The sequence below is a fragment of the Traorella sp. mt218 genome, from assembly GCF_055420025.1.
Genome location: NZ_JBVAYM010000017.1, coordinates 1 through 53,960, shown reverse-complemented (window position 1 = coordinate 53,960; position 53,960 = coordinate 1). Strand labels below are relative to the sequence as shown.

Below are 53,960 nucleotides of genomic sequence, written 5' to 3'. Positions count from 1 at the left end.
ATTCCTTTCTTTAATGCAAGAAAGGAATTTTTTTATTTATGATCCTTTAATTTCTTAACAATGCAATCCTGTATTGAATGATCACTGTCATATAATTGAAATTGGTCCAACTTTAAGGGTTCACTTCATAAGGCTCTTAATTATTTATTCATCATTTCTTTAGAAGAATCATTCTTCTTATAGTAAACCAGATAAAATAAGAAAATAGACATGCATCCGATCAAAAGACCTATCAATATATCACTCAAATATGAATATCCTAAGATGATCTGACTGATCGCAATGACAAATATCCATGAAAAGCTGATTATTGAAAGAATCGTTTTTCTATCTCTGAATCTTCTGGAAAATTGCGGTATGAGATTGATCAGCAGGATATCACTCGATAAGGCCAGCGTGATTGATGGAAAGCTGCGATTCAGAAAGCCCATCGGATCAAAGGAAAGACCTGCAAGATACCAGGGTTTAAATACGTTTACAGTTCCGTCCAGCCTGCGGAAAGGAATCCTGTCAACAAAAGCAGTACATGTCAATGTAATGATCAAAATCAAAGCAAAACTGCTGAGTCCCAGCTTTGAAGCCTTTCTGAGCGCATAAGCATCATGATCACATATAAGCTTTGTCACCATATAACAGCATACAAATATTCCGATATCAATGGCCATGATCAAGGTAATCGAATAAAGTCCTAAATTATAAAGAAAGACATATCCGCAAAGAAAACCAAATACCGCTGTCAATAGAAAGCCTCCCACTGCACTAAGCATCGAGAAAGATGAATAATCACGAGAACGGCTATTGAAAATACCTGCACTGAAAAAAGCCATTAAAAGATAAGCAGGAATCTGTGCAAAAACATGGATGCTTCGACATATCAGTGAAGAACGATTATACAAGTCATCACTGATTTTATAATCAAAATAATAAGAAACAACCAAAAGCATTACCAATATGATAAAGAAAATCTGAAATTCTTTTCTAATTTTCATTGCAATCACCTGTTTTAATAATAGGGATAAAAGAAATAAATGTCAACCATAACCGATTCATTTTATAACACCATACCATAAGAAAAAAAGCGCCGGGCGCTTACTTTTGATCCGTACTGCCAAACCCGCCGCTTCTTTCACCCTCTGAACGATCATCATCTGCCTTTTGATATTTCATGAAAATGGCCTGACCGATCCGCTCATGTTTAGAAATGGATACAGGTTCGCTTGTAAAATTATAAAAAGCAAATTTCATGGCACCGTCATTATCACGATTTCCATAATAATCAGCATCTATGATACCTATGCTGTTAGCCATGACCAATCCTTTTTTAAATGGGTTCGAGCTGCGATTACACAGCATCAAAAACTCATCCTCCGGCATATAAGCCTTAAGTCCGGTTTCCACAAGAAAAGGCTTATCTCCCCATTTAAACGGCATGATCACACAATCCTCAGCAGCCTCGATATCATAACCCGCTGATCTCTGCGTGCTTCTTTGCGGAAGATGAATATCTTTATCCTCAAAGCCTTTCGCAACCTCAAAACCTCTATTTCTCATGTCTGCCTCTCTTCCTGTTCTTAAAGCTCTTCAGTTTTTCTTCAAATAACGGTCTTATTTTCTTTGAAACATATATCTCATCCTCACTGGTAAGCTTTACACGATAACCCTTTAAAAATTTCTTCTTTTCTTCAATTTTCAATACGCTGCGATATTTAAACATTTTCCCCGCATAAAGAAAACCGTTATCATATAAAACTAAGGTCCGTGTCAAAACAGCTTCGATAATGAAAACGATACAGAAGAAAGCCAATACAAAAAACATAAAACCATACGGATAATTTTGATTCATGAGAAAATAAACACCAAAAACAACCATGAGCACTGCGAACGCTGCATAAGCAAGTACCAAAGTCATATAATCCTTATAAATCTGGACATCTTCTTTATTCTTTTTGATCTGTTCGATATTTTTACGCATTGCGATAAGTCCGCTCAATGCTTCCTTTCCTTCAAACACTAAAAAGACTGCCACCAATACGATAACGACCCAGCTTACTATATCCATAATATCCCTCTTTTCCAATGTTAATAATATACCATAATCTCTCTTAAAAATGTAGTTTAAATTTTATATCTGCCTTACTGAAGAAAAAACAGTCAGTCTTTTGACCAACTGTTTCATACATTCCATGAATCATTCTTCAGTTTCGTAAATGATATCTCCTGCATAATACATGGCAATCGTTGCCTCAACGACATTATTATTTTCCGGAAATATGAGATATCCGCTATATACGACTGAATTATATCCATAATTTTCATCAGTAACTTCAAATGAAAAATCTTCATAACGTTTAAGAAAATCCGGTAATGTAAATTTTTCTCCATTGAACTTACCTAATTCACCATTCTTGCTTAACAAATATACAAAACAGAAATCAAGATCTGCCTCTTCAAAAACTATCGTTCCGTCTACTTGTTTATATGGTTCACAAGATTGAGAATATCCTTGTTCAAAAAATAGCTTTAATGATTGATCCATCATTTCGATTCTTTCGATCCTCATATCATGAAGACTATAAGGAACATCGCTTTTATATTTATACCGTGTGATCATATGTAACCTCCTGTCTTTTTTAAAATAAAAACATATCCGAAGATATGTTTTCATTAATCTTTTAATTATGCGATGATCTTCTGGGCACGAAGGATATCTTCGATAGCTGTCATCGCAGCTTCTTCATCTTCACCGTTGAAAGTAATCGTGATTTCAGACTGTGTAGGAATACCCAGTGACATAACACCCATAATAGATTTCATGTTAACTTCGCGTCCCTTGAAAGCAACGCTTACTTCACATTTAAATTTACTTGCAGCGCTTACAGCTACCGTTGCAGGACGTGCATGTAATCCAACTGGATCAATAACTTGAACAGTAATTTGTTTCATTTTTATATTTCCTCCTAAATAATCATCATTTGTATTTTAACCCAAATTGCAAACAGTTACAAGCATAATTTCTTATTTTCTCATTCAAATTCTTCACTTGAAATACAACTGATTCCATTTTCTTCCAATAGCTGTGTACAAATCCCTTTTCCTGCTATCTTTTTACCGCTGAAGCTGCCATCATACACCTGATGAACGCCACAGCTCGGTGAGCTCTCTTTTAAGATTGCCACCCGGCATCCGTGCTTTTTGATGATTTGTAAAGCTTTTTCGGCACCTGAGTGAAATGCGTCATCAACACTTTGCAAGGAACTGGAATAAACTTTTCCGTCAATGATCTCGCTTGGCTGCCGAGGTATTGGCAAGCCACCCAGGCATTCAGGACAAATTCCAATATATTCTTTATCTTTTAAATAATCAATGACCTTTTTATTCATGCAATGTTTGCCATCATAGCGACAGCATTCACCTAAAAGACATTTACTGACTGCAATCATACTACCACCTCGATTCAATTGATATATTCAGCTATTCAATGATCTTTATTTCACACTCTAAATGCTTTGAGGTCTGTTCATAAACTATTGCTTGTACTTGATAGATCAGCGTTAAGAAATCACGAAAGCTTGCCTCTCCCTGATTGATCAAAAAACCTGCATGTTTCGTTGATACTGCAGCCTCATTGACATGATATCCTTTTAATGAACAATCATTGATCAGCTGACTGGCATAGAAATCAGGCCCTCTTTTAAAGGTAGAACCTGCACTGTATTGATCAAGAGGCTGCTTTTCGATTCTTTTTTCTATCAGCTCCTTCATTTTCATACGGATCATTTCTTTATCCCCTTTTTTCAGACGAAAAACCGCATTGATGATACATTCGCTGCGATCTGAAAAAACAGAATGACGATAGCTGAAAGCACATGCTTCTTTAGAATATTGCTTTTCTGTTGTCGTTACACATTCAACGACATCACTGATCTCACCGCCATAGGCACCGGCATTCATAATAACTGCACCTCCGACACTGCCCGGTATCCCATAAGCAAATTCTAAGCCGCTCAAGCCTCTTTGATAAGCATATAGGCAGACATCCATAAGTCTGGCACCTGCCTCGGCTATGATCACCTCTGATTTACATTCAATATGATTCATCTGTGTCAGGATCATGGCACTTTCAAATTCTCTTTCATCACTGATCAGGACGTTGCTGCCATTTCCCAAGATGATCGGCTGATCATTTGCCAGGATTTTTTTTACTTCTTCTTCATTTTTTGGAAAATATAACTTTTTACATTTACCACCGATATGAAGAGTCGTATATTCCTTCAAATATTCATTCCTTCTTATTTCAATCTTGTCCATATATTTATTATATGAAAGAATATGATAAATGCCTAATAGAATGCCTGACATGAAATGTGGACAGGTGCATCTCACAGATGTCATGATGCTCTTTGAGATACTTTTTTTTAACTGTTTTCCGTACTTTTTGAATGATGCATGTGTTTTATTTCAAAAATAAATGCCAATTTTTTCTATTTTTTTATTATGAAAATACGTATCATGAACATATGTTATCTCTTTCATCATATTTATCTATAAAAGATTACAATCCTTCATAAAAGCCATAAAATCCTTCAAGGGTGCATTGCCCTGTACTGACTTGTAATAAAAGCCAAAAGAAATATCATTGACATCGCGGATAGGAATCCATGCAAGCTGCATATCTGCCGGCAAAAAAAGCTTTGGCAAGATTGAGATCCCTAAGCCTGCCTGCACCAGGATCATCACCGTTTCTTCACTCTCACAAAAATAACAATCAGCAAGGGCACGACCGCTCATCAGCTCTCCTTGAATACGGACAATATCTTCCTGTGCCTTGGCAGGATCTAACAGCACCAGCCTTTCTTTTGTTAATTCTTCTATCGTTACTTCTTTTTTGGCGGCAAGCGGATGATCCAAAGGAAGGGCACAGATGATCGGCACTTTAGCAATCTCACGATAGCTGGCCTTGATTTTCTTTGTGGATGGTTCCTTGAAGCCGATGATCATATCGACATCATCTTCTTCAAGAAGACGATACAGATGTGCAAAAGGAACGACGTGAAGGCGTGGATGCAGCATCGGATAACGCTTTGTTAATTTTCTTAAGACCGGTGGCAAAAAACGCAGATGGATGTAGCTGTGACAGCCGATTGATAAAAACTGAAGCTGTTCGTCATCGGGATTTTCAAATCGCTTCATTGCTCTTTGGCTGAGGGCTACGATCTGCTTGGCATCGTGAATAAAGATCCGTCCTTCCTCTGTCAATTTGACGCTGCGGGTCGTACGTTTAAAAAGCTTGACGTTTAAGCTTCTTTCCAGTGAATGGATCTGCTGGGTCACTGCCGGCTGGGTCACATGTAGCTGTTCGGCTGCTCTGGCAAAGTTTAAGGTTTCGGCGACCGTTAAAAAACATAAGAGTTGGAAAGTATTCATCTTACACCTCAATTAATAATTTTTACTTATTAATAATAGCATTTTCTAAATTCTCTTTCAAGGCGAATTTACTATAATAGTACATGTGCTGAATGTTAAGAAGTTAACTAATAGTCACAGAAAGGAGTCTTATAGATGGAACATATCGTTTTGATTCTCAAAGAATTGAATCAGGCATTGGAGCTTTATGCGAAAAAGAACATGCAGATGTTAGATATTACCCCTTCACAGGCGTTTACCTTGGATTATCTGCTCTCTCAAAAAACAAATGTCTATGCAACAAAGCTTCATGATGCATTTAAGATATCGAAATCAGCTATATCATCGATCTTGAAGGGATTGAAGAATAAAGGCTATTTGAGGCTGGAAAGCTCACGTGAGGATGAACGAAAGAAGATCATCATACTGAGTGATAAAGCTTATCGGGAAAAGGATATGATTCATGATTGCTTAATGAAGCAGCAAAAGAATCTATGCTTGAACATAACTGAAAATGAAATGGAGCTTTGTAAGCATACATTGCTTAAGATGCTTCAAAACATGGATGACAGGAGGAATGAACATGATAAAAACGCTCTTATCACAAGTAAAGCAATATAAGAAAGCATCGTTTTTAGCGCCTTTGTTTACTGCTTTAGAGGTGCTGATGGAGGTATTGATTCCCTTTGTCACTGCTTCTATCATTGATAAAGGAATCGAAGCCGGCAATATGACACAGATTTTTATCTATGGCGGCATTATGCTGGTCATGGCTTTTTTTAGTTTGGTATTTGGTGTCCTTGCGGGAAAATATGCCGCAGAAGCTTCCAGCGGCTTCGCATGCAATCTGCGTGATGCCATGTATGAGAATGTACAGACCTTTTCTTTTTCAAATATTGATAAATATTCAACGGCCGGACTTGTTACTCGAATGACGACAGATGTGACAAATATTCAGAATGCTTATCAGATGGTCTTACGTATTGCGACAAGAGCACCCTTGATGCTTATCTGCAGCATGTTCATGTGCTTTTTCATCAATGCTTCATTGAGCTCGATCTTTTTGATCGCAATTGTCTTTCTGGCAGCAGCCTTGTTGTTTATCATGCTGAGAACGACGAAGATCTTTAATTATGTATTTCAAAAGTATGATGATTTAAATGCCAGCGTACAGGAAAATATCAGTGCGATCCGTGTCGTGAAGGCATATGTACGAGAAGATTATGAAGACCAGAAATTTAAAAAGGCGGCAGAGCATCTGTATCGTTATTTTGTAAAGGCAGAGAGTCTTTTAGCGTTGAATAATCCTGTCATGATGCTGGTTGTCTACGGATGTATCATTGCTCTTTCATGGTTTGGTGCCCATTATATCGTCATAGGTGATCTGACAACCGGGGAATTGACCAGCATGTTTAGCTATGTCATGAGCGTTTTGATGTCACTGATGATGCTTTCCATGATCTTTGTCATGATTTCCATGAGCATTGCCAATGGCAGACGAATCGTCGAAATATTAGATGAAAAATGTGATCTGACAAATCCTGAGCAGCCTGAAATGGAAGTTGCTGATGGTCGTATTGATTTTAATCACGTTAGCTTTTCCTATAAGCATGGCAGTGGTGAAGAAACTCTCCATGACATTGATTTACATATTGCTTCCGGGGAAACGATCGGTGTCATCGGATCTACCGGTTCAGGTAAATCGACACTGGCTTCTCTGATCAGCCGTCTTTATGATGTTGACGAGGGAAGCGTCTGTGTAGGCGGCAGGGATGTGCGCAGCTATGATCTTGATGCCTTGCGTAACCAAGTCGCAGTCGTTCTTCAGAAAAATGTCCTTTTCTCCGGTACGATCTTGGATAATCTTCGCTGGGGCAAAGAGGATGCGACGGAAGATGAATGTCGTGAAGTTTGCAGGCAGGCCTGTGCAGATGAGTTTATTGAACGGTTTCCAAATAAATACGATACTTGGATCGAACAGGGCGGCAGCAATGTTTCCGGTGGTCAGAAGCAGCGTTTATGCATAGCCAGGGCTTTACTGAAAAAACCGAAGGTGCTGATCCTGGATGATTCGACCAGCGCGGTCGATACCGCCACAGATACCAAGATACGTCAAGCCTTTGCCACTAAGATTCCCGGTACGACAAAATTGATCATTGCCCAGAGAATTTCCAGCGTCCAAGATGCAGATCGTATTTTAGTCCTGGATGACGGTACTGTAAAAGGCTTTGATACTCATGAAAACCTATTGAAGGAAAATGAGATGTATCGTGAAATTTATGAAGCCCAGACACAGGGTGGCGGTGATTTTGATGAAGCCGGAAAGGAGGAAGCATAAAATGAACAAACCTAAGACAAATATGAAAGACCTCATGAAAACGATGAAGCGGATATTAGGTTATATGTTGAAAAACTACAAGCTTTCTTTTCTGCTGGTGGTGATCTGTATCATCGGCTCCTCCCTGGCAACGCTCTATGGTACGCTGTTCATGCAGACATTGATCGATGATTATATCGTACCTTTGACACGTTCGGCTGATCCTGATTTTGCTTCCTTAGCGAAAGCCTTGCTTAGCTTGGCTGAGATCTATGCCGCCGGTATCCTGTGTGCTTATACCTATAACCGCATCATGGTCAATATCACACAGGGTACGATGCGTAATCTTCGTGTTGAGCTGTTTGAACATATGGAGTCTTTACCTATCAGATACTTCGACACCCATATTCATGGTGATATCATGTCTATCTATACAAATGATGTCGATACCCTTCGTCAATTGATCAGTCAAAGTATTCCCCAGCTGATCCACTCATCCGTAACGATCATTTCTTCCTTTATCAGCATGATCGTGTTAGACATTCCATTGACCTTGGTTACCTTGTTCATGATCGGTATCATGCTGATCGCTACATCTAAAATTGCTGGCAAGTCTGGTACTTATTTCACAAAGCAGCAAAAAGATTTGGGTATCGTAAATGGTTACATCGAAGAAATGATGGAAGGACAAAAGGTCGTAAAGGTCTTCTGTCACGAAGAAAAAAGCCTGGAGGATTTCCGAGCTTTAAACGAAGAGCTGCGTGCAAGCGCAAATGCAGCCAATACTTTCTCCAACATTTCAATGCCGATCAATGCCAATATCGGTAATATCAGCTATGTATTATGTGCCATCATCGGGGCAATCATGGCGCTTGGCGGTTATTCGGGGCTCACGCTTGGAACCCTTGTATCATTTTTAACACTGAATAAAAATTCAACCCAGCCGGTAAGTCAGATATCCCAGCAGATCAACAGTATCGTCATGGCCATGGCCGGTGCCAACCGTATCTTTGATCTGATGGATGAAGAAAGTGAAGTCGATAATGGTTATGTGACACTTGTGAATGCCATTGAAAATCCTGACGGCAGCTTAAGTGAAACTGAAAAGCGTACCGGTATTTGGGCATGGAAACATCCGCATAAAGCAGATCATACGATCACTTATACGAAGCTTGAAGGTGATGTTACCTTTGATGATGTTGATTTTGGCTATGATGAAAATAAGATCGTCCTTCATAATATCAAACTGTATGCGACACCGGGACAGAAAATTGCCTTTGTCGGCAGTACAGGTGCCGGTAAGACGACGATTACAAATCTGATCAATCGCTTCTATGATATCGCAGACGGAAAGATACGTTACGATGGCATCAACATCAATAAAATCAAAAAAGCAGATCTTAGAAGATCATTAGGCATGGTCTTGCAGGATACCCATCTGTTTACAGGAACCGTGCTGGATAATATCCGTTATGGACGATTGGATGCAACGGATGAAGAATGTATCGACGCCGCTAAGCTGGCAAATGCCGATAACTTTATCCGTCGTCTTCCTAATGGTTATCAGACCGTTCTAAGCGGAGATGGCGCTAACTTATCACAAGGCCAGCGTCAATTGCTTTCGATTGCCAGAGCTGCCGTTGCGGATCCACCGGTGCTGATCCTTGATGAAGCCACTTCCTCCATTGATACCCGAACAGAAGCCTTGGTTCAAAAAGGTATGGATGAACTGATGAAAGGAAGAACGACCTTTGTCATCGCCCATCGTCTGTCAACCGTTAAAAACTCAGATTGTATCATGGTATTGGAACAAGGACGCATCATCGAGCGTGGTACCCACGATCAGCTGATCGAACAAAAAGGACGCTATTATCAGCTTTATACAGGTAATGCGATTGCTGCTTCTTAATATAGGTAAAATAAAAAGGACATCACAGTCCTTTTTATTATACATTAACATGATTTTTCCAGCAGTTTTAAATAATTATTTCTCTCTTCAGCTGGTATCTGTAAAGCATCCATCGCTTCATCCACACTTAATCGTAATGTCTTTGTTAAGCTTTTGATCGCTTCTAAAGTACCATAAATGCTTCCTTCTTTCAGTCCTTCCTGTTTTCCTTGTTTTAAGCCCTTTTCAATCCCTATGCTCTCTACATATGCACCATAATCACACATCCGGCTGACCTCCTCTTCCTCTTTCCCCGTTAGCTTTACATCATACTTCTTCAGTCTTTCTATCTTTTCTTCTGATGGCATATTGTCTGCCATCACCCGTAAGATATTCATTGATACTTTTTCGCTTTCCTTATATCCTAAGTATAACACAAGGATCTGCTGCTTATCAAAATATTTTTCTTCCTCACATGCTTCCCCGATGATATGCTCCTCCACCATCCGGTACCGGTTGATACTTCCCTGCTTGTACTTCGGTGCATTGAACACGATCCAGATCGATACTACCTTCACGATATCATCATACTGCGCATGATTAAATAATTCTTCTACCTGCATCGATGTATTACGGGAATTGTAGTAATGTGCCCTGCTTAGGACATGGCTTTTTCCTTTCAATTCTCCCTGGGCTTCCAGATTGAGGATCATGGCAATCTTACCCTTGTCTTGCGGTAAAGAAGCATAGACAAGCGAGTCAAAGAAGATGCTGGTATCATCCTCATTATTTTCATTTCGATGGCCGCTGACAGTATGTTTATGTAAAGGCACATCTCCTTTTGGTTCAATGCATTCCATGATCTCATTGATCGGAACATTCATATATTCTTCCAGATAATCTTTCATGATATAAGCCAATACGATCTTATATCTTAGGATATGTTTAAAGGATTGATCAAGCGAAGCTTTTTTCTGCATAAAGTTTTACCTCCTACTCTTTTATATGCAGTTAAGCTTCATTTTTCCCAAAAATAATTCAAAAAATTTTTTATAATTTGCTTATATACGGATCATAAAAAAAGACAATACCCTAAGGCTTGTCTTTTTCTATAAGATCAGTTCATCACTTATTCGGCAAATATGTTTTAAAGGTAAAGCCATGTATCGTTTCTTCACCTATCATTTCTTTTTTCTTTACGGACCGGTTCAGCGTCAATGTATTCAGATTGGTGAAGCCTGATTTATGATATAGACGAATGGCTTCGATATTCGCCGGGACAACCTCTAAATAAAGAGTTTCCAATCCTTGCCTACGAATATATTCCCATATCCATTCAATCGCTTGAGAACCAATGCCCTTGCCGCGATACTCTGCTCGTACAAAAATATCCTCCAGCCAGTCGATTTTCGCGCCCCGGCTTCCTAAATGAACAAAGCCGCACATATGGTCATCCGCAAAAATAAGAAACAGCAAATGTCCTTTACTTGTCCAATGCTTCAGATCCTCTGAAGCTTCCTCTTTGGAAGGTTCACAATTATGAGTCTTCCAAAAAGAAATAATATCCTTCAATACTTCATCTTCATATTCATCGGCATAGTGTTTTAACTTTACTTCTATGCTATTCTTCTTCATGTAAGACCTCCTGCGTTTTTTCGGCAATTGCCTGTGAGGTAAACAATTCATAATACATGCCCTTAAGTTTCATTAATTCACTATGCGTACCCTTTTCCATGATTCTTCCATGATCCAATACCAATATCACATCGGCATCAACGATCGTAGAAAGACGGTGTGCCACAACAAAGCTCGTTCTATCCTTCAATAAGGTCACGATCGCATGCTGGATCAGTTTTTCACTTTCCGTATCAATGCTGCTTGTTGCTTCATCAAGAATTACGATTCGCGGATCTGATAACAGCGCTCTGGCGAATGAAATCAATTGCTTTTCACCCGTTGAAAGCAGATCTCCGCCTTCACCTACCTGACTCTCATACCCTTTTTCCATCTTCATGATAAACTCATGTGCATGAATCAGCTTGGCTACCGCAACCACTTCCTCTTTGCTTGCCTCAGGCTTCCCAAAGCGAATATTATCTAAGATCGTTCCGGAAAAAAGCGAAGGTGACTGCAGGACATAACCGATATTGGAATGAAGCCAGCCGATGCTGCGATCCTGCACATTATGACCATCGATCCATATCTCACCTTTTTTAGGCTCATAGAAACGACACAAAAGATTAACGATCGTACTCTTTCCGCTTCCGGTTTCACCTACCAGGGCAACCATGCTTCCCTGTTTGACATGAAGATCAAAATCACGTAATACCGGTTCATTTTCATTATAGTAGAAATCAACATGGTTAAAATCAATATCCCCTTTCAATTCCTCATAATTTTCAACCTTCGGTGCTAATAATGTTCCATATTTTTCAATGACATCCGCACGATCCTGTATTTCGATCGGTTCTTCAATCAGTGATATGATACGTTCCCCATTTGCCTGTGCTACCTGAACCTCGCTCATGATCCTCGCAATCTGTTTAAGCGGTTCAAAGAAAAGATCGGCATAATTGATGAACAATGAAAGCGTACCAAACTCAATCGTCCCTAATAAGACTTCCTGTCCGCCAATCGTCATCAGCATCGCAATGACTAAAGCTGCCAATAAAAAGACGATCGGCTGAAAGATAGAATTCAGATAAACTGCTTTTAGGGAATGCATCTTAAAAGAATGCGTCTTTTCCATAAACTCTTCAAAATTTCTTTCTTCTACGCCCAAAGTCTTTGTCGTCTTTGCACCATTGATGCTTTCTGAAAAACCGGCCGTTACTAAGGAGTTCGCCTTACGGGTCGCCCTTTGTTCCCGCAGGATCCTTTTTTGAAAATACAAAGAAACGACAAATAAGATTGGTACGATCACCAAAACCGCAAGTGCCATCTTCCAATCAATGACCAGCATGACGATCGTCAGTTCAACGATCAAAAAAGCACCCCAAATCAAATCAACAAAGCTCCATGCCAAGGTTTCGGCGATCCTGCTGCAATCCGATGAAATTCTTGCCATGATCCACCCGTTGGCTGTACGGTCAAAATACGGGAAGGATAACTGCTGTACATGGTCAAAGCACTTCTTTCGAAGATTCTTTCCAAAATCACTCTCCACATGTCCTGCATACTTGAAAAATGAAAACAGGCAGAACGATTTAAAAGCGATCATACCGATATAGATGATGCAGAAAAGCGTAAGATTGGCATTTTCTCCTTTATTGATCGCAAAATCATTGATCGCACTACGATTTAAAAGAGGAAAGATAACATCATTAGCAGCAATAAAAATATTAAAGACGATAAGCCAGATCACCAGTTTCTTATGTTCCCATAATATCTTAAACAGCTTTTTCCATAAGACCAGATCAAACTTTTCTGTTGTATATTCCTTTTCCTTTAAGATACTACTCAAGAGAATCACCTCCTTCGTTTTGTATTTCATAGATACGTTTATATATGCCTTCCTGCCGGATCAATTCATCATGGGTTCCCTGTTGAACGACACGTCCTTCATCTAATACGATGATCTGATCGGCACTCTTCGCCGAATTGATACGATGTGTGATCATGAGCGTCGTTACCGGATAATCCAGTTCATTCAGAGCTTTTTGAATGGCGGCATCTGTTTTAGAATCCAAGGCACTCAAGGAATCATCAAAGACAACGATCGGACTTTTTAAGATCAATGTTCTGGCAATGGCCACACGCTGTTTCTGTCCGCCGGAAAGCGTGACACCTTTTTCACCGACCTCCGTATCATAGCCTTGTTCGAATTCCTGAATGACATGATCAATGCTTGCTGTCTTTGCCACACTGCGTATTTCTTCAAAGGAAGATGAAGTAGCCACAGAAATATTATCCTTGATCGTCTTTGCATATAAAAACGGTTCCTGTAAAACGATCTGTACATTTTTTCTTAACCACGACTTATTGATATCGCGAATATCAATACCGTCGATCTTAATACTGCCGCTGTCATAATCATAAATACGATTCAACAAATGGATCAAAGAGCTTTTACCGCTGCCCGTCGGTCCCATGATAGCCACCTTGGTATGAGCCTTGATATGGAAAGAAATATCGTGCAGGGTTGCGATTGATGCATCTGCATAGGCAAAATTCACATGTGAAAATTCAATATCACCGACAATTTCCGGTTTACAGCCACTTTCCAGGTCTTCACATTCTTCATTCAATACTTCCTGGATACGACTGATCGAAACACTGATCTTACCCATATCCGATATAATACGTCCTAATTGACGAATCGGCCATATGATCATGCTTTCATAAGAAATAAACACTGAAAAAGTACCTACGGTAATCTGACCATTCATCGCCATAAAGATACCTGCCAGCACCATGATGAATATCTGGATCGTACCGATCAGATCACTCACGAACCAATAAATCGCCAAGACATGAATCATCCGATAAAGCAAATTTCTAAATTCTTCATTTGCTGTTTCAAACTTCTCGATTTCATGAATTTCCTGATTAAATGCCTTAACGATACGTGTACCATTCAGATTTTCCTGAATTACCGCCATCATTCTGGCTTCACTTTCATCACATTCAAGAAAGGCTTTCTTCGATACCTTATAAAAAATATACGTGGCAAGAAAGGTCAGCGGCGTCATACATAAAGCAATGAGTGCCAAGGTAATATTTCTTGAAAATAAAACAGCCGCACTCAATCCAATGATAATGATCGAATATAATAATTCTGAAATCTGACCGGCCAAAAATCTTCTTATCGTATCAATATCAGAGGTACTCCGCTGAAGCAGATCCCCACTATCCTTCATCTTATGATAGCGAAACGGAAGCTTCTGCATATGATCATAAAGCTCGTTACGGACATTCTCTGAAAATGTTTCTGATAAGATACCGCAATTCCTTGCCCTCCGATGGATCCCAAAACCAACAAGTGCATAAGCTGCGATCACCAGCAAGCCGCCGATCCAAAGATTCGCACGCAAATGTTCGATTCCACCCAAAGCATTAACGATATTCAATACCAGACCTTCTTCCAAAGGAATGCCCTGAATCACATTATCAATCATATACGAAAGAATCAGCGGTGCTGCCAGAAGTCCCCCAACATAGATGACAACATCAATCAGGATCGCTGCTACTTTGAACTGATGAGGTTTAGAAAACCGTATAATAAATTTTAAGTCCTTCATATGATCCCCCCTTAACTACAAAAAAAGTGCACACAAGTGCGCCTTTATTTTTCTACGATATGATATGTCAATGAGTCCTGACCTCTATCGTACAACGAAAAAATACACTCGTAAATTCAGTATCAGCACAATTTAATTCATTCGCAAATAAATCTTTAAACATGAACATGTGTTTACCTCCTTTCTTGTGTACTTTTGTACAGCCTCTTCCATCATACTATTAAACATTTTGAAATGCAAGACTATTTTTTCCAATTATTATGAGTATTCGATATTTCATACAAAATTTACATTTCAATCATTCTTCAGCTTTTAGACCAGTCCTAACACAGACCCAGCCTGACAAAAGCCTTATAAAGACCGTCTTCATCCACGCCATCTGCTACCATATCTGCCATAGCCTTGATTTCTTCTCCGCCACTAGCCATCGCTACTCCGATTTGACAGTATTCAAGCATCGGTATATCTACCTTTGCATCACCAAAAGCGATCGTATCCTCTTTATCAGCCCCGATATGTCCCAACAGCTTCTCGATCGCATAAGCCTTTGTCACATCTTTCACACCGATATCTCCAAACAAGGCAACTTCTCCCTTGCCTCCCCATGTTGAACATTTTAAATCAGGAAATGCTTTTATCGAATCAAGATGATCCTGATAACTGTTTAAGATAAAGCTGATCTTACTAACATCATCACGATATAAAGGCGCATTGAAAATCATATCCGGAAAAGCATCGCGGACACGCATCATTTCCGCATGATCCTTTCCTTTGCGACGGCTATACTCTTGAATGACAGGTTCACCTCTTCCTTCAAATTTTTCGCTGCCAAACAAGCCGTTTTTGCTTTCCAGATAAAATTCAAGATTTCTCTTTTTCAGCCAGTCCACGATATGTTTACATTCATCATAAGTAAGCATCAGATCTAAGATGACTTGTCCTTGATCTTCTATATAGCCACCATTTGCTCCGATCATCCCATCTAAGCCAATATTCCAAATTTCATCATAGACTTCTGCTTTACTTCTTCCCGTACAAATATAAACACGATGACCGTTTTTTCTTGCTTTCACGATTGCTTCTTTTGCGCTTGCAGGAAGAACATTCTCATAATCCACAAGCGTTCCGTCTACATCAATAAAAATGACCTTACGTTCCATACAACCTCCTAAACAGATATATTATATCATCTCTTTTTCATTTGTAACGCTCAATATAAAAGTGCTGTTCAGGCCATGAAAATCATTGCCAGACAACACTCTTTCAATGTATTTTTTTAAAATCTTTAAAAACCGTTTCATCTAAACGTTCATACCATTTTCTTTTCAAAACAGAAAATAAACGATACTCCATCATAACTTCAACAACAGATGAAAAAGTATCCATCGCATTCACGATCCATGCTTCCCTGCAAGTAGGCGGAATGATCGTCAGCGGCCACATATGCTTCTTTATAATTTCTTCTTCAATTTCATTTAACTGATAATCCTGACGAGCATTTTTAAGTGCAAATGCAGGATGACGAAATCCATGGAACCGATGCCACTTTTCTGCCACATGCCAGTCATACAGAAAATAATCATGTAACAACGCTCCTCGGATCAATGAGCTTTCATCTGCCTTCAAGCCTAATCGTTGATTCAGCCGCCAGCTATAATAAGCCACCATCAAGGAATGATCCAGGGTCGTAATGCTGCCATGCTGGATATAATCCTTCATCACCTGCAGCTTTCCTTCATTCATTAATTGAAGCACTGTTTCAGAAAATAATGTGAGCTGTTTATCCGGCATCAAATCCCTCCTGCATGTTCTATTATACATATTTTGTCGATAAATGTCACAGGAATTTTGAGAATCTTCACTTTGGCTGACAAAATTTCTTTTAAACATATTCGATCGCTTTTTTTCCTGACATATGTTCGATATCAATGCGTACGATCAAGGCTGCAGGACCTGCTTTTCGTATTTCTTCATCTTTCAGATGCCGGGCAATCTCTTTAGAATACTTATCCGCCAAGGCATCAAAGGCTTTTCTGCGTTCATCCTCATCATCCACAAGAAATGCCGTTCCATAAACGATGACACTCTTATAATAGGTAGTAAATTTCTCAGGTACGATCGTATCATCATCCACCACACAAAAAGATACCTTGGGATTTTTTATGATCGCATCGATCTTATGACCGCTTTTTGCACAATGAAAATATAATGTCTGATTGACTCGTGCATAGCTCAAAGGAATAGGATACGGATATCCCTCTAACCCATACACACATAATACACCATGTGTATTACGATCTAATATCTCTATGATTTCTTTTTCATCCATTTTCTGTTTAAAACGTCTCATTTCTTTCATATGTTACCTCTTTTTCTCAATTTTAATAGTCCGGCCATCTCACAAATGACCTCTCTTACGAATAATTGATATTTGCTTTGATCATGCTCATCTTTGATCAGAAGACTTTCTTCATCAATATCATCAAGATCATAGTAAAATACGCCAGCAAAATTTTTTGAGATACTGTCTAAAGGCTGGGAAGCAATGAATTTCTCATGGCTTTCATCACACAAATAGAAGCTTTGATCTTCTGAAACATCTTTAAAATCACGACAATATTCAAAATTATCCCCGACCAGTGCATAAGCATCGATCCATGCACTGCGAAGCCTTCCGCCATGTTCATGAGCCAGCTGCTGATAATAGTCTTTCATCTCGATCGGACTCAATTCTTTTCCCTGCGGACTTTTCACATGTGAGCCTGCCTGGATGGGATCATCGTAAGGATAATCTAAAAACAGAATCGAGCTGTCCAGTGCAATGGCCGAAAGACCGCTTCTTTGTGAATAATGGCGTGCCTTGATCAGTGCATTTTCATAAGAGGTCGCCCCATATTCTACCGGCTCTTCGATTCCCAGATCTTTCCCCAGCACAAATTCACAGTCGTAATCTTTAAAATACTCTTCAAAATATCTTTTCTTCGCCATAGAAGCACTGCCTATAACGATCTTCATATCAATATCCCAATTCCTTATTCACACATATGATATGAATCCGCTGAGGTGTATAGCTGCTTGAAATTACTGTATATTCACGACAGATCTTAATCGGAGAATTACAGTGTACACAGTGTCCGACCTGTACGCATGGATTATTTTTATGTAAGCGAATATTATTTTTCACAGCCGCAATTTCTTCGACCCTTTTAACTGCATCCTCGATATTTTCAACGATCTTATTGATCCCTACGATCACGATTACCTTTTTAGGACCGAATATCATGGCTGCCACACGATTACCGGTGCCATCTACATTATATAATTCACCCTTTTGAGTGATCGCATTTGAGCTTGTCAGATAGACATCTGCGCTAAAACATTCACGATAGAGCTTTTGTACATCCTCGCAGTTCTCACGATCCAAATAGGTGATATCCTTCCTGCTTCTTAGAAGATCGATGATTCCACATTCACTTAAGGTGACGCTTCCGCCATGACTGACAACATCCCCTTCATGAATCAGCTGACCGACCAGTTCACGACATTCTTCAACGGTTTCCACATAATCAAAGCAAAAACGATTTAATTCACAATTTCTTTTTAATTCTTCTATATTCATAACTACCTCACATCACAAACATCATTAAAAATTGCGCAATCAGATAACCTAATTCCATCGAAAACGCAAATAAAAGCACCTGTACCTGTACCGGCTTCTTTACATTACAGAATTTTTCAAACTGAATACTGCTCAGTCCAATGAAAGCAAAGGCAAAACTAAATAAATAAATGACAACACTTAAGATTTTATACAGATTCATATCAAAACCTCCACATCATCATTATACACTAAAAGTTAAACCATTTCCTTATAAAAGATTTAGGCTTTACTTCAGCCATACAAAAGCTATTCCTTACAAAGCTTCCTTCAATTTTAATTCCCTTGGTATCACCCAGATAAAAAAACAAGGTTGATTTATAGAAATATACCTTCCTGCTTTCTGTTTCTAATTCATCTGTCGCACCCTCAAGCCATTCATAAAAGCTATTCTCACTGACATGATCCAACATATCATTGACAAGATCGACGATTTCCTTTTTTCTCTCGATCAACTGAGTTTCCTTTGAATCAAATACGATGATAAAACGAAGATCCTTTGATTTCGATTCCACAGGCATACTAAAAAAGAAAAAACAGAGTAAGACAGATAAAATCACTTTCCGCATAAGATCACCTAATTAGATATTCCCCAAAAAATATAAAAATATACAAAAAGCATTCAATGATGACCATCAAATGCTTTGTTTCCTTAATCGTATGGTTTATAAGTGACTTCTTTTGTATTAAAATCAATGAAAAGCTGGAAAGCCTTGCGATTTTCATCCTCATCCCAGATCTCTACAAACTGCGGAGTTACTTCAATCAGGATTTCTGTATCGACATGAGAATAAGCATTATAGCTCTGCCATAGATATTCCTTATATTTCTTTTCAAATGTACGTCCTTCTTCATCTACGACCAATCCCAGATTTTTCGCAATACCTTCTACCTGAACACCATTGAAGCACATTGCTACCCGGTTGTTTTGAAAAAGCTGTTGTGTCTTACGGAAATTCTTATCCGTTTTAAAATAGATCTTATCATTATAGAAGATACAGCTGACGTTGCGAACCATCGGATAATTATCCACACAGCTTGCCAGTGCCATGATCTTCCAATCGCCTAACTTTTGATCCATTATTTTTTTTGCTTCATTAAATTCCATAAACATACTCCTTTCCTTATATGATTCCTTGAATGGCCATGACCGCAAAGATAACGGTTGCGCAAATAAATAAGCCTAAGATCAGGAATCCTAAATACTTGTTTTCTGAACCTTCCTTTTTGTCAACAAGATTTGTATAACGCAAAGCAGAAACAACAGGCTTATATAGAAATAATGTGATACCTGCATTTAAGCCGCTCTTTAAAAGGTTAAACGGAATGATTCCCGGTACCATCATGGCAATGACCGCTTCTCTTGGCATGCCATAATAGATCGGAGTAACGATATAATTCCAGATCACCATCATGATCACCGTACAGATGACACCTGATACCAGACCGATCAAGGCTCCTTTTTTCGTATGCAGCTTCTTATAGATAAAGGCTGCCGTACAAGCAAAAGCACAAGTTGATACCATGTTCATCACAACATCCAGGATCGTTCCTCCACGGTACATCAGCTCCAACACTGAAGTGATGCCGCTCATCAAAAGTGAAACCATCGGTCCATAAATAAAACCACCGATCACGATGACGATATCCTTTGGGTCATAGCTCAAAAAGGAAACAGCCGGCACCATTGGAAAATGAACCAGTACATTGATAACAACAGCCATGGCACAAAGAATACCGATCGTAGTAATTTTCTTTGTATTCATCATATCCCTCCTATCACAAAGAAAAACGTGCCTAAAATATCCTTCTAGGTACGTGTACTTGCTATATTAGGAATACAACAAAATACTCTTCTTTCATCCAGACTATAACTGTTGCTATCGGAGTTTCACCGATTCGGCCAATTGCTTGGTTCGCGGAGTATACCGCCAGTAGAGAATTTCACTCTGCCCTGAAGTTTATTTTATGCATTTTTATAATACTCCTCTTATAAGGACTTGTAAAGCCCCTTTAAAATAAAATTAAAATAACTATTGAAAAAATTTGCTTAGCGAAGTACAATAATAAAGCAATCGGGATGTAGCACAGCTTGGTAGTGCGCTTGTTTCGGGAACAAGAGGTCGTCGGTTCAAATCCGGTCATCCCGACCATGAAATTGTAAGCGGGTTGAAACCCGTTTTTTTTATTCAAACCCTGTCTGAGTGATATATAAACAAAAGAGATCTCCAATGATAGAAACCTCTTTATCGAATTATTCTGAAACCATGAATTCATATTATATTTTATCAATCTTTTAAAATTAAGATATCAATTTTATATATCCTTATTCATCTTTTTCTATAAAATTCAGATTTCTTTCATCACCTGCCTGCCAATCAAAAATAAAATTTCCTAATATAAACTCAATTCCAGTTCCTAATTACATTTTTTTCTCAAGCACATTACTAACAATAATTAATATAACGGGTTGAACGGTAATGATTGCTCCAGTGATCATTGCCGGAATTACATAATCTAAGCAAATAAATATGACGGTTGATAAACCTAATAAGATTGTATTCACTATATTGGTCACATTTCCTGCTTTTTCCTTAATCATGATATTACGTTCGTCCATAACACTTATTTTATAATCGGCATCATTTTTCATCATCTTGTCATGCAAAATTTGAACATGGGAAACACCACAAATTGCACTAAATAAAATCGCAAGACCAATGTCTGCCATTTTTGAAAAATCTGTAAAAAGAATAATAAGGACTAACAATAATGAAAGGATATAACCCATATACCAAATTTGATTTTTATTTTTCATCTTCTTTTTCCTCCTCATAGATAAAGATTTCTTCAATGTTCATGTGGAAGTATTTTGCAATTTTAAAAGCTAATAAAATTGAAGGATTGTATCGTCCATTCTCTAAAGAACCTATTGTTTGGCGAGATACTTCTAGTGCGGCAGCTAACTCTTCTTGCTTGATACCTCTCTGCTTTCGTAATTCTTCCAATCGGTTTTTCAAAATGTCCTCCTTCCTATGGAAAGTTTACTTTCCATATTCCCATTATAACAAATAAACATTTTATGTCAAGCATACTTTCCATTTTTTATTTTATATCCGTAACAAAATTTCCTCAGCGATCTTTCTGATATTATTCATCTCCTGTATCCATATTGAAATATCAGATTAAACACCTTTCAATAGGATGAGCACTGATGAAAAGCCTGCTTTGGGTATTTCCACTGATATTGTCATGAATGATAGAAAGAAAATACAAGCCAAAAGAACTAACGAAACATATTATAAGTCTTAATCGTCAAATTGCATGATTCTTTCTACCCAAGTAAAAAAATGACCCATTCTTTGACTTTTTAAGGTCAATTTAAAGTCATTTTCTTTTTTAATATTCAAAATATGTTTTATTTGAGTTACCTTTTTATTCAAAATCAGGCGTTACGACCGGTTGTCCGTTTTCATCAAGCAAGGGTGTAAAGCCTGCGGCATTTCCGTTTCTATGAAATATATAATTGACACCTGTTACTGTATCTACCCAGATTTCAAATACTTCAAGACTTCCCTGCACATAAGTTTTCTTAAAACGATCCATCAAATTACCTCCTGAATCATGGTTCATGAACCATATTTCTTTTGATATTTTACTCATCTTCATCCTCATCATCAACAAATCTCACATTATTGTCATAATGTACAAAAAAAGGAGATTACTCTCCTATATGATTAAAGATAAATAACATGCGGTCTTTACCGCTCATATCTTTGATGACTTCAATACGGCTGTTTGGAAAATATTGCTTAGCCAATGCGCTTAGACGTTCTTTTTGGTCATAACCCATTTCAAAGGCCAGCATGCTTTTTTCTTTTAATAAAAACTGACTTCTTTCAAAGATGATCCGGTAAAATTTTAATCCATCTTCACCGCCAAATAAAGCTACATGAGGCTCATAATCCTTGACGCTATGTTCCACTTCCTCATGAATGGGAATATAGGGAGGATTTGAAACAAGAATATCGACCTTTATATTCTTTTCGATGAGTGGTTCACACATATCCCCTACTAAGAAAGTCACATCAACATTGAGATTTTGTGCGTTTTTCTTAGCTGTTTCAATAGCTTTTTCTGAAATATCACTGGCTGTCACCTGAAGGTTGTCCTCTTCTTTTTTCAGGGTGATGGCAATGGCACCGCTCCCGGTACCGATATCACATACCTGTACTTTTTGGCCACCGAAATATTCATCATAATAAGCCAAAACATTCGCAACCAATTCCTCTGTTTCAGGACGTGGAATCAAGACATCTTCATTGACAATAAATTTATAGCCATAGAAATACTCATAGCCTAAGATGTGCTGTAAAGGTTCTCCTGTCAGCAATAAGGCAAATTTCTCATTAAATTCCTGAAGGATATCTTCACTGATCTCATCCTCAAATTCCATATAGAGATCATGGTTTTCTTTACCGGTGATTTCCATCATCAAAAGCATGGCGGCATTTTCCGAAAGGTTTCTTGCCACCATCTGCTTTTTCGCATTCATCAGACATTCACGATAATTCATGTTTATTTTCCTGCCAGCTTTAATTTCTGGTCATATTCCTCTAAGGCAGCCAGAATATCACCGAGCTTGCCTTCCATCACACGATCCAGCTGATTCAATGTAAAGTTGATACGATGATCTGTCACACGGTTTTGAGGATAATTGTAGGTACGAATCTTCTCACTGCGATCTCCCGTACCGATCTTATTTCTTCTCTCTTCACCGGCCTTAGCCGCTTCTTTTTCCATATGATCTTCATAAACACGGGCACGGATCAGACGCATGGCTGTTTCTTTATTTGCGTGTTGGCTTCTGCCATCCTGACATTTTACGACGATGCCTGTCGGCTTATGAACGATACGAACGGCAGAATCAGTCTTATTGATATGCTGTCCGCCTGCTCCGCTTGAACGGCAGGTTTCGATTTCCAGGTCATTTGGATCAATATCAAAATCATCCTCTTCGACTTCCGGTGATACCAGTACCGTAGCCGTGGAAGTATGGATCCTTCCTGCCGATTCGGTCTTAGGCACACGCTGCACACGATGACTGCCACTTTCAAATTTTAAGGCACCATAAGCATGCGGTCCTTTTACCATAAAACTGATCAGTGAAAAACCACCTGCTTCCGCAGGACTTTCTTCCATCACTTCTATCTTCCAGCCGACTGTTTCCGCATAGCGGCTATACATACGGAATAAATCACCCGCAAAAATATTTCCTTCATCACCGCCGGCTGCTCCACGAATTTCCACGATGGCATTGTTTTCATCCATCGGATCTTTAGGAATCAGTAAGATTTCTAATTTCTGATGAAGCTCTTCTTTCTTAGGCTCCAATTCTTCGATTTCCATCTTCGCCATTTCTTTCATTTCTTCATCTTTTTCTGAAAGCAGTTCATGTGCTGCTTCTAATTCTTCATTTACTTTTTTATATTCCGCATATGTTTCAACGACCTGTGTCAAAGAAGCCTGTTCCTTGGCATACTTTGCCATCAAGCGATTATCCGCCAGTGTTTCAGGCTTTAATAAAAGCTCACCCAATTCATTATATCGAGAAACAATGCTTTCAAGTCTTTCTATCATTGGATTCATGAATGTTCCCTCCTTTTCCTTCTAATAAATAAAATTATAGATGGCTCATTTTAAGATTTCCCACCGATCGTCTTTTTTCCCGGAACACAGTGACAATGACGACAACGGGCTTCATATGATTCACTGGCACCTACAAGAATGATCGGATCCTTATAATTTGCCGGTTTTCCATTGATGATGCGCTGGGTACGGGTAGCAGGTGCCCCACATTTTGTACATACGGCTGTCAGCTTCGTTACAAACTCGGCCTGAGTGACCAGTCTTGGCATGATGCTGAATGGTTCACCACGAAAATCCATATCCAAGCCGGCACACATGACACGTTTTCCCTGATCGGCAAGATAGTTGCAGATATCGACGATATCCTCATCAAAAAACTGTACCTCATCGATCGCAATGACCTCCGCATCCTTACAAAGCTTCAAGATTTCGGCAGAATCTTTGATTGCATAGCTTTCAACGCTCGTACCGGCATGCGAAACCACCTTATCCACGCTATAACGATTATCAATGCTCGGTTTAAATACGACGATCTTCTTTTTCGCAAAATGTAAAACATTGATCCTTCGGATCAGCTCTTCGGTCTTGCCCGCAAACATACAGCCGGTAATAACTTCGATCCAGCCCTCTTTATATTGTTGATACATAATTTCACCTCGAATACCCATACATTATACACAAATCTTGTGAAAGAAAAAAGGACTTAATGTCCTCTTTTTCTTATTTAAGTCCGTATTTCTTATTGAATTTCTCAATTCTACCTGCAGCAGCTGCAAATCTCTGTCTTCCGGTATAGAATGGGTGACAGTTTGAACAAGTATCAACTCTCAATGACTTAGCTGTTGAACCTGTTTCAAATTCAGCGCCGCATGAACTACATTTCACAGTAATGCGATTGTAAGTAGGGTGAATTCCTTTTTTCATCTTTCATTCTCCTTCCGCCTTGAGTGTCTGATCGACCCAAAGTAAGTGCTAATACATGATACCATCAAAAGAAAGCTAAATCAAGTATTTTTTGTGATATTTTCATCAATAAGAGCCATCGTTTCCTTTATTTATTTAAAATCATTCTTACGGTGTGGGCGATTCACAAACAAAAGAGGTCTTATAAAGTACGCTGTACTTTCTTATTCATCAACAGATAGGATATAACAGCAAATATTACCGAAATCAGAAAAGCTATCGCACTGGAAACAAAAGAGAGCTTAGGACCGATTTCATAAATAAATCCTGCAAACAGTGAACCGCCCACCATGCCTAAAGAACGCATCGAATTATAGACACCTACCATCAGACCATTCTCATCCGGCTTCGCAAACAATGAGATCATGGCCTGAAGCAACGGCTGATAAACAGCATTAAAGCCAAAGAAGACTACATTCATGATAATAAACGGAACGACATTATCAAGGATGATGATGCTTATCATCATCAAAAAGCATATACCTAAAACAGGAATGATCGATTTTAGGATATTTGTTTTCTTCATCAGCAGCACACAGATCGTAGAATTGGCAAGCAAGGTAATAAAGCCAACCGCTGCCTTTAATAATCCATTATATGATGGCGGAAAGCCATACTGATCTTTTATGAAATAATTGAAGCATTGTTCATAACATGTGCTGGCAAAGGAAGTCGCTGCACAGACTACCAAAAAGACAAAGATAGCCATCGTCATGATATGGCGTGAGTCAAGAATGGCCTGAAAAGGATTGGATTGGTGAAGCAGACTTTTCCATGAAAAGCGTTCACTGGTCGGTGCATCACCTAAAAACAATAAATAGAGTACCCCGATCAATGCCAAACCTGCCACCTGGCATATAAATGTCAACGGAAGTGAGATATCTCCTAAAAAGCCTCCGATCATATATCCGAAAGCTGAGAATATCGCATTGAGCGTAACACTGGTTGCCAGATCCTGCCCTTTCTTTTCATCTAATGAATTTTCAATGACATAAAGGATGTTGCAAACAGAAATACCGCCGATGAAAAAGCCTCCGATAAGACGTGCCACGATGATCTGCCATTCGCTCGTCGACATACTGAAAAGGGCCTGCGCAAAAGAATATCCAAAGAAACAGTAGCCGGTGATACGAGCGGTTCCTACACTTTTTGAAAATTTGCCCCAAAAGGGTGAGAAAAGAAAGTTAGTAAGAGCCATACAGGCAAAGGCCACACCAAACATATAATCATTAAGATGCAGATTTTGGATAAAGGTCGGTGTTATCGGATGAGCAAAATTCGCAACTAATGAATATAGGACGATCATGATAAATAAGCGGCGAATCGAAATCTTTTTCATACTTCACCTTATTTGATCAAATGAAAGTTTTCCTGTCTTCCGGCAAGATAATAGACCTTTCCACCGGTAAATAAGACATCTGTTTCAGCTCCAAAGGTCAATGTAACATTCCAGCTTTTGACCTCACACTTACAATTCAGCTCCAATGAATATGCGGTATTGTCATACAGCAGATAATCACCGGAGCCCGGTACGCCATTCTGCATATCCCACAGACCGATCGTCGGACCGGCCGCATGACCATGAAAACCGATCGGATGAGTATAGATACAAGGCTCGATTCCTTCTTCTTTTGCCTGTTTCAATGCCTTTGCCAATACCTCATTACCACTTCTTCCGGCTTTAAAATGAGAGATCGTAATATCCTGAAGGCGATTGACCGTCTTCATGACCTGTTTCAATTCCTCAGGTGCATCCGTTTCATCCAATTTCAGCACATAGGCATTTTCCTGGGTATCGGTACATAAATTCAGATAGCGGAAACCTACATCACAGTGCAAGAGATCACCCGGCTGGATCACTGTTTCCCCAAACACTTCATTGACCTCAGCACGGCGTACGGATACTTCAAAATCAAACCATGGTTCAAGACCTAATTCTTTACATTTTTCAAGCATGAAATACTTTACATCGGCATTGGTCGTGACACCCGGCAGGATGACCTTGCTTGAAAATGCCTCTGCAATCAAAGCATGTGCTATTTGCATGATGCCGGTATAGGCCTGCATTTCCTCTTCGCTGCGCGTTTCAAGCCAGCCTACACAGACATTCTCAGCACTGACGACCTTTTTCTTTTGATCCTCATCTAAAGCTGCCATGATCGTTTCATACAGGCTATGGGAAAGTCCATCCGCAAAAGCAAAGGTATTTGAGAAATTTAAACCGATTTTATTTGGATTGCATGAAGCAATCATCCGATGAAGACATTCCATCTGTGTTTCACACGGACTCTCTTCCCCCTTGCCTTTCTTTCCAAAAGGCATCAGGGCATCCTTATCCTGCCAATCCGATCCTTTCGGATTGTTCCATACCGATTCATATACATCATCTAAACCGACATTCGGCCGTGTCAATGCATAACGCTTTACCACACCGTCTTTTTGTAAATGAAACAATAAAATCGTCAGACGTCTTGCCGTCATCATCGCACAAGGAACCAAGGTTTTCAAAACAGGATCCTCATTATATTCGTTGCAGGCAACTACCCAGCAATCGATTCCACTGCGTTTCATCACAACAGGCAGGATCGTATCTAAACGATGCACGAGCCATTTATCTAAAAGTGCTTCCTGTTCACGATAAGGCAGGATCTTTTTCTTAAATTCATCGACGCTTACCTTTTGTACTAAAAAATCTTCTTTTGATATCACCACTTATATTCCCTCCCTTCAAATAACAAAATCACCGTGTTCCATGATGACCACTTCCTGACCATCAAAAGTAATGCCAACAACCTTCGTTTCAGGTGTTCCGATCATAAAATCATTATGACTGGTTGCCACATTGACCCCATGTGCCAAAAGTTCTTGATCGCTCATCGAGGCACCGTTTTTTATATTGCTTGAAAAGCTTTGTCCAAAAGCCAGATGACAAGCAGCATTTTCATCGATCAGCCCATTATAGAAAATACGATTCATCCGCTTGATCGGAGAATTTTTCGATACTAACGCAACCTCCCCTAAACGACGGGTCGTTTCATTTTTAAAAAGAGCATCCCGAAGCAATTCTTCATTAGCGCTGGCATGACAGTCAACAGCCTTTCCATCTTTAAAGGTAATCGAAAAATCAGTCACTAATTTTTGTGACATCATAAGTGGAAAAGAAGCATATGCCACACCATTCACGCTGCGATAATCCGGATCCGTAAAGATCTCCTCTGTCGGCATATTGGCAACATAAGGCTCCTTGACCTTGCTTGACCCCATATCCGCAGCACTGGTCCAGATATGATCTTTTACAAGATCCATCGTGATATCCGTACCCAATTCACTTGTGATATGCAATGATCTAAAATTATAATCATTCAGCTTCGCTGAGATCTTTCCTAAGCTTTCACAATGTTTATGCCAGTTTTCAACAGGATCACTTTCATCATCAATACGCATCATCTTACACAAGGCCTCTTCCAATCGGATCAGGGCCTCATGGTCACTTAATTCAGGATAGACCTTTCTGGCCCAATTCACATTCGGATATACGGTGCCTGTCCATTTCAAGGTACCCGCATGGATATATTTCCGAACGACATTTCGCAATTCATTGCTGCTGAAACCTTTCGCTAATAAATGATCGCTTGGAACATCTTCATTCAAGGTCGGATAGCTTCCCATCAATGACATTTGTACACAGTCCTGACGAAGATAGTAATCCAGCGATTCCTTCTTCCATTCAGGAAGTTCTTTTAAAGTATCTGTATCACAATGCAAGGCTCTTAAATGTTCTATCTGTGCATCCTCTAAATGTACGACAACATCCTTTGCTCCCATCATAAAAGCTTCCTCTGTCAAACAACGTGCCAGATCCAAGGCATCCGTACAGGTCTGAAGCAAAAGGATCTGACCCTTTTGAAAATTCACCCCGATCTCTAACAATACACGGGCATATTTCTTCAACCGTATTGGATTCATTTGCGTTTCTCCAATTCTTTCATAAGAACCTTTTTGATCTGAGCCGCTGCTTTTTGCGCATCCTCATTTGATACCACATTATTAAACAGCGGTGCCAATTCCATATCCATCTTCGCCTTATTGATCCTTCGCTGGGCACTTGCCTGGTCATCCTTATATAATTCATTGATCTGTTTTTCAAGCTGTTCAAAATTTTGCGGCATCACAAAGAAAGCGATGCTTTCCGGCATATTCAGCTTGATCGGACCTACACCTTGTGCTTCAACCTCAATCAGGACATTCTTTCCCTTGCTTTGAAGAAATTCGACCTGCTGCTTCGGTGTTCCATAATAATAACCATTAAATTCGGTATATTCCAAAAGCTCTTTATTACGTACTGATTCCGCAAACTCTTTATGCGTAACGAAATAATAATCCTTGCCATCTACTTCATCCGGACGTTGCGGGCGGGTAGTTTCTGAAATAGAATAAAACAGCTTTAAATCTTTATCCTGAAGCAGGATATCTCGAATATCTCCTTTTCCTACTGAGCTTGCGCCGCTTAAAATTACTACAAGTCCTTTTGTCATAATATCCCCCTTTTATTTTGCCGCACTAACGACCGTACATAAAAGCTTATATGTGCGATCAAAGCTTTCCAGATCCAACTCTTCGTCAGGCGTATGCACGTGGGCTGAAACAGGTCCTAAAGAAATGATATCCATATCCGGAACCAGGCTGCAGAATACACCACACTCACAGCCGCCATGTCCGGCTACCATTTCAAGGTCTTTATCATAAAGCTTTTTGACAGCAGCTTTATAGATATCGCGCATTGGTGAAATTTCATTATAATTCCATCCCGGATAACGTGCAGACGTTTCCATATCAAAGCCCAGGCGCTTTGCCAATACCGATAAAATATTGACCAGATTATCAATACCGCTTTCAATCGCACTGCGGACAGATATGATCAATTCTACCTGATCATTTTTTGTCGTAACGACACCTAAGTTCAAAGAAGTCAGGGTTAAGCCTTCAATGGCCATCGAGCGGTGCTGGAAACCATTCGGCATCAGATAAGCATAATCCATCAGATCATCACTGTCCTTTTGAATTGCTTTATAAGGAGCCATGGCTGTTTCCTCAAATTTTAATGTAAAGCCGGCATCACTAAATTCAAGTTCTGTGGAAATATCCTTCGCTGAAGATTCAAAATATGCCTGAAGCTCTTCTTTTGGTGTAACTGATGCGAAAACGACATCTGCTTCTCGGGGAATGGCATTGTCCTTCAAACCGCCATCATATGAAACAAGCTGAATCTGAGCGCCTTTTAATACCGCTTCCTTTACGACGCGGATCGCCAGCTGATTGGCATTTCCTTTTTCTTTATGGATCTCACCACCCGAATGGCCACCACTCAGACCAGTGATATGAAGCGCATAAGTCGGAGCGCTATTCTCTTCCATGGTAAGCTTTTTGGTAAGGTTACACTGACAGCCTCCTGCCGATGAGAGCATGGTCGTCGTTTCGCCCCCGCCATCAAGAGAGATCATGCGATGTGAATGGATATCCTCAGCTTTGAGATTCATGGCTCCTAAAAGACCAATTTCTTCCTGAACCGTGAAAATACATTCAAGTGGCGGATGGGCCAGGCTGTCATCTTCCAAGATGGCCAGCATATAGGCCACTCCCGTACAGTCATCAGCGCCTAAGGTCGTTCCCTTTGCCCGCAAGATGCCATCTTCTACATATAATTTTAAAGGATCTTTTTCAAAGTCATGATCACAGTCTTTATTTTTTTCACACACCATATCGATATGTGCCTGCAGGATCAGGCTGCCGGCATCTTCATATCCCTTTGACCCATCCTTATAAACGATGACGTTATACATATCATCCTGTTTATACTTCAATCCGTGTTCTTTCGCAAAAGCCACGATATAATCGCTGAGTTCCTTTTCGTTTTTGCTGCCATGCGGTATTCTGGCACATTCTGCGAAAAAGAAACGCGGACGATTTGTAATTTCAAATTCCATTGTACTTCCCTCCTATTTCAGATATTTTTCCATCCATTGTGTAATCTCATTCAATCGGCGCAGACGATGCAATGGCTTTCCGCTTCTGGACAATTCATGATTTTCTCCCTTAAATGCCACAAGCTTTGTTTCTACTTTACGGCATTTCAAGGCAGTGTACATCTGAAGTGCTTCCCATACCGGACAGCGATAATCTTCGATTGAATGAATAAACAATGTAGGTGTCTTGACATGATTCACATACTTTAAAGGTGACATATCCCATAATTCCTGCTGACAGTCATAAAGGTCATCAAACTCCTGTTCGATCGGGAAATCAATGCCATAATCACTGGCACAAACCTCACTGATCCAGTTTGAGATTGAACGCTGTGAAGCGGCCGCTTTAAAGCGATCAGTATGACCCACGATCCAATTGGTCATATAACCCCCATAGCTGCCTCCGGTAACCCCTAAACGTTCTTTATCTATTGCAGGATAAAGCTTGAGCACCAGATCACAGAAATCCATCAGATCTTCATAATCAATCTTGCCAAAATTCCGGCGCAGATCCGCAAAGGCATTTCCTCGTCCATCCGATCCCCGCGGATTACAGAAAAAGACAAAATATCCTAAATTTGCCCAGGCCTGCATCTCATGATAGAAGACCTCACCATAGGCTGTCTTAGGTCCGCCATGGATATCCATGATTGCAGGATAGGATTGGTGAGGATCATAATCCTTCGGTTTCAATACCCAGCCTACGATCGGCGTTTCTTTATCAAGTATCACTTTTTCAGGATGGGCAACATAAACATCCTTCAATACCTCTTCGTTCAGACAGGTCAATTGTTCCAGTTTGTCATCCTTTTGGACATAGACCTCCTGTAATTTCTGATCTTTCATCGCAATCAGATAGATCTCATCATCTTTTACGACAAAATCATCACAGGAGCCTTCAAAATCCACGACCTTTTCAAGTCCGTGATCCGTTAACCGGACAACAATGCTGCGTGAACCATCTGTCGTAATAAAATAAGCCTGATCATTCTTCTTTAAAAAGTTTTTGACGCGTCCAAAGCGGCAGTCACTGCCAACGCTGTTATACATGCTGTATTCATTATCTGCCACAAGATACATCGTCTTATCTCTCAGCTCATAAAACTTTGCCGCTTCCATCGCTCCGTATTCCTTCGCAAAAGTTCCTAAGACGATAACCTTCTGATCCTGAAAAAAGACCCTGCTGATCTGCATGACATCATCAAACAAGACAGATGTATCACCGCTGACCACATTCATTTTCCAGACATGGCTCCATTTCCCCTTAAATGATGTATAATCAACTCCACAATAAACAAGTTCATCACCACAGATATCATAGCTTTCTACATCAATCGTTTCTTTTACAAGATCCTTGATCTCATGTGTTTTCCGGTTCACTAACAAAAGTGTCGAACGATTACCATTTATGATTCCCTCACCATTGAAAAAGAAGGGATATTCATCAAGGATGATATAGTCATCATCTTTTTTCTTATTCTCTAATGCTTGTTTTTGTTCTTCCTCACTAAGATGATGATAATGAGGCAAAGAGCGTTGGATCACAGCATTGACCAGATAATAATCTTCATTGAAGACTTCGATCTTATTCACGATGCATGGCAGAGAGAAAGAATCACATTCTTTGCCATCTGACAGAGAGATACGCACAAAACGGGTATGGATCAGCGGATTTTTCTCATCATTTTGGACCATGAGCAGCGAATCATCTAAGGGATAGATGACACAACGCTTCATCCATTCCCCTGCAAATACTTCCTGACGGCTCTTTGTATCCATGACATGCATTCTTTGCTGATAATCATTATTTTCCAAATCTGTACGACTTTCTACATAAGCAAGCCTGCTTCCATCCAAAGAAAGCGTCAGATCCGATAAGAAACGATATTGGGTAAATAAATCCAGTTGGATAGATTTCATAACTGATCTCCTTTATTTAAATCATGTAGATGCTGTTGCGCCCTGAAGCTAAAAATGATACTTCATTTCCTTCTAAAACAACGCTTTCCTCGGTAAAGATATAAGTGTCACGCTGATAACAGTCTAAATATTCAATGATGCTTAATTCTAATGCATAAGCGGTATGATCATGCAGCTTCAGATCACCTTTGACAGGGATCGGATGCTGATTTGAAAACAAACCGATCGTCGGTCCGGCTGCGTGTCCGTGGAAACCCAGAGGATGGGTATATAAAACAGGCCTCAATCCCTCTTTTTTCGCCATTTCTATACTGTTGACGAATACTTCATTGCCGCTGGCACCAATTTTCATATTGGATCGTACGATATCCTGAAAACGATGATTCCGCTCAACTGCCCTTACCAGCTCAGCCGGTATTTGAGTTTCGCCTTCCTTTGATACATAACATAGACGCTGGGTATCGGTACACAGATTTAAATAACGAATACCAAAATCACAATGAAGCAGATCGCCTCTTTCAATCACACAGCCTTCACCATGCATGCCATCTGCTCGCTGTAAATCGATTGTCGATTCAAACCATGTCACAATACCGAGATCATTGACACGCTGTTCCATATAATCCATCAGATCACGACAAGTCGTCTTGCCCGGCACGATCCTCTCTTTAGAAAAAGTGTCCTCGATGATCTCAACTGCGATCTTCATGACCTCCGGGTAAATTTCAAGCTCTTTTGGTGAACGTGTTTCCAGGAAGCGAATGCCGATATCATCACTGCTTACAAAACGATCGGTCAATTCCTTCGGCAATTCGTTCATGAGCTGACGATATAAACCAACAGATAAACCATCTGTATAGGCAAAGTGGTCGGATACATCGATGGCGATCTTTTGCGCATCAAGACGTTGCAAGACCCTTGTCAGGGCTTCCATCTGTGTTTCTTTTTGCGCATCATAATCTTGGACATAATATCTTTCCAATTCATCATCATGCATATTCACACAATATCGTTCAGCTTTTCCGTCTTTCATCGCCAATACCAGAATGGTCGTCCGCCGGGCTGTCACAAACCTTGAAGGCGTCAGGGCATGAAACAGCGGATCCTCATTATATTCACGGCTGGCAATGATCCAGGCATCAATACCACATTCAAGCATGAGCGGCGGTAAGATATCGTCTAAACGTTCTTTTAAGATTTCATCTTTTAATTCATTCTGTTTTGCTAAAGATAACATAGGCATCCTTTCAGATTCTAATTAAAATCAATTCCTGCTGCGGTTCGGCAAGCCATTCTGTGCCATGCTCGGTAATAACGACATCCTCTTCGATACCAACACGTCCCCATGGCGTTTCAATGCCCGGTTCGATCGTAAAGACATTGCCAACACGTAATGGCGTATCGATCAGTTCAGGACGATTATAACGTGGCCGCCGGTTTGCCAGGATCGTTCCTCCATCATGTGTCTGGTGACCGACCTGATGACCCAAGGCTGCATTCCATGAATCATAGCCTTCATCTACGATCTTATGACGGGCAATCTGATCAACCTGGAAACCGGTAACCCCTTCACGCATGAATTCTTTGGCTTCCTTGATCGCATCGCGTACAAGGTAAAAAGCCTTCTTCACCTCTTCAGGTGCATCCTCTTCATCTTCCTTCAATACATAATACATTCTCTGTAAATCAGAACAGTAACCATCCTTGCTTACACCATAATCGATATTGATGAGATAACCTTCTACGATAGGTGTTGAAACGATGCCCATATGTCCGCTTGGAACATTTGGATCTACGCTGACACCCGGACACTGTGAATCTGCCCATGACATGCCATAACCATCCTCATATGCCACTTCATGGAGAAAATTAAAGATATCCAGTGATGTCGTTCCCTTTTTACACATTTCAGGCACTCTTCTTAAATATTCATCAGCCTTAACGGCACAATGACGGATCTTTTCAATCTGCGTGCTCGTTTTCCTGCCACGGACATCCGATACGATCGGAAAAGCACTGACCGTTTCCATTTTAAAATCCAAACGTCTGAATACACGCTCAAGCATCTTATACATGCCCACCGTCAAGCCATCGGCTGCGGCATCTGAGCTGCTGTAATCCAGCGCCAAGCGTTTTGGTTTTAATTTTGAAAGAACCTCATAAATCGACTCTTCCATCGTTGCCTGATACTCAACCACCTCATCAATGCCTTCGATCAATTTATATCCTTCGACATCTAAAGGCGAAACGATCGCAATACATTTTCCTTCGGCAGTGAAAATAAGGGTCGTTGCAATAATAAAATCCATATCACCTAAAACTGGAAGAACCGGTTCGCTTTTCATGATGCTCTCTCTTCCGGTAATCAGCCATGCATCAACTTGATTCTCACGAAGAGCTTCATATATGATAGGTAATTTTTCCTTATCTAAGTACATTGATTAACCTCCTTTATAAATCAAGCGAAGAGCTTCCTTTCAGAAACTCTCGCTTAATATTTTTTTATTCAGGTACCTGTATATACCAGAATACATGATTACCCTGAGGTGAGCTGATATAACCACTGACTCCCTGCTTTCCTAAGCAGATCTGCTTATAACCAAACAATGGAACGGTATAGGCCATTTCTTCAACCAGGTATGTTTCTGCATCATGAAGCAATTCAAGACGCTCAGTATTATCTTCTATGGTACGAGATTCGTTGATCATGGTATCATATGCCTCATCGCCCCAAGTCACATGACCATACTGTGTCCAGCTGGCTGCCATATCCAAGAAAGTAGATACATCCATGTAATCAGCACTCATGACACCACGGGCCATATCGAATAAACCATTTTCACGATCATCAAAGAAGGTACGAATTTCACCTGTCTTCAAAGTTACATCAATATAGATGTCTGCTAACTGAACCTGGATAACTTGTGCAATCGTGCTATGGTCAGCAGCCTGATTTGTGTAGTATGTCAGCTGCAGACGATTATTTTCATTATATCCGGCTGCTTCCATCAGACTTCTTGCCTCATCTTTATCCGTATAAACTAACTTATTTTCAGCATCGGCTTCTTCACGGAAATCACCATTGACACCTTCAAAGCCCTTTGGAACATAACCATATAATTCATAGTAAACATCTTCTGCATCCAATGCCGTAACGATTTCAGTACGGTCAATACCTAACTGGATTGCTCTACGAACACGAACATCCTGTAAAGCCGGTGTATCTTCACTATAAGCGTTCAACATGATGTAATAATTAATCACTGAATCAGAAAGCAATAATTCAGGCTGTCCTTCGTAAACTTTCGTTACCTGATTATTTACGCCCGTTGCGAAATCAATCTCACCTGTCTGGAAAGCTACCAGCTGGGCATCCGGATCGGACATGACCTTTGCAACCAGCGTTTCAGTTACGACATCATCCGCATGTGCAAAGTGTTCATTTTTAACCATGACATATTCATCAGCAGAATCGATCTTCGTCGTCTGATAAGCACCATTGGTCGGCACTGTTGGATCATCGGCCCATGAAGAATCATGTTCCGGTGAAAATTCTTCACGAAGCGGGTAGAAGACACCTGCCGGCATCAGATTCACAAAATATGGACATGGTGATGAAAGAGTAATCTGAATCGTAAAATCATCTGTTGCGACAATTCCTACATCATCCATATCGGCAACATCGCTCATGTTATCATTATGTGCTTTCGCATTCAATACATAATCAGCCAGGAAATATGAATAGTAAGAATCAGCAGCCCCCATGCCGATAGCACGCTTCATTCCATATACATAATCAGCAGCTGTTACCTGCTCACCATCGCTCCAATAGTTATTTTCAGTTAAATGGAACGTATAAGTCAAACCATCATCACTTACCTCATAATCTTCACAAGCTTCATTTTGTAAGCTGCCATCTTCACCAATGATAAATAGTGGATAATATATCTGATTCAGAATATAAGAAGTCACACTGTCACTTCCAACTGCGGGGTCAAGCTGTGTAGGCTCACCAGAAATCGCATAGGTGAACGTATCGGATAAAGTACCAGATGTTTCACCTCCATCTCCACCACACGCTGTCAGCGTCAGCGTCATCATCGCGGCAAGAGATAAGCAAGATAAGCGTTTTACGATGTTTTTCATTTCTACTCCCTCCTTTTATTTTTCGTATAAAAAACATGATACAAGGCGATTGCCCACCTGGATCGGCTGTGGTGTTTCACTGTAACAACGTTCGCTCGCTTTTGAGCATCTTGTACAGAATGGACAGCCTTTAGGCGGATTGATAGGACTTGGGATCTCTCCCTCCAAAACAATACGATTCTTGGTTTTGGCTATATCTGGATCCGGAATCGGAATCGCCGATAATAAAGCGACAGTATATGGATGCAGCGGCCGGTGATAGACATCATTGCTCGGACCGCATTCCATCATATGTCCTAAATACATTACTCCGATTTTATCGGATATATGTTTGACCATGCTCAGGTCATGGGCTATAAACAAATAGGATAATCCCATTTCTTTTTGAATGTTTTTCAATAAGTTGATCACTTGTGCCTGAATCGATACATCCAATGCGGAGATCGGTTCATCACAGACAATAAATTTCGGATTGACTGCCAAGGCTCTGGCAATTCCGATTCGCTGACGCTGGCCTCCGGAAAACTCTGCCGGATAACGGCGGATATGATCCGGCTTCAGCCCTACGATCTTCAAAAGCTCAACGACTCTTTCTTCTCTTTCCTTATCCGTATCATAAATCTTATGGATGATCATCGGTTCTTTTATGATTTCACCTACGGTCATTCGTGGATTTAAAGAAGCATACGGATCCTGAAAGATCATCTGCATATCTTTTCTGAAACTTTTAAGCTCTTTCCCTTTGATGTTGGAAATATCTTTACCATTAAATTCAATGTTACCGCTGACGGGATCATATAATTTAACGATCGTTCTTCCCAAAGTACTTTTCCCGCACCCGGATTCACCTACGAGTCCGAACGTTTCATTTTTCATGACATCGAATGTTACTCCATCCACGGCCTTTACGACCTGCTTCTTGGAAAAAAGCCCTTTTGTCACATCAAAGTGTGTTTTTAAATTTTTGACACTTAAGATTACTTCACTCATTTTTTCACCACCTTGCTGTGATTCAGCCAGCAGGCACATTGATGTGTCTTACTGAACTCTGTTGCTTCAGGCATATATTGCTTACATATCTTCATCGCTTTTTCACATCGATCCACAAAAGGACAGCCCTTTGGCGGATTCAACAGATCTGGCGGTGATCCCGGTATCGGCGTAAGCTCAACATCATCATCAACTTCCGGATTTGCGATACAGCTTAATAATCCCAGGGTATATGGATGCTTCGGTTCATAGAAGATTTCCTTATCGGTTCCGATTTCAACGATCTTACCGCCATACATGATCGCCACACGATCACATAATTTCGCAACCACTCCCAGATCATGGGTAATCATGATGATCGCAGAATCACTTTCTTCACGTAAATGATCGATCAGCTCAAGGACCTGTGCCTGAATCGTTACGTCCAGTGCTGTTGTCGGCTCATCAGCGATGATAAGCTTTGGATTACAAGCCAGGGCAATCGCAATGACGATACGCTGCCGCATACCTCCTGAAAATTCAAAGGGATACTGTTGAATACGTTTTTCAGGTGATGGAATACCTACCAGGCGCATCAGCTCCAATGCCCTTTCATGTGCCTGGGATTTGCTCATATTGGTATGATTCATCAAAGGCTCGATCAGCTGGGTTTCAATCTTCAATACCGGATTTAAAAAGGTCATCGGATCCTGAAAGATCATCCCCATCGTATTGCCGCGGATCTTCCGCATCGCTTCTTCATAATCTTTCCTGCCTTTAAATGAAGAAGGAGAAATATCCTGACCATCAAATAAGATGCTTCCATCAGTAACTTTTCCGTTTTCTGCCAAAAGTCCGATGATCGAATACATGGTCTGGCTCTTTCCTGAACCGGATTCACCAACGATTCCCAAAACCTCTCCTTGTTCAAGTGTGAAGGAAACATCACGGACGGCCTGTACGCTTCCCTGTTCCATTGTAAACTGTGTACTCAGATTTTTAATTTCTAAAAGCGCCATATCCTTCACCTACCTTTTGTTTTCCAAGGCTTCACCAAGACCATCACCCACAAAATTCAGTGACAGGATGGTCAGACACATGATCACAACGATCCAGACGATCTGAATCGGATATGTAAAGATCACATTACGACAATCATTGGCCAGAGTTCCCCAGCTTGGAATCGAAAGATCCAGTCCGATACCTACAAAGCTAAGAAAAGATTCAGTGAAAATAGCTGATGGAACCATCATCGTCAGACAAACAATGATCGGACCTAATGCATTGATAATCAAATGTTTAATAAGGATACGAAGATTGCTGGCACCTAAGACCTTAGCTGCTAATGAAAACTCCATTTCCTTCAACGACATGACCTGTGTTCGTACCTGTCTGGCCATCTGTATCCATGAAGTCAAACAAATCGCCAGCATCATGCTTGGAATTGAATTACCAAAGATCATTAAGATCAAAACGACATATAACAAAGTAGGAACTGCATAGATGATATCAATGATACCCATCATCACCATATCTACCTTGCCACCTACATAGCCGGAAACACCGCCATAGACGATACCGATCACCAAATTGATCAGCGCTGTCGCAAAGCCAATGGCTAATGAAATTCTTCCTCCATACATCACTCTTACAAGGATATCACGACCCAATTGATCCGTTCCGAACGGATGGGCCAGACTTGGCATTGCATTTCTTAAGCTCATGTTCTGCTCCTCATAACTATAAGGAGATAGCAGCGGAACAAAGATGACCAGAATTACCATTACAACCAGAAATATCAAACCTGCAAGTGCTATTTTATTCTTTTTAAACCGATCCCATGCATCTTTTAAAAAGGTCTTGCTTTCAACGGCAATAAACTCGGAATTCTTTTCACTGTCATCAAGCTTTTCAAACAGATCATCTGTATAAACGATTTCTCTATTTTCCATGTTTTACACCTACTTTCCAAGTTTGATACGCGGATCGATAATAGCCGCTACAACATCTGAAATAATATTCATTATGATAACGATAGCACCAAAGAATAAAGTTAACCCCATGACCAGAGTATAATCACGATTGGTAATGCTGCTTGTAAATTCACGTCCGATTCCCGGAATTGAAAATAAAGTTTCAATGACCAATGAACCTGTGATCAATCCTGCAAACATCGGACCACAATATGTAATTACCGGAAGTAACGCATTCTTTAATCCGTGTTTCACCGTGACCATCACTTCTTTGGTACCCTTGCTTCGGGCAAGTGTAATATAATCTTTATTCATCACATCTTTAAGCGAGCTTCTCGTCAATCGTGTGATCATCGAAATTGAGCTGAATGATAAGGCCAATGCCGGCATGATATAATGCTTCCATGAATCCAAACCTACGACCGGCAGCCAACCCAGCTTTACTCCAAAGAGGATCATCATAAGGATCGCTAACAAGAAGCCCGGTATCGATACGCCCATGGTCGCTATCATCGTTATGACATTATTGGTGACCCTTCGCTTGGTCAAAGCCGATATAATACCAAATACCAGACCAACGACAAGTGCTATCGCAAAAGCAACCAGTCCGAGTTTTGCCGTTACCGGAAAACGGCTTATGATGATATCTGCGACCTGCTGTCCTTTTTTAGAAATCGATTCTCCAAAATCACCATGTAAAGCATTTGTCATATAAATGACATATTGTTCAGTGACCGGTTTATCTAATCCATATTTCGCTTCAAGAGCCTCATATGCTTCCTGTGATAAAGCCCGGTTATCCTGTGAAAAAGGATTTCCCGGCATCGCTTTCATTCCAAAGAAAGTAATTGTTGCCAGAACAAATAAAGTCAGACAGCCAATCAGTAATTTTTTTATAATATATTTCAGCATACCCCTCTCCCCCTTTTTATATCAGATACAATTCTTTCTGAGGAGGAACAATAAATTCTGCTCCATCTTTTTTCACGACAACATCTTCTTCCAGACCGATACGTCCGGCACGCGTCGGTATTCCCGGTTCAAGCGTAAACACCATATTTTCAAACAAAGGTGTCCGAATCAGTTCGTCTTTATTGTAACGAGGCTTTTCAGGTCCTAAAAGAGGGCCTCCATCATGGGCAACCCGTCCCATCTGATGTCCTAAAGCAGCGTTCCAATCCTCATATCCTTTACCTGTGATATACTCACGGGCTACCGTATCGACCTCAAGGCCCGTAACTCCCGGCTTTAAGGCTTTCGCGGCTAATAAGATTCCATCCCTTACGGTATTGAAGGCTTCTACGATATCTTCGGGAGCTTCGCTTTCATCTTCTTTCAAAACATAATACATACGCTGCAGATCACAGCCATAGCCATCAACAACGATACCAAAATCAATATTGACGACATCTCCTCTGCTGATCGCAAAATCCGGTGCTCCCATATGACCTCCCGGACATCCATAACCGCTAAAGACTCCCGGATTGCATGATTTTGGCCATGACCATCCAAACTCCTTTCGTTCTACCTCATTTTGGAAGAAAGCATAGACATCTTTACAGTTCATTCCCGGTTTAATGAAATCCTTCGCATCATCGAATATCTTTTCCGCTTCCAGACAAGCTTTGCGAATCTTAGAAAGCTCTTCTTCTGATTTGATTCCCCGGACACGAACGATAATGTTTTCAGCAGATACGACCTTGCCCTGATAATTTGCTTTTTCAAAGGCTTCTTCTAAAAGATGATACATACCAAGACTTAAACCATCGGCACTTGGATTTTCAAGTGAATAATCCAAAGCGATCACTTCAGGCTTCTTTTTGACGATTACTTCAGCCAAGGTATCTGTAAATGATATCGGAAAAGCAATCACTTCATCAAAGACGCCATGATGCACATATCCATTATAGTCGATCGGTGTGCATACAGCCGTGCTCGTACCATCCTTGCAGAAGATAAGAGCCGTACAGCCAATAAACTCTGCATCGCTCATGACCGCCAAGATCGGTTCCGTGTTCGTTGCAGACTCTTGTCCGGCAATGATCCACATATCAATTTTCTCGTCCCGCAATGCATCAAAAGCAATTTTTACTTTTTCTTTTGAAAACATAATATGCTACCTCCTGTGAAATATGGGTTTATATTAAACCATTTTCACATAATTTTCAATACTTTTTTCATAAAATTACATAATTTTGCACTATTTATTTCATATATTTACATTTATTGTTGAAAATTATTTACATTAAACTAAAAATTTATGTTATCATACCTACAGGAGGACATATTTATGAGTCAGAGAAGAGAAAAATGTATATCAAAAATAAAAGAAGCTAATCTGGATGGCGTCTTGGTTGCTACCGGACCTACGTTCCAGTATTTGAGCGAAAGTACGGACTATTTCTGGCAGCGCAGCTGTATGAACAATATTGATGGCAGGCTCAGTGCCAAAATATTGCCGGAATGTGTTCTTTACCTAAGCGTTAGCGGTGAGTGTACGATCGTTGCCATTCCGCGTCTGAAAGATGCTTTCCCAAATGAAACTGTCATCGTATCATATATGGATCAGATGGAAGATACGCTTTCTCCTTATGTCAAAGGAAAAAAGATCGGCATTGGTGCCGACTGTCATGAATGGCTCAAATCTGCCTTACATGAAATTGATCCAAAGATAGAAACCGTTGATGCGGAAGAGCTGTTTTATGATCTGCGCGCGATCAAGGATGAAAAGGAAATAGCGATCATGAGAAGGCTCGCTAAATTTACCGATGAAGCCGTCATGTATGTCGTTACCCACCTCAAAGAAGGAATGACTCAATACGATGCTGAACAGATGCTCATGCAGTATGGTCTGGATCACGGCATCCAAGATTTCTCATTCCCGCCAACGGCCGGTTTTAAGACACGGGGTACTTTTTCAAGCGAAGAAAACTTCGTGTTCCCACGTACTTCAAAATTAGTCCCGGGGACGGCCATTGCCTTTGATGTCGGTTATATGGACCAGGGATATTGCTCTGACTGGGGAAGAACTGTTTATTATGACAAAGCACCAGAAAGAGTCAAAGAAGGTTATAAAGCTTTACAAGCCGGACAGGTATCCATGGTCGAGCGTATCGTTCCAAACAAGACAAATGTAAATGAACTCTATGATTTTGTTCTTGAAGAAGTTGAAAAACGCGGATTTGCGGATGTCTTGCGTTTCAAAGATACCGGTATGTTAGGCCATCAGATAGGAACCGACTGTCATGAATATCCTATGGTCAACCGTTCCAGTGATGCTATATTACGTCCGGGCATGATCTTCTGTTCTGAACCAAAAATGATGTTTGAAGGCGAATGTTATATGCGTGTGGAAGATATGATCCTCGTAACAGAAACCGGTGCTGAATTTTTAACGACATTCGATCGTGATTTGTTCGAGTTTAATAATGAATAATTTGTATTTTTCATCTTCTGATTAAATATTCGTTAAGATTTTTCAATTCATTTTATAAATTGATGAATCACTTGACCTATAAAGTCATCTGTGTTATTTTATCCAAAAAAAGAGAGGATATGTTATGCCCATAGATATGAAAGGCATCATTGCCGATACTTTATTAGCGATGACAAAACAAAAAGGAATTGATAAAGTAACCGTAAAAGCATTGATCGAAGAATGTCATATTTCACGACAGACCTTTTATTATCACTTTCAGGATATTATGGAAGTCATTGAATGGTCCATGGAGCGAGCGGTTCAAGAAACGATCAAATATACTCAAAAAGCCGATACGCTGAAAGAAGCTCTGACCTATCTCATCGATTCTGCCGTTGAAAATCATGAACTGATCCATAAACTTATGGATTCTCAAAAAAGAGCACAAATGGAAAAGTTACTCATTCGGGCAATTAAGATCTATCTGCAAGCTTTTATTGAAGCTAAGGCCCGTACCCTTTCCATTAGCTATGGTGATGTAGAAATTGCTCTTGATTTTTATGCTTTTGGTATAAGTGGCCTATTACTGACATACTGTCAACAAAAAAACTTAGATACCAAAGGTCTGGCTGAGCAAATTTGCCGGCTTCTTCCTTCAAACAGCCATCATGATTAAAATCATATCCCATGAACATTCCTGTTTGCAGTCAATGGGGGTTATGCAGATAAAATATATGTTATGAAAAAAAGCTTAGTGAGGCATCACCAAGCTTTTTTATACTTTCTATGATCAAAGATTTACAAGCCTTCTTTGTGTCAACTGTTCGTAATGCTTATACAATAAACCAAAACGATACGGATAGTGTGGCTTCCAAGGCTTGGCACGTCCACAGAAATGGAGGATCACCGTATTCACAAAGATCCAGTCAACATCTATTTTCCCCGAGCTCCGTGTCAGATAGCTGTTATATTTGCGAGCATCATAATTCCAGATCGAATCATCTAAAGGCAGTATCCTGTCACCAAACATCGCATTCAAAATATCCTGATCCGGCAGAAGCAGACTCATTCGTTTCGTCGTTGAAAAATCAATCACTTCCCGAGGATCGATCTTCTTACGGCACAGCTTCAGATCCATTAACAAGACTCCTGAATTATAATAGTCATGATCCGTACCTAAACGTAAGCGATTCACATTGTTAGAAAGCTCCTTCATGCTCGTATGAGAAGCTGCCGCAAATAGATTTCCCTGCATATCGGTTTCCCACAAAGGGCGCAAAGCATTAATGACTAATATATCTGGATCAAGATATAAGATACGATCGATTTGTTTAGGAAGATAGTACGATGCTAATAATCGGTAATACATTTCCTGTGGATATCGCTTGGTTTCTAAGGCATCATCAAAAATAGAAGCATCCACATAAATGGAAAAGAAGCGATATCCCAAGCTTTGGCAGCTTCTTTCGACACCTTCTAAATCATAAGCCGATATGCCGCTATGCATCAGATAAATTTCTATCTTTTCTTTTGGATTATTGATGGCGATCGATGTCAAAAGTACCTGAAGCTGATAAAGGTAGTTTTCATCCAGCGAAACAAGTATTTTCATTACATCCTGATTCATTTCATCTCTTTTCATTTTTACCCCCGGATACTCTCGATGAGTTATATTTTCTAATTATAGGATAGCAGAAGACAGGACAAAATGAAACTGTCATTTTCAAAAATTTTTTATTTACAAAAAGTAAGATTTGTCTTGCTTTTTTACACTTTTAAAAAAGTGTTCATACAGATTCCAAAATCTGCAAGTGGAACGTTTTTCCAACTTTTGATATAACATTATTCGTGAAAGGAGCAGGTCATATGAAACTCAATGAAGAAATATTTGCGATCAAGCTGTATGAGCTGGAAGAGCAATTTGGAAAGATGCAAGGCCGTCTTCATCTCTGTCAGCAGCAGGATCACTCTAAAATCAAACAGCATCTTCAAGACACGATGGATGAGTATCAGGAAAATGAATATTTACTGAAAAAGCAGGTACAGGGTTCCCATTCATCAATCGTTGCTTCATTAGCCGATGCTCAGCAAGAATACCTTCGTAAAACAAGTGAGATTCTCAAAGATCAGATGGCATCACAGCCAGTTCTCGAAGAAAAAGCAGAAGCATGTGCGCTTTATGCGGAATATGCCATTGATTTTGCGGTTCAATCGATGCGTTATGCGTTAATTGCGGCATTGAAGGCGATTGATATGCAGATAGATGCAGAAGAAAATACATTAAATAAGCTTCAGGAAAAGGAGGAACATGTATGAATGAAGTAAAACACCCTAAAAAACCATTGATTTATTATTATTCAATTGCTTTATTGGTTTTGATGCTGATCAATTTTCTAGCGGTACCGTGGCTGGCAGAAAGACAGGTCAAACAAGTCGATTATGGTACTTTCATGTCTATGACGCTTGATAATGAAATCGATCAGGTAGAAATCCAAAAGCAAGAAAACCAGATCTTATTTACCGATAAAGAAGGTCAGATCTATAAGACAGGAATGGTGGATGATCCTGATCTGACCCAGCGTTTATTTGATTCAGATGCTGATTTTTCCGGTGAAATCATCGAACAGATGTCACCATGGTTAAGCTTTTTGCTTTCATGGGTCTTACCGATCGTTATTTTCATAGGTATCGGTCAATATATGTCGAAGAAATTGATGAATCGTGCCGGTGGCGCCAATTCCATGAGCTTTGGTTTAGGCAAGAGCAACGCGAAAATATATGTGAAATCATCTGAAGGTATTAAATTCTCAGATGTTGCCGGTGAAGATGAGGCAAAAGAAAGCCTGACCGAAATTGTTGATTATCTGCATAATCCAAATAAATATAAAGAAATAGGCGCCACCATGCCAAAAGGAATTCTTTTAGTAGGTCCTCCGGGAACCGGTAAGACGATGCTGGCAAAAGCCGTTGCCGGTGAAGCAAACGTTCCTTTCTTTTCAATGTCCGGTTCAGAATTTGTGGAAATGTTCGTAGGTATGGGTGCCGCAAAGGTTCGTGATCTTTTCAAACAGGCAAAAGAAAAAGCACCATGTATCGTATTCATTGATGAAATTGATGCGATCGGTAAAAAACGTGAAGGTCAGATCGGTGGAAATGATGAACGTGAACAGACATTGAATCAGCTTCTTACAGAAATGGATGGTTTTGAAGAAAACAGCGGTGTCATCTTATTGGCTGCCACTAACCGTCCTGAGTCATTGGATCCTGCCCTAACACGTCCGGGACGTTTTGACCGCCGCATACCTGTTGAACTGCCGGACCTGAAGGGACGTGAAGAAATTCTAAAAGTCCATGCCAAGAAAATCAAAATGGCAAATGACGTTGATTTCAGTAAAATAGCGCGTATGGCATCCGGTGCATCCGGCGCTGAATTAGCGAATATCATCAATGAAGCTGCACTGCGTGCTGTACGTAATAATCGTAAAAACGTTTGTGAAGCTGATTTAGAGGAAAGCATTGAAGTCGTGATTGCCGGTTATCAGAAGAAAAATGCCATTTTAAGTGATAAAGAAAAGATGATCGTAGCCTATCATGAGATCGGTCATGCCTTAGTAGCAGCCATGCAAAGCCATTCCGCACCTGTACAAAAGATTACGATCGTTCCTCGTACTTCAGGTGCCCTCGGTTATACGATGCAGGTAGAAGAGGGTGAACATAACTTAATGAGCAAAGAGGAAATTGAAAATAAGATTGCAACCCTTACCGGTGGAAGAGCTGCCGAAGAAATCATCTTTAACTCCATTACGACCGGTGCTTCCAATGATATCGAACAGGCAACAAAGCTGGCAAGAGCCATGATCACTCGTTTTGGTATGAGCGAGGAATTTGATATGGTTGCGATGGAAACCGTTACGAACCAGTATTTAGGCGGTGACACTTCCCTTGCCTGCTCCGCAGAAACACAGACCAAGATTGACCAGCAAGTCGTTGATCTTGTTAAGAAGCAGCATGAAAAAGCCCGTCAGATATTAACAGACAATCGCAGGAAACTCGACGAATTGGCAAAATTCCTCTATGAAAAAGAAACGATCACAGGAGAAGAATTCATGTCAATCTTAAATGCATAGATATTTTGATAATTATTCTCATTATTTTCTTTTAAATCATTGACATCGCAAATCGATTCCGATATGATTTGATTAAGGAAACTATTGATGGGATCATTGAGCAGAGATCATATTGTTGCACATATGAAGATACAATCATCATCTAATATTTAAAACAAAATTTATATTCATTCATCATTTTGATCATCAATTTGCTTAAGGTCTCATTCATGTAGCGGACATAGAAAATGGAGGTAAAAATAATGAAATATGTCTGTTCGATCTGCGGTTATGTCTATGATGAAGACAAAGAAAGTCTTCCTTTCTCAGACCTTTCTGAGTCATGGGTATGTCCTTTATGCGGCGCACCAAAATCTTTATTTGAGACAGAGAAAAAAGAGGATGCACCCCCAAAACCAATAGAAAAGATAGAAGCAGTGGAAGATATGCACAAGCTCCCTGCCGGTGTCTTATCTGCAATCTGTTCCAACCTGGCCCGTGGCTGTGAAAAACAGTATCATGAGGAAGAAGCTTCTTTATTCAAAGAAATTGCCAATTATTTTGCACAGGCTGCTCCGGAAGAAACAGATGCAACTGTTGATACCTTATATTCTTTGCTTGAAAACGATCTGAGACAAGGTTATCCAGGCGTAAGCAGTGCTGCTAAAGAAGTCAGGGATCGAGGAACACAACGAATCTGTGTATGGGGAGAAAAAGTAACCAATATCTTATATTCGCTTGTTCAGCGTTATAAATCAGAAGGACCTGACTTCTTGAAAAACACCAATATCTGGGTATGCAGCGTATGTGGCTTTGTCTATTTGGGAGACACCCCGCCTGCGATTTGTCCGGTATGTAAAGTACCTGATTGGAAATTTGACAAGGTAGAGGGGAGGTCTTTCGCATGAAAACACAGATTGCTGTCAGAAATATTCGTCTTTGCACAAAAGATTGTCTATGTCTTTATGTTTGTCCGACAGGAGCCAGCGATACCGAAAACAGCATCATAGATACTGAAAAATGTATCGGCTGTGGTGCATGTGCACAGGCCTGCCCAAGCAAGGCAATTTCCATGGTTCCTCTGGAATATCCGCCTCAACAGAAAAAAGATGATCAGGTCGTTGCATTATCAAACAGATTGGCCATCAATAAAGCCAAACAGGAAAAGATTGCCAGACAGTTAGCCGAATCTGCAGAAAATGATGAAGTTTACCGACTTATGTCTGCTATTTCCAAATCTGTCCGCCTGGTTAATGAAGACCTGCTTCGCGAATCCGGATACATGCTGCCGCAAAGTAAAAATGCACATGATCTTTTACAGGAATGGATCGCATCTCCGCCAACAGATCAATTTCCTTCAGAAGCAGCCAAAAAACTTCTCAGCATGATTCCCACTAATGAAAAAACAGTAAAATGGAAGTGCAGTATCTGTGGCTATATTTATGAAGGCGATCATCTTCCAGATGATTTCAGCTGTCCGATCTGCTATCAGCCGGCAAGTGCCTTCAATAAAATTGAAGAATAAAATACAGTAAAAAGGCGTCATCGGACGCCTTTGACATGTTCTTGCCATAATCAGAAATAACATCATTTAATCCCTTTGATTTAATATCCAAGGGATTTTTTTACTTGCTTCATTTTAACTCAATGTCTTAAATGATCTAAAAATCTGATAGTCACTGGTTTGAAAATAACATAAAATGCATATCCGATCATGCCGCCTGTCACATTTGTAATGATGTCTGTAATATCTGAAGATCTTACACCATTGATAAGAGGCTGCAATATCTCAATACCCAGGCTCATTAAAAAAACATAAAATACAGTTCTACCAAATTGATGACTTTTATTCTGTGTTAATGGAAATAAAAAGCCAAACGGAAGGGTCATGATCACATTCAATACGATCTGTCTTATAAAATCACCTCGTTTTGCTGAAACATCTATAAACGGCACCAGATTCATTGCCACGTAAGGATGATCCAAAATAAATGGAAGCGAGGTTATGACCGGCATCAAAGTAAAATAAAGCACAAATGACAGATATACATACATAAGCGTATTGACAAATAACACATCACGTCCCCTGTTTTTCCACTTCCCATAAAAAACAAAAACATATAAAACCATCAAGGCCATAAAGTCTATCAGATATTTCATAGTAACACCTCACAACAAATCACCTGAATTTCATATACAAAATAAAAGAGCGAGAGCAGTGCACTCGCTCTCAAATCATCTCTTATAGTTATATCATTTATAAGATATCTTATTATATTGAAATTGAAGATCGGTGATTCTTTTCAACTGCCCAACGTCCATTAAAAATCACTAAGCTAAACAAAATCAAATAACCAAATAAGATAACAAAAGCAACGATATTTCCCTCATGAAGCTTCTGCCAAAGAAATACAAACTCATTCTCAAAGCTGTTCATCCATCTTCCCTCTGCCACAAACAAATAATTAAGCAGTGGCAATACCAGCGTAAGCAGACATTGAATCATGCTTGATATGATCAAAGCATGATTTTTATGTTCATTACCTTTAGAAAAATAAGCAAATGATGTAAATAAAGCAATCATCATTAATATCCAATAAATATAAAACATAACTGCTACCTCACATTAAAAATCAGTGACCTCAGCATTTCGACATCTTCACTATCCAGATAGAAATGAACATAATGTTCATCATAACCCGAGCGATAATTGATATCTAAATATGCAGCATAGTCCTCAATATAAGTATCTCCTCTTTCTTTAAAATTCAAGGATGTCTTTTCCTGCAATACCTTCACATAATCCAAAAGAGCCAGATCATCTTTATCAATATCTTTAACGATAATCGTCTTTTTCATCTCATTTAGTGGAAAATAATCAACAGTAGATATCTCAAAATTAATTGTCGTATAGTTAGTATAATCCAGCACCTGACGGTTGATTCCAAAAAACTCAGTTTGTCTGGATACGTAGTTAAAGCCATTGACCAATACCATCAGAATGATAAACTCCGCTGCCATCAAAGGCGTCAGTTTCATGCTTCTTTTCGCAATACCATTAACGATAAAGAAAACTACAAACAGCGATACGATAATCAAGATATTGACCGTTAACTCATTGCCCATTAAATTGAAACAAATAATCAGACAGGCAAGAGCGATATTAGAAAGAAGCGGATAGGTAATAAAATCTGTCGTCAGCTGTTCAGCACTTTCACCCTTTTTCTTTTTAAAAGTAAAATAAGCTCCAACGATGGCACCACAGCCAAGCACCAGATAATAGCTCAGCATCACCCAGTCAACATCTCCAAAGTGAAAAGAAAGCCTTATCGGATATGAATACTCAAGACGGACGATTTGCTCCACGATGAACAGTCCGTTCATAGGTGAAAGAAGCTTTAACACTAATTCCGGAATATCACGAATCGTGATCATGCCGTTATTGACTGTCTGTGTACCGAGGAAAATCGTAACGGTCATATAAACGAATAAAGGCAAGATCGTGATCATCGCAGTAATGATACAAGCATCAAGGATATTGTTGCATTTCAATACAAAGAAAGTATTGATGCTGTAAATGATGACAAATACCAGAAATGCCAGACAAAGTACGATCAATAAACTTAAATAAACCATAAAAGAGCTATTAGCCCAAAGAAGCAGTCCGCCAATCAGATAATTCACCAGGATCGGTACACAGACACCGATGATCGGTGCAATAAAATGTGCTTTAAACAGATGATCGCGATTAATGGGAATCGCATAATAGGTATCGACATGACGCTTTGTCAGGGAAAATTTAAATGTAAAGATCGGCAATACGATCGCAAATACGCCTAATGCAAACAACGCAAGATAAAATACGATGGCTGTTATATTGCTGGCATTATTTCCGGCAGATGTCAATAAATTAGTAAACATGACAAAGGGATATGCCATGAAACATACAAAGAAATATAAGATCAAAAGCTTTCTTTTTCGAATAAACAAGTTTTTAAAGTAGTTGGTCGTTATCTTATTCATTGACAAATACCCCCTTCCTTTCCATTTCATAAATAAAGATCTCTTCTAAATTTACAGGCAAGATATCCATCATCAATGGATGTAAGGACTGGATCTGTTGTTTGATTTCTTCAAGATCACCTTTTACGACAAGCGTAATGATCCTTCCTGTTTTCGCATAATGCATGATATCCAGCGATTCAAAGGCTTCCTTATTTTTTTCTTCTCTAAACGCGATCTGAATCTTATGAATGGCTTCTTTGGTATCATCGATCATACCGCTTGTTTCAATATGTGCATCTTCAAGTATCGCAAAAGCATCACAGATATCTTCCAGCTCCCGTAAATTATGAGAGGAAATAATAATAGAGATATCTTTCTTTTCAATGCATTCACCGATCGCTCTTTTGAATAACAGACGCATCATCGGATCAAGACCGTCAAAGGATTCATCTAATAAAAGCAGCTTAGGTGATATCGCCAAAGCCATGAGAATAAATGCCTGACGTTTCATACCCTTAGAAAAGTTATTCATGACCTTATTTTCATCCAGCTTGAAGATTTTCAGATATTTCTCATAAAGTTTTTCATCAAACTGCGGATAAAAGATCTGATAGAATTCTTTCATATCTTTGATCGTGGCATTATACATATAATAAGGATCATCACTGAGATAAAGAATATTCTGTTTTAAATATTCATTTTCATGAATCGTTTCACCATCTAAGGTGATGCTTCCCTGATCACATTGATAAACATCACAAATACATCTTAATAATGTTGATTTTCCTGCCCCGTTAGGTCCGATAAGGCCCATGACCGAACCGTTTTGAACCGTCAGGGAACAGTTTTCAAGTACCGTTTTATTACCAAGATTCTTTGAAACAGCTTCAACCTTCAACATATTCATCAACCTCCTCATAGACCTTATCGACAAGATCCAGAATCTTCTCTTTTTCAATTCCGACATTCTTACAATCTCTCATTTTTGTTTTTAATTCCTCCATCTTTTGTTCATATACCAGATCCGTTACATTCTCGCTCTTTACAAAAACTCCCTTTGCCGGTATGGAGTAAACATAACCATGCAGTTCAAGATTCGAATAGGCTTTCGCAACCGTATTGGGATTGATGCCCAGCTCTTTTGAAAGGGTGCGTACGGACGGTAGCTGATCGTCTTTTTTTAAAATACCTAAAGCAATATAATCTAAGACCTGATGCTGCAGCTGTACATAAACAGGTGTATCATCTTTGGTTTGAATGATAAACATGTTATTCCTCCTTCCGTCTTACTGTACTATTACAGTATTACAGTTTTGGTTATTTGTCAATCGTTTTTATGAAATATATGGAAATAATCACAAATCAGATTGTTTTATTTGCCTATTGAAACCATTTTTATTACAATATGATAGAGAGAGGTGATTTTATGGAACATGAAGCTTTACGCGCTTTATTACTCTCAACGCTTGCAGGATTTTCAACAATGATCGGTGCACTGATCATTTTCTTTTCAGACCGGAAAAATGAAAAACTGATCTCAACCTCATTAGGCTTTGCCGGAGGTGTCATGATCTCAGTTTCTTTCATGGAACTGCTTCCTAGCTCAATGTCTTATTTCCGTTCATTTGCGAATGAACAGTTAAGTACCGTTTATATGGTGATCAGTTTGATACTGGGTGTATTGTTTGCTTCTTTATTGGATAAATTCATACCCCATGAAGAAGAAAAGGATACACATGAGCTGAAGCATGAAAATCTTTATCGTGTTGGAATTGTCAGTATGATGGCGATAGCGATTCATAATTTTCCGGAAGGTATCGCAACCTTTATGGCCGGTTATGATTCCAGCTCATTAGGCTTGGCCATTGCGATTGCGATTGCTTTCCACAACATTCCGGAAGGCATTACCGTCGCTTTACCGGTATATTTTTCAACCGGTTCTAAGGGAAAGGCTATATATTATACATTCCTTTCCTCTATCTCAGAGCCTATTGGCGCTTTAATGGCTTTTCTGGTACTGCGTCCGTTTATCAATGATGTTTCTTTAGGAATCATTTTTGGTGTAATATCCGGTATCATGCTGTATATTGCCATTGAAGAGTTATTGCCTTCAAGCAGGGATTACGGTTATCCTCGTCTTGCCTTGTGGGCTGCTTTTGCAGGAATCTGTCTGATGCCATTGACGCTGATGTTTTAAAAAGGACTAAGCGTCCTTTTTTTCTTATCGAAACAAAATAAGTGCATAATATGACTAAATCAGCAAAATCCAACTGACAGTTGAG

General features: G+C 39.7%; 58 protein-coding genes, 1 tRNA gene and 1 riboswitch. Of the genes, 11 read left to right on the top strand and 48 right to left on the bottom strand.

Annotation, left to right across the window (positions count from 1 at the left end):
• Positions 1-140: 140 nt before the first annotated feature.
• The 8 genes from ACZYT3_RS09350 to ACZYT3_RS09315 form a co-directional block, all read right to left on the bottom strand.
• Positions 141-989 carry a phosphatase PAP2 family protein gene (locus tag ACZYT3_RS09350; RefSeq protein WP_464088455.1) on the bottom strand — a complete coding sequence of 283 codons (849 nt, stop codon included), beginning with the start codon at positions 987-989 and terminating at the stop codon, positions 141-143.
• A 100-nt stretch (positions 990-1,089) separates the two neighbouring features.
• Positions 1,090-1,551: a dCTP deaminase/dUTPase family protein gene (locus ACZYT3_RS09345; RefSeq protein ID WP_294561167.1), complete on the bottom strand. Its 462-nt coding sequence runs from the start codon at positions 1,549-1,551 to the stop codon at positions 1,090-1,092.
• Complete coding sequence (locus tag ACZYT3_RS09340) at positions 1,541-2,059, bottom strand: hypothetical protein (RefSeq protein ID WP_464088454.1); 519 nt, start codon at positions 2,057-2,059, stop codon at positions 1,541-1,543. Before ACZYT3_RS09340 ends, ACZYT3_RS09345 begins: the two co-directional genes overlap by 11 nt.
• A 129-nt stretch (positions 2,060-2,188) precedes the next feature.
• Positions 2,189-2,611, bottom strand: a complete 423-nt coding sequence (locus tag ACZYT3_RS09335; protein ID WP_294561169.1) for a hypothetical protein — start codon at positions 2,609-2,611, stop codon at positions 2,189-2,191.
• A gap of 65 nt (positions 2,612-2,676) precedes the next feature.
• Positions 2,677-2,943, bottom strand: a complete 267-nt coding sequence (locus tag ACZYT3_RS09330) for an HPr family phosphocarrier protein (protein WP_071441233.1) — start codon at positions 2,941-2,943, stop codon at positions 2,677-2,679.
• Between the two features lie 80 nt (positions 2,944-3,023).
• Positions 3,024-3,440: a 2-thiouracil desulfurase family protein gene (locus ACZYT3_RS09325; RefSeq protein ID WP_294561170.1), complete on the bottom strand. Its 417-nt coding sequence runs from the start codon at positions 3,438-3,440 to the stop codon at positions 3,024-3,026.
• 31 nt (positions 3,441-3,471) lie between these two features.
• On the bottom strand, positions 3,472-4,308 hold the full coding sequence (gene murB, locus ACZYT3_RS09320; protein WP_464088453.1) for a UDP-N-acetylmuramate dehydrogenase: 837 nt from the start codon (positions 4,306-4,308) through the stop codon (positions 3,472-3,474).
• A gap of 234 nt (positions 4,309-4,542) precedes the next feature.
• Positions 4,543-5,424, bottom strand: a complete 882-nt coding sequence (locus tag ACZYT3_RS09315; protein WP_464088452.1) for a LysR family transcriptional regulator — start codon at positions 5,422-5,424, stop codon at positions 4,543-4,545.
• 135 nt (positions 5,425-5,559) lie between these two features.
• Here ACZYT3_RS09315 and ACZYT3_RS09310 point away from each other — a divergent pair, with 135 nt between their 5' ends.
• Genes ACZYT3_RS09310 through ACZYT3_RS09300 form a run of 3 tightly spaced genes read left to right on the top strand, consistent with a single transcriptional unit; the run spans position 5,560 to position 9,629 of the window.
• Positions 5,560-6,024: a MarR family winged helix-turn-helix transcriptional regulator gene (locus ACZYT3_RS09310; protein ID WP_464088451.1), complete on the top strand. Its 465-nt coding sequence runs from the start codon at positions 5,560-5,562 to the stop codon at positions 6,022-6,024.
• Complete coding sequence (locus ACZYT3_RS09305; RefSeq protein ID WP_464088450.1) at positions 5,987-7,741, top strand: ABC transporter ATP-binding protein; 1,755 nt, start codon at positions 5,987-5,989, stop codon at positions 7,739-7,741. Before ACZYT3_RS09310 ends, ACZYT3_RS09305 begins: the two co-directional genes overlap by 38 nt.
• Position 7,742: 1 nt before the next feature.
• Positions 7,743-9,629: an ABC transporter ATP-binding protein gene (locus ACZYT3_RS09300; protein ID WP_464088449.1), complete on the top strand. Its 1,887-nt coding sequence runs from the start codon at positions 7,743-7,745 to the stop codon at positions 9,627-9,629.
• A gap of 44 nt (positions 9,630-9,673) precedes the next feature.
• Here ACZYT3_RS09300 and ACZYT3_RS09295 read toward each other — a convergent pair whose 3' ends face one another.
• From ACZYT3_RS09295 to ACZYT3_RS09235, 13 genes are all read right to left on the bottom strand, one after another.
• Positions 9,674-10,588: a hypothetical protein gene (locus ACZYT3_RS09295; protein WP_464088448.1), complete on the bottom strand. Its 915-nt coding sequence runs from the start codon at positions 10,586-10,588 to the stop codon at positions 9,674-9,676.
• 145 nt (positions 10,589-10,733) lie between these two features.
• On the bottom strand, positions 10,734-11,243 hold the full coding sequence (locus tag ACZYT3_RS09290; protein WP_464088447.1) for an N-acetyltransferase family protein: 510 nt from the start codon (positions 11,241-11,243) through the stop codon (positions 10,734-10,736).
• Positions 11,230-13,071: an ABC transporter ATP-binding protein gene (locus ACZYT3_RS09285; RefSeq protein WP_464088446.1), complete on the bottom strand. Its 1,842-nt coding sequence runs from the start codon at positions 13,069-13,071 to the stop codon at positions 11,230-11,232. Before ACZYT3_RS09285 ends, ACZYT3_RS09290 begins: the two co-directional genes overlap by 14 nt.
• Positions 13,064-14,848: an ABC transporter ATP-binding protein gene (locus tag ACZYT3_RS09280; RefSeq protein ID WP_294560528.1), complete on the bottom strand. Its 1,785-nt coding sequence runs from the start codon at positions 14,846-14,848 to the stop codon at positions 13,064-13,066. Before ACZYT3_RS09280 ends, ACZYT3_RS09285 begins: the two co-directional genes overlap by 8 nt.
• A gap of 323 nt (positions 14,849-15,171) precedes the next feature.
• The gene (locus ACZYT3_RS09275; RefSeq protein ID WP_464088445.1) at positions 15,172-16,008 is read right to left on the bottom strand and encodes a Cof-type HAD-IIB family hydrolase; all 837 of its coding nucleotides are present in this window, start codon (positions 16,006-16,008) and stop codon (positions 15,172-15,174) included.
• A 103-nt stretch (positions 16,009-16,111) separates the two neighbouring features.
• Positions 16,112-16,639: an HD domain-containing protein gene (locus tag ACZYT3_RS09270; RefSeq protein WP_294560531.1), complete on the bottom strand. Its 528-nt coding sequence runs from the start codon at positions 16,637-16,639 to the stop codon at positions 16,112-16,114.
• A 91-nt stretch (positions 16,640-16,730) separates the two neighbouring features.
• Positions 16,731-17,207: a pyridoxamine 5'-phosphate oxidase family protein gene (locus ACZYT3_RS09265; protein ID WP_464088444.1), complete on the bottom strand. Its 477-nt coding sequence runs from the start codon at positions 17,205-17,207 to the stop codon at positions 16,731-16,733.
• On the bottom strand, positions 17,204-17,863 hold the full coding sequence (locus ACZYT3_RS09260; RefSeq protein WP_464088443.1) for a non-canonical purine NTP pyrophosphatase: 660 nt from the start codon (positions 17,861-17,863) through the stop codon (positions 17,204-17,206). The genes ACZYT3_RS09265 and ACZYT3_RS09260 overlap by 4 nt, the downstream gene beginning before the upstream one ends.
• 1 nt (position 17,864) lies before the next feature.
• On the bottom strand, positions 17,865-18,467 hold the full coding sequence (locus ACZYT3_RS09255; protein ID WP_294560537.1) for a lactate utilization protein: 603 nt from the start codon (positions 18,465-18,467) through the stop codon (positions 17,865-17,867).
• 7 nt (positions 18,468-18,474) lie between these two features.
• Positions 18,475-18,669 carry a DUF1146 domain-containing protein gene (locus ACZYT3_RS09250; protein WP_464088442.1) on the bottom strand — a complete coding sequence of 65 codons (195 nt, stop codon included), beginning with the start codon at positions 18,667-18,669 and terminating at the stop codon, positions 18,475-18,477.
• Positions 18,670-18,697: 28 nt separating this feature from the next.
• On the bottom strand, positions 18,698-19,075 hold the full coding sequence (locus ACZYT3_RS09245; protein ID WP_464088441.1) for a hypothetical protein: 378 nt from the start codon (positions 19,073-19,075) through the stop codon (positions 18,698-18,700).
• An 83-nt stretch (positions 19,076-19,158) separates the two neighbouring features.
• On the bottom strand, positions 19,159-19,614 hold the full coding sequence (locus tag ACZYT3_RS09240; RefSeq protein WP_294560542.1) for a pyridoxamine 5'-phosphate oxidase family protein: 456 nt from the start codon (positions 19,612-19,614) through the stop codon (positions 19,159-19,161).
• Positions 19,615-19,630: 16 nt separating this feature from the next.
• The gene (locus ACZYT3_RS09235) at positions 19,631-20,272 is read right to left on the bottom strand and encodes an ECF transporter S component (RefSeq protein WP_294560544.1); all 642 of its coding nucleotides are present in this window, start codon (positions 20,270-20,272) and stop codon (positions 19,631-19,633) included.
• An 81-nt stretch (positions 20,273-20,353) separates the two neighbouring features.
• Positions 20,354-20,472, bottom strand: a riboswitch (FMN riboswitch).
• Positions 20,473-20,582: 110 nt separating this feature from the next.
• Here ACZYT3_RS09235 and ACZYT3_RS09230 point away from each other — a divergent pair.
• Positions 20,583-20,659: transfer RNA gene (locus tag ACZYT3_RS09230), tRNA-Pro, on the top strand.
• Between the two features lie 269 nt (positions 20,660-20,928).
• Here the strand turns inward: ACZYT3_RS09230 and ACZYT3_RS09225 are convergent.
• The 21 genes from ACZYT3_RS09225 to ACZYT3_RS09125 form a co-directional block, all read right to left on the bottom strand.
• The gene (locus ACZYT3_RS09225) at positions 20,929-21,324 is read right to left on the bottom strand and encodes a DUF2178 domain-containing protein (protein WP_464088440.1); all 396 of its coding nucleotides are present in this window, start codon (positions 21,322-21,324) and stop codon (positions 20,929-20,931) included.
• Entirely contained in the window at positions 21,314-21,526 is a 213-nt protein-coding gene (locus ACZYT3_RS09220) for a helix-turn-helix transcriptional regulator (RefSeq protein WP_464088439.1), read from the bottom strand. Before ACZYT3_RS09220 ends, ACZYT3_RS09225 begins: the two co-directional genes overlap by 11 nt.
• A gap of 415 nt (positions 21,527-21,941) precedes the next feature.
• A complete protein-coding gene (locus ACZYT3_RS09215) occupies positions 21,942-22,169 on the bottom strand; it encodes a DUF6440 family protein (RefSeq protein WP_464088438.1) in 228 nt (75 codons plus the stop codon).
• 58 nt (positions 22,170-22,227) lie between these two features.
• Positions 22,228-23,082: a peptide chain release factor N(5)-glutamine methyltransferase gene (gene prmC / locus ACZYT3_RS09210; RefSeq protein ID WP_464088437.1), complete on the bottom strand. Its 855-nt coding sequence runs from the start codon at positions 23,080-23,082 to the stop codon at positions 22,228-22,230.
• A gap of 2 nt (positions 23,083-23,084) precedes the next feature.
• On the bottom strand, positions 23,085-24,155 hold the full coding sequence (gene prfA / locus ACZYT3_RS09205) for a peptide chain release factor 1 (protein WP_294560549.1): 1,071 nt from the start codon (positions 24,153-24,155) through the stop codon (positions 23,085-23,087).
• 50 nt (positions 24,156-24,205) lie between these two features.
• Entirely contained in the window at positions 24,206-24,802 is a 597-nt protein-coding gene (locus ACZYT3_RS09200; RefSeq protein ID WP_464088436.1) for a thymidine kinase, read from the bottom strand.
• A 73-nt stretch (positions 24,803-24,875) separates the two neighbouring features.
• The gene (gene rpmE, locus ACZYT3_RS09195; protein ID WP_071441214.1) at positions 24,876-25,079 is read right to left on the bottom strand and encodes a 50S ribosomal protein L31; all 204 of its coding nucleotides are present in this window, start codon (positions 25,077-25,079) and stop codon (positions 24,876-24,878) included.
• Positions 25,080-25,260: 181 nt separating this feature from the next.
• Entirely contained in the window at positions 25,261-26,457 is a 1,197-nt protein-coding gene (locus ACZYT3_RS09190) for an MFS transporter (RefSeq protein WP_464088435.1), read from the bottom strand.
• An 8-nt stretch (positions 26,458-26,465) separates the two neighbouring features.
• Positions 26,466-27,830: a M24 family metallopeptidase gene (locus ACZYT3_RS09185; protein ID WP_464088434.1), complete on the bottom strand. Its 1,365-nt coding sequence runs from the start codon at positions 27,828-27,830 to the stop codon at positions 26,466-26,468.
• A 15-nt stretch (positions 27,831-27,845) separates the two neighbouring features.
• Positions 27,846-29,084: an aminopeptidase gene (locus tag ACZYT3_RS09180; protein WP_464088433.1), complete on the bottom strand. Its 1,239-nt coding sequence runs from the start codon at positions 29,082-29,084 to the stop codon at positions 27,846-27,848.
• On the bottom strand, positions 29,081-29,653 hold the full coding sequence (gene gmk, locus ACZYT3_RS09175; protein WP_464088432.1) for a guanylate kinase: 573 nt from the start codon (positions 29,651-29,653) through the stop codon (positions 29,081-29,083). Before gmk ends, ACZYT3_RS09180 begins: the two co-directional genes overlap by 4 nt.
• A 12-nt stretch (positions 29,654-29,665) precedes the next feature.
• Positions 29,666-31,102 carry a beta-Ala-His dipeptidase gene (gene pepD, locus ACZYT3_RS09170; protein ID WP_464088431.1) on the bottom strand — a complete coding sequence of 479 codons (1,437 nt, stop codon included), beginning with the start codon at positions 31,100-31,102 and terminating at the stop codon, positions 29,666-29,668.
• A 12-nt stretch (positions 31,103-31,114) separates the two neighbouring features.
• The gene (locus ACZYT3_RS09165; RefSeq protein WP_464088430.1) at positions 31,115-33,061 is read right to left on the bottom strand and encodes an alpha/beta hydrolase family protein; all 1,947 of its coding nucleotides are present in this window, start codon (positions 33,059-33,061) and stop codon (positions 31,115-31,117) included.
• A 16-nt stretch (positions 33,062-33,077) separates the two neighbouring features.
• Positions 33,078-34,298, bottom strand: a complete 1,221-nt coding sequence (locus tag ACZYT3_RS09160) for a M24 family metallopeptidase (protein WP_294560565.1) — start codon at positions 34,296-34,298, stop codon at positions 33,078-33,080.
• A gap of 10 nt (positions 34,299-34,308) precedes the next feature.
• Entirely contained in the window at positions 34,309-35,499 is a 1,191-nt protein-coding gene (locus ACZYT3_RS09155; RefSeq protein WP_464088429.1) for a M24 family metallopeptidase, read from the bottom strand.
• Positions 35,500-35,563: 64 nt separating this feature from the next.
• Complete coding sequence (locus tag ACZYT3_RS09150) at positions 35,564-37,207, bottom strand: peptide ABC transporter substrate-binding protein (protein WP_464088428.1); 1,644 nt, start codon at positions 37,205-37,207, stop codon at positions 35,564-35,566.
• A 15-nt stretch (positions 37,208-37,222) separates the two neighbouring features.
• Positions 37,223-38,197 carry an ABC transporter ATP-binding protein gene (locus ACZYT3_RS09145; RefSeq protein WP_294560570.1) on the bottom strand — a complete coding sequence of 325 codons (975 nt, stop codon included), beginning with the start codon at positions 38,195-38,197 and terminating at the stop codon, positions 37,223-37,225.
• Positions 38,194-39,195 (bottom strand): ABC transporter ATP-binding protein, encoded by a 1,002-nt coding sequence (locus tag ACZYT3_RS09140; protein WP_464088427.1) that lies wholly within the window; start codon positions 39,193-39,195, stop codon positions 38,194-38,196. The genes ACZYT3_RS09145 and ACZYT3_RS09140 overlap by 4 nt, the downstream gene beginning before the upstream one ends.
• Positions 39,196-39,204: 9 nt before the next feature.
• Positions 39,205-40,128 carry an ABC transporter permease gene (locus ACZYT3_RS09135; protein ID WP_294560574.1) on the bottom strand — a complete coding sequence of 308 codons (924 nt, stop codon included), beginning with the start codon at positions 40,126-40,128 and terminating at the stop codon, positions 39,205-39,207.
• 9 nt (positions 40,129-40,137) lie between these two features.
• Positions 40,138-41,061, bottom strand: coding sequence for an ABC transporter permease (locus ACZYT3_RS09130; protein ID WP_294560576.1), 924 nt, complete (start codon positions 41,059-41,061; stop codon positions 40,138-40,140).
• A 16-nt stretch (positions 41,062-41,077) separates the two neighbouring features.
• Positions 41,078-42,259 carry a M24 family metallopeptidase gene (locus tag ACZYT3_RS09125; RefSeq protein WP_464088426.1) on the bottom strand — a complete coding sequence of 394 codons (1,182 nt, stop codon included), beginning with the start codon at positions 42,257-42,259 and terminating at the stop codon, positions 41,078-41,080.
• Positions 42,260-42,439: 180 nt separating this feature from the next.
• Here ACZYT3_RS09125 and ACZYT3_RS09120 point away from each other — a divergent pair, with 180 nt between their 5' ends.
• Positions 42,440-43,585, top strand: a complete 1,146-nt coding sequence (locus tag ACZYT3_RS09120; RefSeq protein WP_464088425.1) for a M24 family metallopeptidase — start codon at positions 42,440-42,442, stop codon at positions 43,583-43,585.
• A gap of 124 nt (positions 43,586-43,709) precedes the next feature.
• A complete protein-coding gene (locus tag ACZYT3_RS09115) occupies positions 43,710-44,243 on the top strand; it encodes a TetR/AcrR family transcriptional regulator C-terminal domain-containing protein (RefSeq protein WP_464088424.1) in 534 nt (177 codons plus the stop codon).
• A gap of 114 nt (positions 44,244-44,357) precedes the next feature.
• Here the strand turns inward: ACZYT3_RS09115 and ACZYT3_RS09110 are convergent, their stop codons facing one another.
• Positions 44,358-45,209, bottom strand: coding sequence for a glycosyltransferase family 8 protein (locus ACZYT3_RS09110; RefSeq protein ID WP_464088423.1), 852 nt, complete (start codon positions 45,207-45,209; stop codon positions 44,358-44,360).
• 224 nt (positions 45,210-45,433) lie between these two features.
• On the opposite strand from ACZYT3_RS09110, the gene ACZYT3_RS09105 reads away from it, so the two are divergent.
• From ACZYT3_RS09105 to ACZYT3_RS09090, 4 genes are all read left to right on the top strand, one after another.
• The gene (locus tag ACZYT3_RS09105) at positions 45,434-45,883 is read left to right on the top strand and encodes a hypothetical protein (protein ID WP_464088422.1); all 450 of its coding nucleotides are present in this window, start codon (positions 45,434-45,436) and stop codon (positions 45,881-45,883) included.
• A complete protein-coding gene (gene ftsH / locus ACZYT3_RS09100) occupies positions 45,880-47,694 on the top strand; it encodes an ATP-dependent zinc metalloprotease FtsH (protein ID WP_464088421.1) in 1,815 nt (604 codons plus the stop codon). Before ACZYT3_RS09105 ends, ftsH begins: the two co-directional genes overlap by 4 nt.
• 242 nt (positions 47,695-47,936) lie before the next feature.
• Complete coding sequence (locus ACZYT3_RS09095; RefSeq protein WP_464088420.1) at positions 47,937-48,581, top strand: rubredoxin; 645 nt, start codon at positions 47,937-47,939, stop codon at positions 48,579-48,581.
• A complete protein-coding gene (locus ACZYT3_RS09090) occupies positions 48,578-49,198 on the top strand; it encodes a rubredoxin-like domain-containing protein (RefSeq protein WP_464088419.1) in 621 nt (206 codons plus the stop codon). The genes ACZYT3_RS09095 and ACZYT3_RS09090 overlap by 4 nt, the downstream gene beginning before the upstream one ends.
• Positions 49,199-49,317: 119 nt before the next feature.
• Here the strand turns inward: ACZYT3_RS09090 and ACZYT3_RS09085 are convergent, their stop codons facing one another.
• The 5 genes from ACZYT3_RS09085 to ACZYT3_RS09065 form a co-directional block, all read right to left on the bottom strand.
• Positions 49,318-49,833 carry a VanZ family protein gene (locus ACZYT3_RS09085; RefSeq protein WP_464088418.1) on the bottom strand — a complete coding sequence of 172 codons (516 nt, stop codon included), beginning with the start codon at positions 49,831-49,833 and terminating at the stop codon, positions 49,318-49,320.
• Positions 49,834-49,945: 112 nt separating this feature from the next.
• Positions 49,946-50,284, bottom strand: a complete 339-nt coding sequence (locus tag ACZYT3_RS09080; protein ID WP_294560601.1) for a hypothetical protein — start codon at positions 50,282-50,284, stop codon at positions 49,946-49,948.
• 5 nt (positions 50,285-50,289) lie between these two features.
• The gene (locus ACZYT3_RS09075) at positions 50,290-51,696 is read right to left on the bottom strand and encodes a hypothetical protein (RefSeq protein WP_464088417.1); all 1,407 of its coding nucleotides are present in this window, start codon (positions 51,694-51,696) and stop codon (positions 50,290-50,292) included.
• Complete coding sequence (locus tag ACZYT3_RS09070) at positions 51,689-52,579, bottom strand: ABC transporter ATP-binding protein (protein ID WP_464088416.1); 891 nt, start codon at positions 52,577-52,579, stop codon at positions 51,689-51,691. The genes ACZYT3_RS09075 and ACZYT3_RS09070 overlap by 8 nt, the downstream gene beginning before the upstream one ends.
• Positions 52,566-52,946 (bottom strand): GntR family transcriptional regulator, encoded by a 381-nt coding sequence (locus ACZYT3_RS09065; RefSeq protein ID WP_464088415.1) that lies wholly within the window; start codon positions 52,944-52,946, stop codon positions 52,566-52,568. Before ACZYT3_RS09065 ends, ACZYT3_RS09070 begins: the two co-directional genes overlap by 14 nt.
• A gap of 158 nt (positions 52,947-53,104) precedes the next feature.
• On the opposite strand from ACZYT3_RS09065, the gene zupT reads away from it, so the two are divergent.
• Positions 53,105-53,875: a zinc transporter ZupT gene (gene zupT / locus ACZYT3_RS09060; RefSeq protein ID WP_294560608.1), complete on the top strand. Its 771-nt coding sequence runs from the start codon at positions 53,105-53,107 to the stop codon at positions 53,873-53,875.
• The last annotated feature ends 85 nt before the right edge of the window (positions 53,876-53,960 follow it).

What these genes read in the sequence shown, in the direction of transcription:
- ACZYT3_RS09350 (WP_464088455.1), bottom strand. Translation starts at nt 989, where the DNA reads ATGAAAATTAGAAAAGAATTTCAGATTTTCTTTATCATATTGGTAATG.
- ACZYT3_RS09345 (WP_294561167.1), bottom strand. Translation starts at nt 1,551, where the DNA reads ATGAGAAATAGAGGTTTTGAGGTTGCGAAAGGCTTTGAGGATAAAGAT.
- ACZYT3_RS09340 (WP_464088454.1), bottom strand. Translation starts at nt 2,059, where the DNA reads ATGGATATAGTAAGCTGGGTCGTTATCGTATTGGTGGCAGTCTTTTTA.
- ACZYT3_RS09335 (WP_294561169.1), bottom strand. Translation starts at nt 2,611, where the DNA reads ATGATCACACGGTATAAATATAAAAGCGATGTTCCTTATAGTCTTCAT.
- ACZYT3_RS09330 (WP_071441233.1), bottom strand. Translation starts at nt 2,943, where the DNA reads ATGAAACAAATTACTGTTCAAGTTATTGATCCAGTTGGATTACATGCA.
- ACZYT3_RS09325 (WP_294561170.1), bottom strand. Translation starts at nt 3,440, where the DNA reads ATGATTGCAGTCAGTAAATGTCTTTTAGGTGAATGCTGTCGCTATGAT.
- murB (WP_464088453.1), bottom strand. Translation starts at nt 4,308, where the DNA reads ATGGACAAGATTGAAATAAGAAGGAATGAATATTTGAAGGAATATACG.
- ACZYT3_RS09315 (WP_464088452.1), bottom strand. Translation starts at nt 5,424, where the DNA reads ATGAATACTTTCCAACTCTTATGTTTTTTAACGGTCGCCGAAACCTTA.
- ACZYT3_RS09310 (WP_464088451.1), top strand. Translation starts at nt 5,560, where the DNA reads ATGGAACATATCGTTTTGATTCTCAAAGAATTGAATCAGGCATTGGAG.
- ACZYT3_RS09305 (WP_464088450.1), top strand. Translation starts at nt 5,987, where the DNA reads ATGATAAAAACGCTCTTATCACAAGTAAAGCAATATAAGAAAGCATCG.
- ACZYT3_RS09300 (WP_464088449.1), top strand. Translation starts at nt 7,743, where the DNA reads ATGAACAAACCTAAGACAAATATGAAAGACCTCATGAAAACGATGAAG.
- ACZYT3_RS09295 (WP_464088448.1), bottom strand. Translation starts at nt 10,588, where the DNA reads ATGCAGAAAAAAGCTTCGCTTGATCAATCCTTTAAACATATCCTAAGA.
- ACZYT3_RS09290 (WP_464088447.1), bottom strand. Translation starts at nt 11,243, where the DNA reads ATGAAGAAGAATAGCATAGAAGTAAAGTTAAAACACTATGCCGATGAA.
- ACZYT3_RS09280 (WP_294560528.1), bottom strand. Translation starts at nt 14,848, where the DNA reads ATGAAGGACTTAAAATTTATTATACGGTTTTCTAAACCTCATCAGTTC.
- ACZYT3_RS09275 (WP_464088445.1), bottom strand. Translation starts at nt 16,008, where the DNA reads ATGGAACGTAAGGTCATTTTTATTGATGTAGACGGAACGCTTGTGGAT.
- ACZYT3_RS09270 (WP_294560531.1), bottom strand. Translation starts at nt 16,639, where the DNA reads ATGCCGGATAAACAGCTCACATTATTTTCTGAAACAGTGCTTCAATTA.
- ACZYT3_RS09265 (WP_464088444.1), bottom strand. Translation starts at nt 17,207, where the DNA reads ATGAAAGAAATGAGACGTTTTAAACAGAAAATGGATGAAAAAGAAATC.
- ACZYT3_RS09260 (WP_464088443.1), bottom strand. Translation starts at nt 17,863, where the DNA reads ATGAAGATCGTTATAGGCAGTGCTTCTATGGCGAAGAAAAGATATTTT.
- ACZYT3_RS09255 (WP_294560537.1), bottom strand. Translation starts at nt 18,467, where the DNA reads ATGAATATAGAAGAATTAAAAAGAAATTGTGAATTAAATCGTTTTTGC.
- ACZYT3_RS09250 (WP_464088442.1), bottom strand. Translation starts at nt 18,669, where the DNA reads ATGAATCTGTATAAAATCTTAAGTGTTGTCATTTATTTATTTAGTTTT.
- ACZYT3_RS09245 (WP_464088441.1), bottom strand. Translation starts at nt 19,075, where the DNA reads ATGCGGAAAGTGATTTTATCTGTCTTACTCTGTTTTTTCTTTTTTAGT.
- ACZYT3_RS09240 (WP_294560542.1), bottom strand. Translation starts at nt 19,614, where the DNA reads ATGGAATTTAATGAAGCAAAAAAAATAATGGATCAAAAGTTAGGCGAT.
- ACZYT3_RS09235 (WP_294560544.1), bottom strand. Translation starts at nt 20,272, where the DNA reads ATGAATACAAAGAAAATTACTACGATCGGTATTCTTTGTGCCATGGCT.
- ACZYT3_RS09225 (WP_464088440.1), bottom strand. Translation starts at nt 21,324, where the DNA reads ATGAAAAATAAAAATCAAATTTGGTATATGGGTTATATCCTTTCATTA.
- ACZYT3_RS09215 (WP_464088438.1), bottom strand. Translation starts at nt 22,169, where the DNA reads ATGAGTAAAATATCAAAAGAAATATGGTTCATGAACCATGATTCAGGA.
- prmC (WP_464088437.1), bottom strand. Translation starts at nt 23,082, where the DNA reads ATGAATTATCGTGAATGTCTGATGAATGCGAAAAAGCAGATGGTGGCA.
- prfA (WP_294560549.1), bottom strand. Translation starts at nt 24,155, where the DNA reads ATGAATCCAATGATAGAAAGACTTGAAAGCATTGTTTCTCGATATAAT.
- ACZYT3_RS09200 (WP_464088436.1), bottom strand. Translation starts at nt 24,802, where the DNA reads ATGTATCAACAATATAAAGAGGGCTGGATCGAAGTTATTACCGGCTGT.
- rpmE (WP_071441214.1), bottom strand. Translation starts at nt 25,079, where the DNA reads ATGAAAAAAGGAATTCACCCTACTTACAATCGCATTACTGTGAAATGT.
- ACZYT3_RS09190 (WP_464088435.1), bottom strand. Translation starts at nt 26,457, where the DNA reads ATGAAAAAGATTTCGATTCGCCGCTTATTTATCATGATCGTCCTATAT.
- ACZYT3_RS09180 (WP_464088433.1), bottom strand. Translation starts at nt 29,084, where the DNA reads ATGAATCCAATACGGTTGAAGAAATATGCCCGTGTATTGTTAGAGATC.
- gmk (WP_464088432.1), bottom strand. Translation starts at nt 29,653, where the DNA reads ATGACAAAAGGACTTGTAGTAATTTTAAGCGGCGCAAGCTCAGTAGGA.
- pepD (WP_464088431.1), bottom strand. Translation starts at nt 31,102, where the DNA reads ATGGAATTTGAAATTACAAATCGTCCGCGTTTCTTTTTCGCAGAATGT.
- ACZYT3_RS09165 (WP_464088430.1), bottom strand. Translation starts at nt 33,061, where the DNA reads ATGAAATCTATCCAACTGGATTTATTTACCCAATATCGTTTCTTATCG.
- ACZYT3_RS09160 (WP_294560565.1), bottom strand. Translation starts at nt 34,298, where the DNA reads ATGTTATCTTTAGCAAAACAGAATGAATTAAAAGATGAAATCTTAAAA.
- ACZYT3_RS09155 (WP_464088429.1), bottom strand. Translation starts at nt 35,499, where the DNA reads ATGTACTTAGATAAGGAAAAATTACCTATCATATATGAAGCTCTTCGT.
- ACZYT3_RS09150 (WP_464088428.1), bottom strand. Translation starts at nt 37,207, where the DNA reads ATGAAAAACATCGTAAAACGCTTATCTTGCTTATCTCTTGCCGCGATG.
- ACZYT3_RS09145 (WP_294560570.1), bottom strand. Translation starts at nt 38,197, where the DNA reads ATGAGTGAAGTAATCTTAAGTGTCAAAAATTTAAAAACACACTTTGAT.
- ACZYT3_RS09140 (WP_464088427.1), bottom strand. Translation starts at nt 39,195, where the DNA reads ATGGCGCTTTTAGAAATTAAAAATCTGAGTACACAGTTTACAATGGAA.
- ACZYT3_RS09135 (WP_294560574.1), bottom strand. Translation starts at nt 40,128, where the DNA reads ATGGAAAATAGAGAAATCGTTTATACAGATGATCTGTTTGAAAAGCTT.
- ACZYT3_RS09130 (WP_294560576.1), bottom strand. Translation starts at nt 41,061, where the DNA reads ATGCTGAAATATATTATAAAAAAATTACTGATTGGCTGTCTGACTTTA.
- ACZYT3_RS09125 (WP_464088426.1), bottom strand. Translation starts at nt 42,259, where the DNA reads ATGTTTTCAAAAGAAAAAGTAAAAATTGCTTTTGATGCATTGCGGGAC.
- ACZYT3_RS09120 (WP_464088425.1), top strand. Translation starts at nt 42,440, where the DNA reads ATGAGTCAGAGAAGAGAAAAATGTATATCAAAAATAAAAGAAGCTAAT.
- ACZYT3_RS09115 (WP_464088424.1), top strand. Translation starts at nt 43,710, where the DNA reads ATGCCCATAGATATGAAAGGCATCATTGCCGATACTTTATTAGCGATG.
- ACZYT3_RS09110 (WP_464088423.1), bottom strand. Translation starts at nt 45,209, where the DNA reads ATGAAAAGAGATGAAATGAATCAGGATGTAATGAAAATACTTGTTTCG.
- ACZYT3_RS09105 (WP_464088422.1), top strand. Translation starts at nt 45,434, where the DNA reads ATGAAACTCAATGAAGAAATATTTGCGATCAAGCTGTATGAGCTGGAA.
- ftsH (WP_464088421.1), top strand. Translation starts at nt 45,880, where the DNA reads ATGAATGAAGTAAAACACCCTAAAAAACCATTGATTTATTATTATTCA.
- ACZYT3_RS09095 (WP_464088420.1), top strand. Translation starts at nt 47,937, where the DNA reads ATGAAATATGTCTGTTCGATCTGCGGTTATGTCTATGATGAAGACAAA.
- ACZYT3_RS09090 (WP_464088419.1), top strand. Translation starts at nt 48,578, where the DNA reads ATGAAAACACAGATTGCTGTCAGAAATATTCGTCTTTGCACAAAAGAT.
- ACZYT3_RS09085 (WP_464088418.1), bottom strand. Translation starts at nt 49,833, where the DNA reads ATGAAATATCTGATAGACTTTATGGCCTTGATGGTTTTATATGTTTTT.
- ACZYT3_RS09080 (WP_294560601.1), bottom strand. Translation starts at nt 50,284, where the DNA reads ATGTTTTATATTTATTGGATATTAATGATGATTGCTTTATTTACATCA.
- ACZYT3_RS09075 (WP_464088417.1), bottom strand. Translation starts at nt 51,696, where the DNA reads ATGAATAAGATAACGACCAACTACTTTAAAAACTTGTTTATTCGAAAA.
- ACZYT3_RS09070 (WP_464088416.1), bottom strand. Translation starts at nt 52,579, where the DNA reads ATGTTGAAGGTTGAAGCTGTTTCAAAGAATCTTGGTAATAAAACGGTA.
- ACZYT3_RS09065 (WP_464088415.1), bottom strand. Translation starts at nt 52,946, where the DNA reads ATGTTTATCATTCAAACCAAAGATGATACACCTGTTTATGTACAGCTG.
- zupT (WP_294560608.1), top strand. Translation starts at nt 53,105, where the DNA reads ATGGAACATGAAGCTTTACGCGCTTTATTACTCTCAACGCTTGCAGGA.